The organism is Bacteroidota bacterium, assembly GCA_016722375.1.
GTDB lineage: Bacteria > Bacteroidota > Bacteroidia > Chitinophagales > LD1 > Bog-950.
Genome location: JADKJG010000001.1, coordinates 115,343 through 173,013 on the forward strand (window position 1 = coordinate 115,343; position 57,671 = coordinate 173,013).

53 protein-coding genes (2 of these 53 running past the window's edge) are annotated in these 57,671 nt (G+C 43.3%); 20 read left to right on the plus strand and 33 right to left on the minus strand.

What is annotated here, in order from left to right:
• The 8 genes from IPP77_00450 to IPP77_00485 form a co-directional block, all read right to left on the minus strand.
• Nucleotides 1-12: the 5' end (the start) of a fibronectin type III domain-containing protein gene (locus IPP77_00450; GenBank protein MBL0308206.1), read on the minus strand. Its footprint begins 738 nt before the window's first position; only the first 12 of its 750 coding nucleotides appear in the window; the start codon lies at nucleotides 10-12; its stop codon lies beyond the left edge, outside the window.
• Nucleotides 5-358 (minus strand): hypothetical protein, encoded by a 354-nt coding sequence (locus IPP77_00455; GenBank protein ID MBL0308207.1) that lies wholly within the window; start codon nucleotides 356-358, stop codon nucleotides 5-7. Before IPP77_00455 ends, IPP77_00450 begins: the two co-directional genes overlap by 8 nt.
• 152 nt (nucleotides 359-510) lie before the next feature.
• Nucleotides 511-1,356 carry a GIY-YIG nuclease family protein gene (locus tag IPP77_00460; GenBank protein ID MBL0308208.1) on the minus strand — a complete coding sequence of 282 codons (846 nt, stop codon included), beginning with the start codon at nucleotides 1,354-1,356 and terminating at the stop codon, nucleotides 511-513.
• Nucleotides 1,353-1,616 (minus strand): hypothetical protein, encoded by a 264-nt coding sequence (locus tag IPP77_00465; GenBank protein ID MBL0308209.1) that lies wholly within the window; start codon nucleotides 1,614-1,616, stop codon nucleotides 1,353-1,355. The genes IPP77_00460 and IPP77_00465 overlap by 4 nt, the downstream gene beginning before the upstream one ends.
• Nucleotides 1,617-1,751: 135 nt before the next feature.
• Nucleotides 1,752-1,892, minus strand: a complete 141-nt coding sequence (locus IPP77_00470) for a hypothetical protein (GenBank protein MBL0308210.1) — start codon at nucleotides 1,890-1,892, stop codon at nucleotides 1,752-1,754.
• A complete protein-coding gene (locus IPP77_00475) occupies nucleotides 1,889-2,455 on the minus strand; it encodes a hypothetical protein (protein MBL0308211.1) in 567 nt (188 codons plus the stop codon). Before IPP77_00475 ends, IPP77_00470 begins: the two co-directional genes overlap by 4 nt.
• A gap of 1 nt (nucleotide 2,456) precedes the next feature.
• Nucleotides 2,457-4,052: a T9SS type A sorting domain-containing protein gene (locus tag IPP77_00480; protein ID MBL0308212.1), complete on the minus strand. Its 1,596-nt coding sequence runs from the start codon at nucleotides 4,050-4,052 to the stop codon at nucleotides 2,457-2,459.
• 186 nt (nucleotides 4,053-4,238) lie between these two features.
• Nucleotides 4,239-4,628 carry a VOC family protein gene (locus IPP77_00485; protein MBL0308213.1) on the minus strand — a complete coding sequence of 130 codons (390 nt, stop codon included), beginning with the start codon at nucleotides 4,626-4,628 and terminating at the stop codon, nucleotides 4,239-4,241.
• Nucleotides 4,629-5,089: 461 nt separating this feature from the next.
• Here IPP77_00485 and IPP77_00490 point away from each other — a divergent pair, with 461 nt between their 5' ends.
• From IPP77_00490 to IPP77_00500, 3 genes are read left to right on the plus strand one after another with little or no spacing between them, the layout of a single operon-like run.
• Nucleotides 5,090-5,428 (plus strand): hypothetical protein, encoded by a 339-nt coding sequence (locus IPP77_00490; GenBank protein MBL0308214.1) that lies wholly within the window; start codon nucleotides 5,090-5,092, stop codon nucleotides 5,426-5,428.
• 43 nt (nucleotides 5,429-5,471) lie between these two features.
• A complete protein-coding gene (locus IPP77_00495; protein ID MBL0308215.1) occupies nucleotides 5,472-6,509 on the plus strand; it encodes a nucleoid-associated protein in 1,038 nt (345 codons plus the stop codon).
• A complete protein-coding gene (locus tag IPP77_00500; GenBank protein ID MBL0308216.1) occupies nucleotides 6,463-6,894 on the plus strand; it encodes a hypothetical protein in 432 nt (143 codons plus the stop codon). Before IPP77_00495 ends, IPP77_00500 begins: the two co-directional genes overlap by 47 nt.
• A gap of 735 nt (nucleotides 6,895-7,629) precedes the next feature.
• On the opposite strand, the gene IPP77_00505 is transcribed toward IPP77_00500, so the two are convergent.
• Nucleotides 7,630-8,307 (minus strand): hypothetical protein, encoded by a 678-nt coding sequence (locus IPP77_00505; GenBank protein ID MBL0308217.1) that lies wholly within the window; start codon nucleotides 8,305-8,307, stop codon nucleotides 7,630-7,632.
• A 101-nt stretch (nucleotides 8,308-8,408) separates the two neighbouring features.
• Here IPP77_00505 and IPP77_00510 point away from each other — a divergent pair, with 101 nt between their 5' ends.
• From IPP77_00510 to IPP77_00555, 10 genes are all read left to right on the plus strand, one after another.
• Complete coding sequence (locus IPP77_00510; GenBank protein ID MBL0308218.1) at nucleotides 8,409-8,984, plus strand: thymidine kinase; 576 nt, start codon at nucleotides 8,409-8,411, stop codon at nucleotides 8,982-8,984.
• Nucleotides 8,985-9,221: 237 nt separating this feature from the next.
• Nucleotides 9,222-9,734, plus strand: a complete 513-nt coding sequence (locus IPP77_00515; GenBank protein MBL0308219.1) for a hypothetical protein — start codon at nucleotides 9,222-9,224, stop codon at nucleotides 9,732-9,734.
• Between the two features lie 164 nt (nucleotides 9,735-9,898).
• Nucleotides 9,899-10,171 carry a hypothetical protein gene (locus tag IPP77_00520; protein MBL0308220.1) on the plus strand — a complete coding sequence of 91 codons (273 nt, stop codon included), beginning with the start codon at nucleotides 9,899-9,901 and terminating at the stop codon, nucleotides 10,169-10,171.
• A complete protein-coding gene (locus IPP77_00525; protein MBL0308221.1) occupies nucleotides 10,162-10,446 on the plus strand; it encodes a hypothetical protein in 285 nt (94 codons plus the stop codon). The genes IPP77_00520 and IPP77_00525 overlap by 10 nt, the downstream gene beginning before the upstream one ends.
• Nucleotides 10,447-10,549: 103 nt before the next feature.
• Nucleotides 10,550-11,128, plus strand: a complete 579-nt coding sequence (locus IPP77_00530) for a hypothetical protein (protein ID MBL0308222.1) — start codon at nucleotides 10,550-10,552, stop codon at nucleotides 11,126-11,128.
• Nucleotides 11,129-11,228: 100 nt separating this feature from the next.
• Complete coding sequence (locus IPP77_00535) at nucleotides 11,229-11,873, plus strand: DUF47 domain-containing protein (GenBank protein MBL0308223.1); 645 nt, start codon at nucleotides 11,229-11,231, stop codon at nucleotides 11,871-11,873.
• Nucleotides 11,874-11,940: 67 nt separating this feature from the next.
• Entirely contained in the window at nucleotides 11,941-12,987 is a 1,047-nt protein-coding gene (locus IPP77_00540; GenBank protein ID MBL0308224.1) for an inorganic phosphate transporter, read from the plus strand.
• Nucleotides 12,988-14,079: 1,092 nt separating this feature from the next.
• Complete coding sequence (locus tag IPP77_00545) at nucleotides 14,080-14,301, plus strand: hypothetical protein (protein ID MBL0308225.1); 222 nt, start codon at nucleotides 14,080-14,082, stop codon at nucleotides 14,299-14,301.
• 159 nt (nucleotides 14,302-14,460) lie between these two features.
• Nucleotides 14,461-18,021, plus strand: a complete 3,561-nt coding sequence (locus IPP77_00550; GenBank protein MBL0308226.1) for a hypothetical protein — start codon at nucleotides 14,461-14,463, stop codon at nucleotides 18,019-18,021.
• An 87-nt stretch (nucleotides 18,022-18,108) separates the two neighbouring features.
• A complete protein-coding gene (locus tag IPP77_00555; GenBank protein MBL0308227.1) occupies nucleotides 18,109-18,522 on the plus strand; it encodes a hypothetical protein in 414 nt (137 codons plus the stop codon).
• Between the two features lie 77 nt (nucleotides 18,523-18,599).
• On the opposite strand, the gene pnp is transcribed toward IPP77_00555, so the two are convergent.
• The 7 genes from pnp to IPP77_00590 form a co-directional block, all read right to left on the minus strand.
• Nucleotides 18,600-20,723: a polyribonucleotide nucleotidyltransferase gene (gene pnp / locus IPP77_00560; protein ID MBL0308228.1), complete on the minus strand. Its 2,124-nt coding sequence runs from the start codon at nucleotides 20,721-20,723 to the stop codon at nucleotides 18,600-18,602.
• A gap of 170 nt (nucleotides 20,724-20,893) precedes the next feature.
• Nucleotides 20,894-21,163 (minus strand): 30S ribosomal protein S15, encoded by a 270-nt coding sequence (rpsO, locus tag IPP77_00565; GenBank protein MBL0308229.1) that lies wholly within the window; start codon nucleotides 21,161-21,163, stop codon nucleotides 20,894-20,896.
• A gap of 139 nt (nucleotides 21,164-21,302) precedes the next feature.
• Nucleotides 21,303-22,124 carry a hydroxymethylglutaryl-CoA lyase gene (locus tag IPP77_00570; GenBank protein ID MBL0308230.1) on the minus strand — a complete coding sequence of 274 codons (822 nt, stop codon included), beginning with the start codon at nucleotides 22,122-22,124 and terminating at the stop codon, nucleotides 21,303-21,305.
• Nucleotides 22,125-22,316: 192 nt separating this feature from the next.
• The gene (locus IPP77_00575; protein ID MBL0308231.1) at nucleotides 22,317-22,934 is read right to left on the minus strand and encodes a fibronectin type III domain-containing protein; all 618 of its coding nucleotides are present in this window, start codon (nucleotides 22,932-22,934) and stop codon (nucleotides 22,317-22,319) included.
• A 284-nt stretch (nucleotides 22,935-23,218) separates the two neighbouring features.
• A complete protein-coding gene (gene smc / locus IPP77_00580; protein ID MBL0308232.1) occupies nucleotides 23,219-26,761 on the minus strand; it encodes a chromosome segregation protein SMC in 3,543 nt (1,180 codons plus the stop codon).
• Between the two features lie 184 nt (nucleotides 26,762-26,945).
• On the minus strand, nucleotides 26,946-27,659 hold the full coding sequence (locus IPP77_00585) for a T9SS type A sorting domain-containing protein (GenBank protein ID MBL0308233.1): 714 nt from the start codon (nucleotides 27,657-27,659) through the stop codon (nucleotides 26,946-26,948).
• Nucleotides 27,660-27,676: 17 nt separating this feature from the next.
• On the minus strand, nucleotides 27,677-29,101 hold the full coding sequence (locus IPP77_00590) for a zinc metalloprotease (protein MBL0308234.1): 1,425 nt from the start codon (nucleotides 29,099-29,101) through the stop codon (nucleotides 27,677-27,679).
• Between the two features lie 402 nt (nucleotides 29,102-29,503).
• Here IPP77_00590 and IPP77_00595 point away from each other — a divergent pair, with 402 nt between their 5' ends.
• Nucleotides 29,504-30,391, plus strand: a complete 888-nt coding sequence (locus tag IPP77_00595) for a hypothetical protein (GenBank protein MBL0308235.1) — start codon at nucleotides 29,504-29,506, stop codon at nucleotides 30,389-30,391.
• A 363-nt stretch (nucleotides 30,392-30,754) separates the two neighbouring features.
• Here IPP77_00595 and IPP77_00600 read toward each other — a convergent pair whose 3' ends face one another.
• From IPP77_00600 to IPP77_00615, 4 genes are all read right to left on the minus strand, one after another.
• Nucleotides 30,755-33,757 (minus strand): PKD domain-containing protein, encoded by a 3,003-nt coding sequence (locus tag IPP77_00600; protein ID MBL0308236.1) that lies wholly within the window; start codon nucleotides 33,755-33,757, stop codon nucleotides 30,755-30,757.
• Nucleotides 33,758-33,987: 230 nt separating this feature from the next.
• On the minus strand, nucleotides 33,988-34,413 hold the full coding sequence (locus IPP77_00605; protein ID MBL0308237.1) for a hypothetical protein: 426 nt from the start codon (nucleotides 34,411-34,413) through the stop codon (nucleotides 33,988-33,990).
• Between the two features lie 138 nt (nucleotides 34,414-34,551).
• Nucleotides 34,552-34,737, minus strand: a complete 186-nt coding sequence (locus IPP77_00610; GenBank protein MBL0308238.1) for a hypothetical protein — start codon at nucleotides 34,735-34,737, stop codon at nucleotides 34,552-34,554.
• Nucleotides 34,738-35,007: 270 nt separating this feature from the next.
• Nucleotides 35,008-35,343, minus strand: coding sequence for a hypothetical protein (locus IPP77_00615; GenBank protein MBL0308239.1), 336 nt, complete (start codon nucleotides 35,341-35,343; stop codon nucleotides 35,008-35,010).
• A gap of 146 nt (nucleotides 35,344-35,489) precedes the next feature.
• On the opposite strand from IPP77_00615, the gene IPP77_00620 reads away from it, so the two are divergent.
• Entirely contained in the window at nucleotides 35,490-37,277 is a 1,788-nt protein-coding gene (locus IPP77_00620; GenBank protein ID MBL0308240.1) for a hypothetical protein, read from the plus strand.
• Nucleotides 37,278-37,345: 68 nt separating this feature from the next.
• Nucleotides 37,346-39,109 (plus strand): hypothetical protein, encoded by a 1,764-nt coding sequence (locus tag IPP77_00625; GenBank protein MBL0308241.1) that lies wholly within the window; start codon nucleotides 37,346-37,348, stop codon nucleotides 39,107-39,109.
• A 172-nt stretch (nucleotides 39,110-39,281) separates the two neighbouring features.
• Here the strand turns inward: IPP77_00625 and IPP77_00630 are convergent, their stop codons facing one another.
• The 9 genes from IPP77_00630 to IPP77_00670 form a co-directional block, all read right to left on the minus strand.
• Nucleotides 39,282-39,935 carry a hypothetical protein gene (locus IPP77_00630; protein MBL0308242.1) on the minus strand — a complete coding sequence of 218 codons (654 nt, stop codon included), beginning with the start codon at nucleotides 39,933-39,935 and terminating at the stop codon, nucleotides 39,282-39,284.
• Between the two features lie 11 nt (nucleotides 39,936-39,946).
• Nucleotides 39,947-40,933, minus strand: coding sequence for a cell division protein FtsZ (gene ftsZ / locus IPP77_00635; protein MBL0308243.1), 987 nt, complete (start codon nucleotides 40,931-40,933; stop codon nucleotides 39,947-39,949).
• Nucleotides 40,934-40,966: 33 nt separating this feature from the next.
• A complete protein-coding gene (gene ftsA / locus IPP77_00640) occupies nucleotides 40,967-42,367 on the minus strand; it encodes a cell division protein FtsA (protein MBL0308244.1) in 1,401 nt (466 codons plus the stop codon).
• 10 nt (nucleotides 42,368-42,377) lie between these two features.
• Nucleotides 42,378-43,178, minus strand: a complete 801-nt coding sequence (locus IPP77_00645; GenBank protein ID MBL0308245.1) for a hypothetical protein — start codon at nucleotides 43,176-43,178, stop codon at nucleotides 42,378-42,380.
• A gap of 308 nt (nucleotides 43,179-43,486) precedes the next feature.
• Entirely contained in the window at nucleotides 43,487-44,152 is a 666-nt protein-coding gene (locus IPP77_00650; protein MBL0308246.1) for a T9SS type A sorting domain-containing protein, read from the minus strand.
• Between the two features lie 10 nt (nucleotides 44,153-44,162).
• Nucleotides 44,163-44,492, minus strand: coding sequence for a T9SS type A sorting domain-containing protein (locus tag IPP77_00655; protein ID MBL0308247.1), 330 nt, complete (start codon nucleotides 44,490-44,492; stop codon nucleotides 44,163-44,165).
• 333 nt (nucleotides 44,493-44,825) lie between these two features.
• Nucleotides 44,826-45,257 (minus strand): hypothetical protein, encoded by a 432-nt coding sequence (locus IPP77_00660; protein ID MBL0308248.1) that lies wholly within the window; start codon nucleotides 45,255-45,257, stop codon nucleotides 44,826-44,828.
• 245 nt (nucleotides 45,258-45,502) lie between these two features.
• Nucleotides 45,503-48,268: a gliding motility-associated C-terminal domain-containing protein gene (locus IPP77_00665; GenBank protein MBL0308249.1), complete on the minus strand. Its 2,766-nt coding sequence runs from the start codon at nucleotides 48,266-48,268 to the stop codon at nucleotides 45,503-45,505.
• 93 nt (nucleotides 48,269-48,361) lie between these two features.
• Entirely contained in the window at nucleotides 48,362-48,946 is a 585-nt protein-coding gene (locus IPP77_00670) for a hypothetical protein (protein ID MBL0308250.1), read from the minus strand.
• Nucleotides 48,947-48,956: 10 nt separating this feature from the next.
• Between IPP77_00670 and IPP77_00675 the strand changes: the two genes are divergently transcribed.
• From IPP77_00675 to IPP77_00685, 3 genes are all read left to right on the plus strand, one after another.
• The gene (locus tag IPP77_00675; GenBank protein ID MBL0308251.1) at nucleotides 48,957-49,343 is read left to right on the plus strand and encodes a hypothetical protein; all 387 of its coding nucleotides are present in this window, start codon (nucleotides 48,957-48,959) and stop codon (nucleotides 49,341-49,343) included.
• A gap of 18 nt (nucleotides 49,344-49,361) precedes the next feature.
• On the plus strand, nucleotides 49,362-50,675 hold the full coding sequence (locus IPP77_00680) for a DEAD/DEAH box helicase (protein MBL0308252.1): 1,314 nt from the start codon (nucleotides 49,362-49,364) through the stop codon (nucleotides 50,673-50,675).
• Nucleotides 50,676-50,762: 87 nt separating this feature from the next.
• The gene (locus IPP77_00685) at nucleotides 50,763-52,022 is read left to right on the plus strand and encodes an asparagine synthetase B (GenBank protein MBL0308253.1); all 1,260 of its coding nucleotides are present in this window, start codon (nucleotides 50,763-50,765) and stop codon (nucleotides 52,020-52,022) included.
• Between the two features lie 94 nt (nucleotides 52,023-52,116).
• Here IPP77_00685 and IPP77_00690 read toward each other — a convergent pair whose 3' ends face one another.
• The 4 genes from IPP77_00690 to IPP77_00705 form a co-directional block, all read right to left on the minus strand.
• Nucleotides 52,117-52,395 carry a nucleotidyltransferase family protein gene (locus IPP77_00690; protein ID MBL0308254.1) on the minus strand — a complete coding sequence of 93 codons (279 nt, stop codon included), beginning with the start codon at nucleotides 52,393-52,395 and terminating at the stop codon, nucleotides 52,117-52,119.
• 40 nt (nucleotides 52,396-52,435) lie between these two features.
• A complete protein-coding gene (locus tag IPP77_00695) occupies nucleotides 52,436-53,053 on the minus strand; it encodes a fibronectin type III domain-containing protein (GenBank protein MBL0308255.1) in 618 nt (205 codons plus the stop codon).
• A gap of 626 nt (nucleotides 53,054-53,679) precedes the next feature.
• Complete coding sequence (locus IPP77_00700; protein MBL0308256.1) at nucleotides 53,680-55,518, minus strand: T9SS type A sorting domain-containing protein; 1,839 nt, start codon at nucleotides 55,516-55,518, stop codon at nucleotides 53,680-53,682.
• A 99-nt stretch (nucleotides 55,519-55,617) separates the two neighbouring features.
• Nucleotides 55,618-57,489 carry a T9SS type A sorting domain-containing protein gene (locus IPP77_00705; protein ID MBL0308257.1) on the minus strand — a complete coding sequence of 624 codons (1,872 nt, stop codon included), beginning with the start codon at nucleotides 57,487-57,489 and terminating at the stop codon, nucleotides 55,618-55,620.
• A gap of 141 nt (nucleotides 57,490-57,630) precedes the next feature.
• Here IPP77_00705 and IPP77_00710 point away from each other — a divergent pair, with 141 nt between their 5' ends.
• Nucleotides 57,631-57,671 carry the beginning of a malate dehydrogenase gene (locus tag IPP77_00710; protein ID MBL0308258.1) on the plus strand. 895 nt of this gene lie beyond the right edge of the window, so the window shows 41 of its 936 coding nt (coding positions 1-41); it begins with the start codon at nucleotides 57,631-57,633; its stop codon lies beyond the right edge, outside the window.

Here is a 57,671-nt window from a genome sequence, read left to right on the forward strand (position 1 = left end):
TTTTCTATTCATAAAAATTAAAATTTAAAATGTGAAAATCAATATGCCATCTGCCCGGAGAAGGCGGATTTGCTTTTTCTGCACTCACCACTTGCCAGGCCGCCGAAGCGAAGGCTGAGGCTGTGCGCGTTTTGCTAAATCTTTTTAGAGAGGAATGAGCAACGAGATGTCTGTGACCCCGTCCCTTCTGGGTGACCTTGCTCAAGGGTAAGCGAGCTAGATATGTTTCATCATCAAATCTGTATTTGATATTTGAATCTATAACGCAGGCTCGTTTTGAATATTGCATCACCCGGCACCGGTAGCTTAAATCTTTAGCGATAGGGAAGTCGGAGACTTCCATTATTAATACTTCCATTGCGCTACGCAACACTTGGAAGAACAGGGAATCAGGAATTGCTTTTCGCTAATAAAAATTTATTCGCAAGTCTATTGGGCAAGTCGGAGAATGCTATTATTAGAACCTCCATTGCGCCGGGCTAACACCTGGAGGAACGGGCAGCAGTCATTTTAATTCTTGTTGTAACCAAATTGTCCTCTCGTAAGCAATACTTCTTTCCAAAACGATTCCCGATTTATAATTGTCGTGTCGTCAATTTTCATTGAACGATATTCTAACAAACCGAAGCGAAAATTTTTTCTTGCGTAGTCAATTCCATTTGCTGAAATAATTTTTGTGAGTTCGTCATTGAATCCGTGTCCTGTCCCAACATAAACACTCCACCTTGCCCAAATTCCAAAATCTCCGTATGCAGAGCCAACATATTTTTTCCCGTTTGACTTGTCGCAGATTACATAAACGCCTTTCACATTTTCTAACGCACCTTTCCAGTCGTTCTTTTGAAACTTGAAAACAGTTTCTAATTCTGGGAAGTCAATGTTGATGTTTTCATAACCAGGGAAATTTATTCCGTCAAAAGTTTTCTTTAGAATTTCCGAAACAACAAAGTCCTTGTAATAACTTTCAAGCAAGTATGCTCTGCCTCTCATTCCTTGATAGCGAAAGAAGTCAATTACAAGTCGTCCGATAAGGTCTTTGTGCAAGTCAACTAATTCTACCTCGTAACCAACTTCTGTGTCTGCCCAGTCCTCATGTCTGTGAACCACTTTGAAAATTCCACCGAAGAGCCACTTGTTTGGTTCGTGATAGAATTGAATTAAACTAAAAATAAATTCTCTGTTGAAGTCGTTCTTACCACCTCGCCATTCATTCCATCCAACCCACTTGTCCCAACCCTGTAAGTAAACATTCAACGGTTCAGTGTTCTCTGTATTCCTGCAAGCAAGATGTAATTTGTATTGCGAAAGTTCAGTGTCGGTGAGTTTAAGAATATTGCTGACTTTTATTTCAGTCATCCAATTCGGTTTTGAAGTTTGTGAGAATGATTTTTCCAACCTGCCGAACTTTTAGAATTTACATACTGAATTTTCAAGTCAGGAAAACTGTTGACGAATTGTATTTTCTTGTCAGGGAATGAATTCACAAAACACCAAACACCATCGTTGCCTTTCGCTTCCGATTCACTCTTTGTTACATAAACACAAAGGTCGGGGAATGAGGTTACGATTTGAACTTTGAAATCAGAAAACGATTTTACTTCTTGAATTTTTGCCATTGTCTTGTAGATTTAATTTGTCGCTTACTCTATTCAGTTTTCAGCATCCCTGTTATTGTAGTCCGTCTGCTCGGTCAATGCACGAAAGTCTCAAGTTTGCACTGTCGCCAAAGCATGACCCACAAAGGTTCTCAGCTATACGCAGGCAGGGATTTTAACCACTAAACTTCCTACAAAGAACTGAACTTTAAATTTACTACTTTCCTGTCCTACGAAGCACGAAACCCCTGCTTGCGTATAGGTGATGTTGGCAGTAGTTTTTCTTTCTCTCGTCACGGTTTTCTGAATTTATCAATCAGGTTATTTCCATTAATTCCAATACCTGCAAAATTTGGTTTCAATTCGAGGTTGTCAATGTCAAAAATCTTATTCCAAAAATTCTCCTTCTCATCTAAATTAAGTTTTCGCTCCTTTTTTAAACTCCTTTTTATTTTGTCAAGTTTTGATTTGTATTCGGGTGTATAGTTTGGCTTGCTTAAAAAGTTCTTTTCAAAGTCTTCCATTTTTTGAACAAAAACTAATGAGTTTCCTTCAGCTATTTTTTTGCAGACTTCTATATGTAACCAAATAGACAAGTTGTGTAATCTTGATTGATACCCTGTCAATTTTAAATCGCCATCTTCAATAACAAAATCACCGTTTTTAATTGCTAAATCATTTTCTCTTTCTTTGTCAACATCTTTGATAAGATAATGAATATCTTTATAAAGAACTTCAATGAAATTTTCATTTTCCTTTCTTAATGGCTCAAGCACTTTTTCAATAAACTCATCTAATGACTTCTTGTCGGTGTTTCTAATTTCTTCAATTAGATTTATGTAGTCGTCTCTTTTAAGCATATTAATCAACAATAAATTTTGAATGAAACAACACGTCATTATCTCGATGCCCTGATATAAAGTAAATTCCTTTATTTAAGCCCGATACGTTAATCGGCTGATTGCTGTATTGACGGAATTCTAATACACATTTGCCATCCACATTGTAGATTTTTATGTTGTCAACCACAACGTCAAAATCACTTGTGATGTAAAGTATATCAGACGTTGGATTTGGAAAAATTTTGACGTGATTATCTTGAACAACTTTTTTTATTCCTGTTATCCCTACTGTGGGCAAGCCATAAACCTTGCTTGAAGGAGTAGTGCCGTATATGTAGGCGATTAATTTGTTTGGTAATCCTTGCAACTCACTAAAAAACAAACTTGATGCACCTATAACTGTCAAAAGAGTTGTTCCATTTTCATTTATTACCCTGCTTTCCCATTCAAGATTTCCACTGTTATTTACGTAGTATGTGTAAATAACTTCAATCAAATTGTCTGTGCTGATTTTGGTTTCCGATAAATGATAAACAGCGTTTAGCGTTGCCCCTGTCGTAGTCGGCAAGTTTATTGTTTTCCAAAAAGTGTGGTCAGAGTTGTAGATTTTCACCTGTTTATTAGTCAGGTCTGTCACATAATACTTTTCGCCTGAGTTTTCTAATTTTGTTCTGCTTACATTACCGTCAGGATAGGCGTGTTCTAAACTTAAACTTGGAACTGAATAAATTTTGCTTGAAGGGGTTGTTCCATAAATGTAGGCGATTAATTTGCTTGACGACCCTTGCAATTCGCTTAAAAACAAACTTGATGCACCTATAACTGTCAAAAGAGTTGTTCCGTTTTCATTTATTACCCTGCTTTCCCATTCAAGATTTCCACCGTTATTTACGTAGTATGTGTAAATAACTTCAATCAAATTGTCTGTGCTGATTTTGGTTTCCGATAAATGATAAACAGCGTTTAGCGTTGCCCCTGTCGTAGTCGGCAAGTTTATTGTTTTCCAAAAAGTGTGGTCAGAGTTGTAGATTTTCACCTGTTTATTAGTCAGGTCTGTCACATAATACTTTTCGCCTGAGTTTTCTAGTTTTGTTCTGCTTACATTACCGTCAGGATAGGTGTGTTCTAAACTTAAACTTGGAACTGAATAAATTTTGCTTGAAGGGGTTGTTCCATAAATGTAGGCGATTAATTTGTTTGGTAATCCTTGCAACTCACTAAAAAACAAACTTGATGCACCTATAACTGTCAAAAGAGTTGTTCCATTTTCATTTATTACCCTGCTTTCCCATTCAAGATTTCCACCGTTATTTACGTAGTATGTGTAAATAACTTCAATCAAATTGTCTGTGCTGATTTTGGTTTCCGATAAATGATAAACAGCGTTTAGCGTTGCCCCCGTTGTAGTCGGCAAGTTTATTGTTTTCCAAAAAGTGTGGTCAGAGTTGTAGATTTTTACCTGTTTATTGGTCAGGTCTGTCACATAATACTTTTCGCCTGAGTTTTCTAACTGAACTCTTGATACATTTCCATCAGAATAGGTATGTTCCAAGTTAATTTGTCCGTAACAAATGGTTGTCAAAAAGAACAGAAGTCCGAAGATTGATTTTTTCATATTATTTTGTGTTTAGTTAATGTCTGTGTTGTGGTTCGCCAAAATTAATGCCAACATTTATTATGCGAAACTCAAAGGTATTTATTTCGCATTTCCTCTCCGTTCTTCCAAGTGTTGCGTAGCCCACTTGGAAGTATTAATAATTGAAGTCTCCGACTTCCTCTGCGCCGTTGTTTTCGGCCGCAACTATCCTTCATATTTGTGGAATTCTGTAGCGGTAAGATAATAACCATCTAAATCTCTAAATGAAAACTCTTTCTTTAATGAATTTGGATTCAAGTGAACTTCTTCTTCAATTATACATTCAACTTTGTCTACATTCTTTCTAATAATTTCCATGTTGTCTGTCCTGAAATAAAGTAGCAGTCCGTTTCCTGCTGTTTTGCCTTGGTCTGTAAGGGAAGGATGGTTGTGTTCTCCCCACTTGTGAAGACAAAGAACAATTTCATCATCTTCAGATTTTAAAACAGCAAAATCTTTTCCACCATGAACACTCTTAAATCCGAATACTTGTTGATACCATTTGGCACTGGCTTCAACATCCTTTACTGCGATTATTGGGTCAACTCGAGTCATTGTAATGCTTCACACAAATATATCATTCCCCTAGCCATCTTCAAACCCTCCTTTTACCCAAATCCAGCGATGAAAAATTTTCCCGAAACAGCCAAATTCTCTAACAGTAGGTGTCTCAACCATAAGTGTCCGGAAGATGACGAAACGGTTGCTACTCGTGCATTTTAGCTCCGTAGGAGCTATGCCTTTGGTAGTAAATAAACAGAATCTCTTTTAAGTTCCAGAGGAACGTCCGATAGAAAAATGGATCGCCCCGAAGGGCAATGCCATTAAGTTAAGCCGTGATTGTGTTCAAAACATGATTATTTGTGGCTAAAGCCAAGCCAGTTTTACACCAAATGCTCCGCCATAAATGGCGGAGTTATAACACCACGCTTCAGCGTGGTGAGCATCCGGCTCATGCTAAATGGCTTTAGCCATGATAATAGCTACAGTGAAATCAGATTCAAACACTTATTAGGATGAACCTTGAAAACCGCATCGCGGTCGAAATCCTTAACTTAATGGCATTGCCCGAAGGGACTATCATATACGACTGGAATATTTCTACCAAAGGCTTTGACCCTATGGGTCAAAAAACCAATGCCACAGGGTATTATAAAGTCTTCCGAACAGTTATGGTGTCTCAACCAACCGGTACAAGTTCGGGATGCTTTCAAAGGTCGAAGAATGTTCCTCGGGATGGTCATGTCAACCCCACTGGCGCGAGCATCCGCTCGTGCCAAACCAAAGCTGCTACACGCTCGCACCAGCTTCGATGGGCCCCAGGCAGGAAGCCCCAACCATTTGACACTTCCTAACCACCGCTAATTTTAATTTCGCCAAACAATTACACGACCGCTCATGAACACAACCTCAATAGGAAAAATGAACAAACTCATCGTTCATTTTGTAGGGAATAAGAATAACGGAGATGGTGTTCGGTTTTCATCTGCTGAAACGGAGTTTGAAAAAGTGGAAGAGCATTTTTCGCAACTGATACAGAACAGTTTCAATTTCGAGGAGATTTGCGCGTTTCACTTTTTACCTAAGGTGACACTCAACCCGGTTTACCAGTTTGTAACATCCATTTTTGAAGACCGGGCGTCGTTCGTGGAGCAAAGTCAGAATGCCGCGAGGATTCTTTACGACAAAAGCACACATCCAAAGATCAAAGGTGGTGAATTGCAGGTGGCTTATTTCACCGGTTGCTCCATTGGCGACAAAACGGTGGATGCCATCGCTTTCTTTAAGTCGGAGAACAAGGAAACATTTCTGAAAGTGCTGACTTCGAAAAAAGGTTTTGACCTGGAAAGCGATATAGGGATTGGCGTAAAGAAATTAGACAAGGGCTGCATCATCTTCAACACCAAGGCGAAAGACGGTTACCTGGTGGCCGTGGTGGACCATACCAACCGGGGTGAAGAGGCGCAGTATTGGAAGGATGAATTTTTGAGCGTTCAGCCCGTTGCCAACGAATTTCACCAGACCAATGAGTTTTTGGGTATTGCCAAGAACTTTGTCACCAAGCAGCTTTCAGAGGAGTTCAACGTAACCAAGGCCGACCAGATAGACCTGCTGAACCGTTCGGTGGATTATTTCAAAACCCACGAAAGCTTCGATAAGGAGGAATTTGAAAAGGAGGTTTTTCACGATCCGGGAATGATAAATTCCTTCCGGAATTTTGATTCGAATTACCGGCAGGAAAATGAAATCGAGATCACCGACAACTTCGACATTTCACCACAGGCGGTGAAAAAGCAAGCCCGGGTTTTTAAAAGCGTTTTGAAGTTGGACAAGAATTTTCACATCTACATTCATGGTGATCGCAACCTGATAGAGCAAGGCGTGGAGAATGACGGCAGGAAGTTTTACAAGATCTATTACAAAGAAGAGCGATAAACGGCGCCCGTGCTGGTTTACCCTCGATCTATCCGTTTTTAACACCCTTTCCACCGATAAAAACATTTTATCAATCATTCCCAAAGCATTATCAACTAAGTCCGGCGTTTTATTAACCAAGAACACGGCATTACCGGTTAAGAATTTGTCGTTATCAGGTAATGAGGCATCGTTATCAGTTGGTTTGAAATATTTATCAGGTAAGTACGATGCGTACGTAGCTGAGTCTAAGGAATTATCAGCCAAGTATGTATCGTTATCAGGTAATGGCGTATCGGAATCAGTTGGTTTGGAATATTTATCAGGTAAGTACGACGCGTACGTAGCTGAGTCTAAGGAATTATCAGCCAAGTATGTATCATTATCAGGTAATGGCGTATCGTAATCAGGTAATTCCGAGTCTTCATTACCCGATTCCTATACTTTATCAACCAGGAACGTGGCATTATGGGTTGGTTACGTACCATTATCAGGTAATAAAAAAGGGGGTTGAGAGCGTTTTTTGGGGGGAACCACCTCCGTCCCGCTGATAGAGGCGGTCCACATTTGCCAGCCGGAGTATTATTCTGCTATAAGCTGAAAGCTTGGGAGGGTGTAGGCATAGCCTACACATAGGGTGGCGCAAATATTACCATAAGGCAAATCAAATCCTATACGTATATATACCTGTTTTCCAGTCGCCGAAGCCTATGTGGAATCTGGGAATGAATCGTTTCCGCAACAGGGCATAGGCTATTTACCCACAACTGTTAGAAAGTGACAATTCATGGCTAAAGCCAATCCAGTTTTACTCCCAACGGCTCCGCCATGAATGGCGGTTTATAAAACCACGCTTCAGCGTGGTGAACATGGGCCTATTAAAATTGGCTTTAGCCATGATAATTGCCAGTGGGAGAAAAGGTTTCGAACGCCTAGGGCTTTGCCTACGGACTTGTAAGGATTGCAGCTTATAATAAAACTGGCTAAACCTGCCAAGTCATTTTGCATTTCTAAGTGGATGCAACCCTTTAACACCAATCCACATCTTGGTTGTATGTGCGGGTAGGACCGTGCGTATTTGATAGTTCTTTTATAAAGCAGAACCCTCCTCCCCAGGAGGGTTTTTTTATTAAGGCGAAGCCTATTCTTCTCCGAAACGCTGCTTTACTAGTTTGAGGAAAAGACGGGTAGTTTGTCCGGTATTATCCCATTGGTAATGAGTGAGCAGTTCGTGCACCACAAATTTTTCGGCCTCCTCATATTCGCGAAATGAATCAATCTGGTTGATGGCATTGGTAAACGCTTCTGAATTGCCCTTGAATAATTCGTTGACCAGCGCAATTCGTTTGTTAAAGTCAATCAGTTCACGAAGCGGCTTTGAAGAAAGTACCCGATGCACCTCTTTTGCAGAGCCTTGTTTAAGTTTTTGATTTAACGAACTGCTTTGAGAGGTACGTTCATTTATAGTCGGGGTTTTCACATCGGTTTGAATCTGTGTATCAGCAACCGATACAGCATCCTCCTTATTGACTGTTTTTATCTCCTTTGTTTCCGTCCGTTCCTGCATGATAAGGTTTTCGTTGGGAAGTCTTGTTATTGTCCCTAATCGGCTTTCGAAGCCAGTAGCTTTTGGTACAATTTTAGGGTCCTGCCTTTCTGGCATGGATTTGCTTTCGTTCATTGAAAGCACTTCATCGTACATTTCACGGAGATGCTGCAACAGCATATCCCGCTCCAGAACCGAGCCTTCAAGAAAAACAGGCGATTGAACGAGCGCACTTATTTTTCCCATCAAAACGGATATTTTTGGATGTTTCATATTTAGTAGGTTTCAGGGCAAAAGTACGTGTATATTTATAGGTTTATAGGTTGAGTTTTAAACAGGCAACTTGGTATTAACGAGAAAATGAACGTTTTAGTATGTATAGAGAACCCATTATCGGGAAGGACCAAACAGGTTGGATAGAAGTCATCTGTGGCTCTATGTTTTCGGGCAAGACGGAGGAATTGATTCGGCGGTTGAAACGGGCACATATTGCCAATAAAAGAGTGGCGATTTTCAAACCCTCGCTGGACAAGCGCTATCATAACACAGACGTTGTTTCGCACGATATGAATTTCATCGCGTCTCAACCAGTACATTTCGCCTCTGAGATTTTGACAAAGTCAAAAGGCATGGAGGTGGTTGGTATAGACGAAGCACAGTTTTTTGATCAAGAATTAGTAGCAGTTTCTGAACAACTCGCCCGAGCCGGTACTCGAATAATTATTTCAGGCTTAGACATGGATTTTGAAGGTAATCCCTTCGGGCCAATCCCGAATCTACTTTCAATAGCGGACTATATTACCAAGGTCAATGCGATATGTGTGAAATGCGGTGATGCGGCTCACTTTTCGTATCGTAAATCGTCTGAAAAAGATACTATCTTGATAGGACATAAGGAGGATTATGAACCTCGCTGTCGCAGTTGTTATTACAAGGCAGCATTAGCCTGAATTTCCAAATACTTTTCACTTGATATAGCTTAGCACGACATCTTTCTTTCGCTCAACTGTATCTTTTTTCAGCCGATTGCGTAAACATAAGGACATGACCAGATTTTTTAACGTCATAAACCTTAAAATTATGAAACGCATTCTTACCATTTCTACTCTGATTTTGATTGTGATTGTTTCGGGATCATTTATGAAGAGTCCGGAGCAAGGACATACCCCCGCCTTAAAAACGATGGAATGTTTATTGCCGTTGTGGATGGGCAGTTGTTCAACACCCGCGATGAAAACAAATACAGTGCCGAACTGGCCAACAAATCGGCGGATGTATTTTTGGGTACCTCGCCGACACAGCCTAAAATGACCCGCGTGGCAAATACCCTGAGCTTTTTTGGCAACCAGTTTTTTGATGAAGACGGTAACACCGCCGAAGAAAGAATCAGTATTGAATATGGCTTTAATGAAGGGGTGTTGGGAGAATGTGCCGACCAGAAAATCATGCTGCACTACAACAATGAAAAGTATTACAACATTGCTTCGGACACTAAGTTTAAGGTAACGAAACTGATGTGGAGCGGCGATCGTCGCTACTGCGTGGTGAACGCCGAGTTTGACTGCAAGATGCGTCGTTGGGGTGTTCCGGCAGAGGCTCAGCCGGTAGTAAGAATGAAAGGCAAAATGGAAAACATCAACGTGACCGTCCCTTCGTGGGTGGTGTTGAAGAACCCGGCTCAAACTGCCTTTGGAGAATAAAAATCAATTACAGTTCTAAGTAATCATGTGATGAATAAAAACTCGACTGCCAACAGCGCACCGATGACAATATGCAGGCCGTCTCTTGACTTAGAGGCGGCTTTTTGTTTAGACGCAGATATACCGAGTATGTTTTCGCTATTTTCGAAATGTAACTACCTGATATGAAGTGGATTTTACTTCTCGCTATTTATGTTTTCAACTCTTCATGGATTTCACCTGGCACGGATGAAGCAAAAGGCACACTGAGCGCCACGGTGGAGGGTAGGGCCTTTGCTCTTGCCGATGGACAATTGATGCGCGGTGTCCTTGTAAAAAAGGATGGTTCCATGGATGGCAGAACCCCTCCTCGGACAATCATCAATGCAAACTTTACGGGGCCCACCTATAACAACGGAACGGAAAGGATTTCACTGAAACGATTGAAATGGAAATAGAGTTCGAAAACAAAGGTGCCTACACCCCCGCCTATTTTTCTATCTCTTTGGGCAATCAATCTACGAGTTATTTCATCGTGAACGAACAGAGCAAAATGAACGTATCGAATATAAGTTGGAGCAGCGATAAAAAATCGCTACGGCTCTTTGCCGACTTCAATTGCACCCTGAGAAGTTTTGGATTTCCTCATGACCACAAAAAGGATGTAAATCTTAAAGGGAAATTGTCCAATATCCGCGTGACGGTTCCCAGTTGGATTGCGGCAAAGCTTTAAGCAAAGCATTGGAAGTGACAGCGATATGAGGAATCGCTTCACCCCATCAAAATCTTCATTATTCCAAATGTTTTATAATTTCATCTGGTTCAAACGACCGATCTTGAAACATATTTTCATCCTTCTCCTTACGGTAATTTCTCTTCAAAGCTTTTGTCAGAAGCGAGCTTATGATGTTTATTTGTTTGGCGATAAAATAGGCAGAACCATTGTAGAGCGGGTAGAAACAGATCATGAAACCATCGAGTATAAGCTGGAGAGCAAGAGCGAAATGAACATCCTCTTTACTAAAAAAACAGCCTACACTTATTATGACGTAGTTTATAAAGAGGGCAAACTATTCTCCAGCTATTATAAAGATGTGAAGGATGAAAAAACACTCATCGTCACCATGCTTTGGGACGGAGCCAAATACGTCATCAAAAGAGGAAATGAGCTACTTGAATTCAGCGAACCGATCTATTATTCTGCCCTCAGTTTATACTTTACTGAGCCCAAGGATATAGATAAATTCTTCTCAGAGAGGTTGGTTCGGCTCATCCACATCATAAAAAAATCAGGAGGCAACTACGAATGTAATCTCGAAAAAGGAGTCAGTTCTTCTTATTCCTACGAAAATGGCATCCTACAAGAACTAAAAACCAGCAAAGGAGTCAGTGTTATTATGAAATTGGTACACTGATGTTAAGCCAAGGTTAAGTTTTTACTTTTCAACCCGATAGAGCATATTCCTATTCGGAACATAATATTTTTACACCTTTAATTCACCAAAACTTGCTCCAATGGCTTTAGGCAAAATATTCTCCTTTTTCGCTCCCAAGGATAAAATTTTCTTCAATCTGTTTAATCAATCCGCCAGCAATCTGGTAGAGATTTCAAAAACATTTTCAGAAATGATCAACGCCCCCAATGACAAGCGGCCCGAGCTTCAAAAGAAAATCGCCGATTTGGAACATGTCGGCGACGACATCACCCACCAAATATTTACCGAACTCAGTTCCAACTTCATCACTCCTTTCGACCGCGAAGACATATCCTACTTAGCCGCTTCGCTCGACGATATTGTTGACTTTATTCACGGCTCGGCCAAGCGAATAGATACCTATAAAGTAGATGAGATCACTCCGCCGATGAAAAAGCTGAGTGAAATCATTGAACATTCTGCCAAAGAAATTCATGTAGCTGTTTCTAATATGAAGGATATGAACAACGCCGTTCGCATTCGCGAAGCCATTGTTCGAATCAACAGTTTAGAAAATCATGCCGATGATGTATTCGACACGGCGATTGCTGGGCTATTTGAAAATGAAAAAGATGCCATCAAAGTCATTAAGATGAAAGAGATTCTTTCTAACATGGAAACCGCTACGGATAAATGCGAAGATGTGGCCAATGTGATTGAGACCATAATTGTAAAAAACAGTTAGGTCGTTTCTGCATCACAAAATCAAACCGCTCTTAGAACCTTGACCCGCGAAATAAAAAATTCCCTCCATGCTTGAATTTCTCATAGCTATCCTCGTCATTGCCTTTATCTTCGATTTCATCAATGGCTTCCACGATTCAGCCAATTCCATCGCCACCATCGTTTCCACCCGGGTACTCACCCCTTTCCAGGCCGTTCTTTGGGCGGCTTTTTTCAACGTGCTGGCCTACGGAATTTTTGAATTAAAAGTGGCCGACACCGTAGCGCGTATCGTCAAACCCGAGGCCATCACCCTCAACGTTATTTTCTGCGGCCTCGTTGCCGCTATTATTTGGAACTTGATTACTTGGTGGGGTGGCATTCCTTCCAGTTCCTCCCACACCTTGATGGGCGGCTTTGCCGGAGCAGCTATAGCCCACGCCGGTTTCGACGTCGTCAACATGGATAAGGTAACCAAAACCGTCATATTCATAGTCATAGCCCCCCTCCTCGGCATGCTCCTCTCCTACACATTTTCCATCCTTCTTCTTTGGGCCAACCGAAGGGCTAACCCCTTCAAGATGAACGGCTGGTTTAAAAAGATGCAACTCGTCACCTCGGCCCTTTTCAGCGTGGGGCATGGCGGCAACGATGCGCAAAAAGTGATGGGCATCATCGCCGCCGCCATGATAGTTTATACCAGCAAAGCCGGCCTACAACCGAATGAAATTCCCTCCTGGCTCCACGTAATAGTGGTAGATGGAAAAATCAAAGACATCCCCCATTGGGTCGTCATCGGTTGCTACAGCGCCATTGGTTTAGGCACCCTCATGGGCGGCTGGCGAATCGTCAAAACGATGGGCAGCAAAATCACCAAACTAACCCCCTTCGAAGGCGTAGCTGCCGAAAGCGCTGGTGCTTTCACCCTCTTCGTTTCCGAAGGCTTGGGCATACCAGTTTCCACCACCCATACCATCACTGGCGCTATCATAGGCGTAGGACTGACCAAAAGAATCTCCGCCGTTCGTTGGGGCGTTACCATCAATATTCTCTGGGCTTGGATACTCACCATCCCCATGTCAGGCGGCATGGGCGCCCTGCTTTACTATTCGCTCAGAGGCTTCTTAGGAGAATAAATTCACTTCCATCCTCCTTCGGATAATTATTTCGACGGCTTAAAAAATAATGATGATGGCGGCAGCCGGGCTTTCGCCTATATCCCCGGCTGAAACGCCGGGGGATACCGGCTCTATCCCTGCCGCAGTGCAGCGCTCTTTGGCTCATACCTCCTAAGTCTATGTTTTCTTCACCATACAAAACGAAAAGTCTGAGCTCCTTTTATCTACCCATGTATGTTTTTATAAAAAATCGTCTTCATTCCGTCAATAATATACCCATATCTCTCGTAGGTTCTTTCATTTCCAGCAAAACAGCTTACAACTTCCGGCAAAGTCCATCAATAACCAGCTCAATTACATTTCATTCTCTATTTTTATATTGTCTATATGGCAGATAGACAATATTGTGTAGAACCGAGATGCAGTAGTTTGCATAATTATATTGTCTATGTGGCAGATAGACAATATAATTAAGGATATTTTGACGAAGCCTTGGAAGGCCATATTGTCTTTACCTCATATAGACAATATGATTTACCACGTAAAGTCCAACTTAAAGCAGAATATATTGTCTATGTCCCGTATAGACAATATATCATCCGAAGATAGTACCCTAACCCCTGCTAGCCATGGGCTTAACAAGTAAAAATGAGTGATTAAAAGACAGTTTATCGTATTTGAACTCATCATCACAGAAAAATCACGGACTTTTAGCAACATAAAACTCCAAAAACTTTTATGTCTGGAAGCCATATCCGCTGAAATGGCTTAATTTCTGACCTAGTTTTCAGATGTGAGCGTTCAATAAATATTCTTGTATTGTAACCCGACCTATTTGTATTCGTTCTGTGTGCTTAGCGCTTCGCAGCAACGCGAGGCGTTTCTCCTTTTCATCCTTCATCCAATCAAATCTTGCTTGCTCCTGTTCATTTATTATTTTTGGAGGAAATAAACACCCGAACAGATACAAATTACAACCTGATGAAATCAACTGTTTATACCCTTTTAGCTTTTGCCTTTTTGTTTGCTGCTCAATCTTGCAAGAAAGATGACCCCTTGGATCCGAAGAATCCAAACTCAGCCTTGTGCGTCCGGTATAATTAAAAGACATTGGGAATAGACAATTATGAACGCGATTACTATAAGGTAATCCTGAATGGAAAGTTGGAAGGAACCATCACTCCCTTTGGTTATTTAAAGTTGGTTTTGCCACCCGGCGATTATACCCTGCAGTTCGTAGAGACCGGACAGTTTGTCAAAGTTCCTAAAACAAAAAACAGCACGGCTACTGTTTTGCAGTGTGCCACCACCGATTTGCCTCTAACCTTATAAAGTGAGTCGGTAGTTCTTTAGGAAACAGTCACCGGTTCTGCCATCTTTCTTTGAAAGTACCTAAACCTGTTTTCCTTGCGTCTGAAACAAGGTTTCTTTTTCTGGTTTGCAATAAAATCTGCCTTCGGTCATTATAATATCTTGCATTTTATTTGTCTGGTGAAACGAAACACTTTTTTACTAAAGTTGGTCGTCCTTGTTTTGCTTTTTTTGTTTGGGCAAAAGCAGGCCGGGGCGCAGGCCGTTTCTAACATCCGCTATAAAAGCTATTCGCTGCACGGCGACACCTTGCGGCTGGATAGTTTGAGTATTGTTCCCAACACGTTGGTGGTTCGAACTACGGGAGGAGGCATTGCCGATTCGACTGATTATACTTTGAAATCTTTTGAATCGTTGCTTATCTGGAACAAAAAGCCGGTGGGCGATTCGGTGAAAATATTTTTCAGGGTTTATCCATTTGCCCTCGGCGCGCCGAGCTATCGCAAAGATTATCAAGCCTACAAAGCCTATTCTTCTCAATCGGTGGCTCATCCTTTTTCTATGATTATGGATGAACCAAAAACCAAGTTGATTGATTTTGGCGCGCTGGATTATAATGGCAGCTTTTCTCGCAATTTATCTTTCGGATCAAATCAAAGCGTGGTACTGAACTCACTGTTCAACCTGCAACTTTCGGGCATGTTGACCAAAGATTTGGAAGTAACGGCAGCCATTTCAGACAACAACATCCCGATTCAACCCGAAGGGAACACACAGCAGATACAAGAGTTTGACAAAATTTTTATTCGCCTTCGGCAAGAAAAACATCAGGTGATTGTCGGCGATTTTGACTTGAACAGTCCGGCTGATTATTTTTTAAGGTTCACTAAAAAATATCAGGGAGGATATTATACCGATGAATTTAAAATTAAAAAACTCGGCACGCTGCGAACCGGCTTAGCAGGTGGCATTGGTCGCGGAAAATTTTCGAGAAATACGTTGGTGGTAAAAGAAGGAAATCAAGGCCCCTACAAATTGACCGGCAGTGCGGGAGAAACATTTATCGTCATTCTGGCAAATAGCGAGCAGGTGTTTATCAACGGGATAAAGATGGAGCGCGGTGCCGACCGCGATTATGTGATTGATTATAACTTAGGGGAAGTCACCTTTATGCCCCGAAAAATTATTTCTAAAGATTTACGAGTGGTCGTAGAGTTCCAATATTCAGAAAGAAATTATCTGCGCTCAGGCATATTGGTCAATACAGAATTGGAAACCAAACATGCCGATGTGCGGTTCAACCTCTTTTCTGAACAAGACAGCAAGGGGCAGAACATTCAACAAGACTTAGATGCCGGCAAGAAAACTTTTCTCTCCAGCATTGGCAATAACATTCAAAACGCGCTCTACCCCGGCTTTGACAGCGTAGCCTTTGACCGGAACCGGATATTATATGAACGGATAGACACCTTGATTGGCGGATTTCTTCCTGATTCAGTTTTTGTGTATTCTATTGATTCTATCAAAGCAAAATATGCTTTGAATTTCTCACTGGTGGGCGACGGAAAGGGAGATTATATCCCCTCCATATCCACTGCTAATGGACGAGTTTATCAATGGGTCTCCCCGATTTTTAATGATTCTGGTCAACTAGTGAAACAGGGATCTTATGAACCGGTGATACTTTTAGTTACTCCTAAACTGCAACAAATCTATACGCTCAGCGGCGATTTTCGAGTGAATAAGGATAATGTAATCTCTGTGAGCGGGGCTATGAGTAATTATGATGCAAATACCTTCTCAAAAAAAGACAACAACCAGAACTTAGGCGGGGCAATGAAAGCGGGCTACAAAGGGACAATCGTAACCAAAAAAGATACTTCGGGAAATGCCGGCCAAAACGTTTCTATTGATTTGAATTACGAATTTGTGCAGGATCGCTTCTCTCCTATTGAGCGATTTAGAAACGTAGAGTTTAACCGAGATTGGAATCTGGGAAATCAGGTGCAGCAATTTAATCAGCATCTTGCCGAAGCCAATATCGGTTACCATTGGGCAAAAGCAGGTGATATCACCTACCGGTTCAAAACATTCTTACAGGATTCGATTTATAAAGGATATGAAACGGGACTGAATGGAAATTTCAGAAGCAAGGGGTTTCGGGTTTCCTTTGCAAACAGTTATCTCAATTCCTCCACTCCTATTTCAAATTCAAATTTCATCCGGCCAAAAGCTGATTTCACCTATTCACCCAAAGCAATGAGAGGTTGGAAAGTGGGTGCTTTATATGATTTTGAAATTAATATGCTGAAGAACAAAGGCAGTGATACTTTAGGAGCCAACAGTTTTCTTTGGCAGAATTACAAAGTATATGCCGCCAATTCTGACACTTCAGTAAATCATTACGGAGTGGAATTTGTGATGCGCTATGAACACAGACCTATAGGTTTATCTTTTGACAAGTTCTTTTATGGAGCACAGGCGGTAAATTTTACCGGAGCGATTAACTCCATCAAAAACCAAACCTTAAACTATACGCTGACCTACCGCCATGCCCGAAATAATGATTCGCTGACCAACAGCAGTCAACCGGAGCATTTTTATCTGGGCAGAGTAGATTACACCTTTGTAGCAGTTAAGGGAGTTTTCCGTTCTAACACCTTGTATGAACTTGGAACCGGCAGACAACAGAAAACTCAGATAGTTTATCAGGCCTCACCAACTAATCAGGGAGATTATGTATGGGTTGATTCAAATAAGGATGGGATAAAGCAAATCAACGAATTTCAAATGTCTCCTTTTCGGGAGGATACTTCGTACGTGCGTCTTTTTATCACTACCCCAGAGTTTATCTCTGTAAATACTACTCAGTTTAATGAAGTGCTACAAATCAATCCCGCAGCCGTTTGGAAGAATAAAAAGGATTTTAGAAAGGTAATAGCTATGTTTAGCGTATTTGCCAGTATCCAGATAAACAAGAAAACCGCTTCGGCTCGGGGAAATAAAATCTCGGGGATTTTCAATCCAATTCCTCTAAAAAATGAAGATAGCTCTTTGGTTTCAACAACTATATCCAGCAGTAACTCTTTATACTTTAACCGTCTTGATCCGAAATACGGATTTCAAATAGATTATAATTACTCACGAAACAGAACTCTGTTGACCGGTGGCTATGAAAATCGTTATCTCCAATCGCAGGGAATATTATTAAGGTGGAATATCTTCAAATCATTTAACGCACAGGCCAATTACACCAACGGATTGAAAGCCAATCAATCTGATTTCTACTCCAACCTGAAATATCGCTTCAGATATAATGATGTTTATACAGACCTGAGTTATCAGTTTCAAACCTTCCTGCGAGTCGGAGCGCGCTATGATTTTTCATTAAAAGTAAATCCAAATGATTCCGTAGGTAAACAAACAGCCCGCGTTCATAAACTGACTATTTCAGGCCGTTATAATCGAGTGAACAAAAGCATGTTGGATGTCAGCCTGTCCTATGCTTCGATAAAATATATGGATAAAGGCTATCGAAATGAACAACTGGAATATGCAATGCTGGAAGGATTGCGAAATGGAAGCAACCTCGTCTGGAATTTGAGCTTCTCACAAAACCTTACTGATAATATCCAAATCACCCTGGGTTATGACGGACGCATGGTTGGTGTTCAAACGGGAGACAAATCAACCATGAAACCGGTGCATACAGGAAGAGCAGAGATCAGGGCTTTGTTTTAGATAATCTATAACGATCAGGTCATTTCCAAATCTTCAAAATAATTCCTTTACTTTGTTTTGTCTTTTAATAAACTCAATAAAAAAAACATGAAAAAGCTATTCTTATTTTCTATGGTCTTTGCAGGACTTTCTATTCCATTTACATCTCAAGCTCAGGAAACCATTTCGCAGGTAGCAGGTGCCACCAGAGCTAATACAGTTACCCCTGAAGGACGCGCGAAAATGATTACTGAGAGGATTAACTCAATAGTAAAACTCAGTCCTGAACAGTATAATAAAGTTTTAGCCATAAATATGGAGTCTCTGCAAGAACAAAATGGAAAGGAGGCTGTCAGGGCTGACGCGGCAGGATTAACAGCCCGTCCGGTAAACAACCTGATGGATAAAATTAAAGCGGTTCTTACTCCCGCTCAAATCAAATTACTGGATAAATCAAGGTCATCGGAAAATGGTTCAACCCAACAACTGATTAGCCCCGCTAATCAGAGTCCTGCGAAATAGCGATTACTTTATACTTCCTTTTGGAAAACAAAAAAGCCACCTTCCGGTGGCTTTTTTGTTTGTCTTAACTGTTGGTATTAGTTTTGCTCAGCATTTCCTAAAAGTACCTTGCGAGAAAGTTTAAACTTACCGGTCTTATTGTCAATTCCAAGAAGTTTGACCTTAATCACTTCATTCTCCTTGAAAATGCCATCCATATTTTCCAGTCGCTTATCAGAAACTTCAGAAATATGCAGCAAACCCTGTTTGCCCGGCATAAATTCAACAAAGGCACCGTAAGGCATGATAGACTTGACTGTTGCTTCATAAATCTCACCAATCTCCGGTTCAGCTACAATCCCTCTAATTTTCCGAACCGCCGCATCAATACCCTCTTTATTAGCTGAGAATATTTCAATCTTACCCTGATTCCCTATTTCTTCAATCACAATCGTCGTATCAGTTTCACGCTGCATTTCCTGAATCACCTTTCCACCTGGTCCGATAACAGCACCGATGTACTCTTTATCTATCATCATGCTAAATACACGCGGCGCATGTGGCTTATAATCTTCGCGAGGCTTATCAATTGTCTTCAGCATTTCGCCAAGGATATGAAGTCTTCCTTTTTTTGCCTGATTTAACGCCTGAGTTAAAAGTTCTTTAGACAGGCCTTTAATCTTGATATCCATTTGGCAAGCGGTGATGCCATCGGCGGTTCCACATACTTTGAAATCCATATCGCCCAAATGATCTTCATCCCCCAAAATATCTGATAGGATTACATATTTACCTGTCTTTTCGCTCGAGATTAAGCCCATCGCTATACCCGATACCGGTTTGCGGATCGGAATACCTGCATCCATCAAAGCCATAGTACCAGCGCAAACCGTAGCCATAGAAGAAGATCCATTTGACTCTAGAATATCGGAAACAACCCGAATAGTATAAGGCAAATCGGTCGGCATCACTTTAGATAAAGCGCGATGTGCCAGATTTCCGTGACCTATTTCTCTTCTGCCTACACCGCGAGAGGTACGAGCTTCACCTACTGAATAAGGCGGAAAGTTATAGTGTAGCAAAAATTTCTTTTCATAGTTATATATCGCACCATCAATCAACTGTTGATCCAGTTTGGTTCCTAAGGTTACCGTGGTCAGCGACTGAGTTTCTCCTCTGGTGAACAGCGCCGAACCGTGGGGACCAGGAAGATATCCTGCTTCGCTCCAAATACCGCGCACCTCATCCATCTTTCTGCCATCCAAACGTTTGTTTTCAGCCAGCATCACATCGCGTACGGCATCATACTCCACTCCTCCCCAATATAAACCAATTAAGAAAGATTTTTCCTTCTTCTCTTCAGCGGTCAGCGTGGCGACAAATTCTTCCTTGATGGCATCAAACAATTCCTTACGTTTCGCCTTATCATTGATTTCCTTACCGGCTACTACGCAACATTTATCATAGCAGGCATCGCGCATTCTCTTTCTAAGATCTTCATCATGCTTCTCGTGTTCGTAGGTGCGTTTCACTGTTTTACCAGTCTCCACTTCAAGTTCCTTCAATACTTTGATCTGGCTTTGAATAGTTCCATGAGCAAACATGATAGCTTCTACCATATCTGCTTCATTCACTTCATTCATTTCCCCTTCAACCATCACAATAGAAGTTTCTGATGCAGCTACAATCAAATCAATATCCATGCCGGCATCCACCACATCCTTTTTCGGGTTGATGACCAGTTGTCCGTTCACCTTTCCAACGCGCACTTCAGAAATAGGTCCGTTGAAAGGAATATCAGAAACCGATAGTGCCGCAGAAGCAGCTAAACAGGCAAAAGCATCCGGCAGTTCATTCAAATCACCTGAAATCAGCGTTACCTGTACGACAACATTCGCATGAAAGTCTTCTGGGAATAAAGGGCGCAACGCCCGGTCAATTAATCGGGAAACTAAGACTTCATCATCAGAAGGTTTTCCTTCTCGCTTAAAAAAAGCTACCGGGAATCTACCGACGGATGCCATGCCTTCACGATACTCTACCGTCAGAGGCATGAAGTCCACTCCTTCTTTCGCATTTTTATCGGCACAAGCCGTGGCCAGCAACATTGTGTTGCCGTATTTCACCAAGGCTGAACCGTCTGCTTGTTTAGCCAGTTTACCGGTTTCGATTTCTACAATTCTTCCTCCTCCGAGGTCAATGGTTTTTTTAATGATATTCATTTTGTCTTGTGCAGCCAAGGTTGATTTACCTCAACTTATTTTTATGGCGGGAATTGCAATACGCTTGCTTTTGTTTAGCGTCAGGGTCCATCCCAAAACCTACCCGGACTTTTTCATCAAATCTTTATAAAAAGCGAAAGGTTCGCCACAGCGAACCCTTCACTTTATTTTTACTTTCTGATTCCGAGTTTTTCAATCAACTTCCGGTAGCCCATCAAATCTTGCTTCATCATATAGTTAAGCAATCTTCTTCTTTTACCCACCATACGCAATAACGATAAGGTATTAGCATGATCTTTCTTGTTCGTGCCCAAGTGGCCGGATATGTGATTAATCCGTTCGGTGAACAAGGCAATTTGAGCCGCAGTAGATCCGGTATTTTTCTCCGTACCGCCGAATGTTTTGAAAATGTTCTTTTTGGTTTCTGTTGTAACTGGCATTATTCTATTTATTTGAGCGCGCAAAGATATAAGGACTTTTGGAAAGAACAACCTATAAATTAAAATAGTATATCAGGGGGAACAACCTTACGACCTCTAAGACAAAAGGAACAGTCGTCCCATCTAAAAATATACCCGCTTAATGCTTTGGAAATACCCTGTTTGCTTCGCGCAAACAAGATTCAAAGGCAGGAAGGCTAAAAGGACCTTCGATCTGCGTATCCGTAAAATAATTAACTAGATTTTCGGTGGGCATATTACCAATAAGGTCGTCATCCGCCATAGGGCAACCTCCATATCCGTGAATCGCTGCATCAAATCGGCGGCATCCATTTTGGTAGGCAGCATCAATTTTCACCCGCCAATTGTGTGGGGCAGTGTGAAGGTGAGCGCCAAATTCAAGCTGAGGAAATGCCGGAACCAGAAAAGAAAAAAGTTCGCTGATGCCTTTGGGTTCGCCCACGCCGACGGTATCGGAAAGCATAAAGATCTTGATGTCGAGTTTGGCGAGTTGTTCGGTCCATTTAAAGACAATATCTGGATGATAAGCGTCGCCGTAAGGATTTCCAAAGCCCATACTAAGGTAGATGATGAGTTCCTTGTTGTGGCGCAACGTTAAATCCTTGATAGATTTCACCCGGTCCAAAGCCTCTTCTATGGTGGAGTTGGCATTGCGGCGTTGAAAGGTTTCTGAAATGGAGAATGGGAAGCCGAGACAGTCAATTTTTGGAAAGGCACAGGCCTGACGGGCACCTCGCTCATTGGCTATTATAGCAATTAGTTGCGTGTCAGTGTTATCCATTTGCAACCCCTCTACCACAAGAGCAGTGTCAGCCATTTGGGGGATTTTTTCGTGGGAAACGAAACTGCCGAAATCTATCGAATGATAGCCTACCTCAAGCAGTTTGTTGATATAAGCAATCTTTTTTTCAGTGGGGATAAAACCCTTGATCCCCTGCATGGCATCGCGGGAACATTCAATAATCTTTACTTTCTCTTTACTCACCTGCCAAACATAATAGATTTGCAAAACTGTACAAATTAGTATGAAGGGCTTGCCAATAATTGATAAACTGATTGGCTGTACTGCCCCCTTCTTTAACCATTGCGATTAAGCCGTTTTGAAGAGGCAAAGCTAATACAAATCCAATGATCAATATCCGTAGGTTGATACCTGAATACTCGGGTCGCTCGGCAAGCCATAACCGGCACGCCCTACGGCTGTGATACGCACCCAATGAACTTTGCCCGGTGCCAGATTTATGATGTCGTGTCGCGTTTGCGCCACCACTTTATAAATTCTGAAGCTTTCAGCAACCGGTTGTGCATCGCTCACCTCTACAATATAGGCCACGGCTCCTTTCACCTTTGCCCAAACGGCGTGGATGCTTCCCACATATCTCCCACCGCGTGTGCGAAGTTTGAGCACCTTGCTCACCGGAACCGGTGCGCCCCGGAGAATGACCTCAAAGCCGCTGGAGAGAATCACTTCCTGGTCGCCATGTGATTCCATCTGCACATAAGCCGCCAGTTCGCGAATAGCCGACAACATTTCTTTCAGCCGCAGCGTTCGGGCGTCAATATGATTCTTTCCGCCATTGGCCGCCTTGATATAAGCGGCTTCCAAAGCTTTGATTCGGTTCGTAACAAAGGCTAATGTTGGACTGGGTGCCGGGAACTTCGGATTGCCCGTCATCATCCGTACTATATTCCTCGCCCGCTCTATTTGATTCGGAATGCTGAGGTCTTTAAATCCTATTCTGATACGCATAACATTGAATTTTATGATTAACAATCTGTGACATCAAGACGCTATTAAACTGTAAATAGAAATTAGAAGTTTGTAAGTACTTCAAAGTGCAGGCTTAACAAAACGTTCAGACAACCCGTACTCGTAATAAATTCTACTGCATAGCAGTTGAAAAATTTCTTAGTAAATCATTGTGAAACAAGCGTTTGAGGGCTGTACCTTTTTCCAACTGTCTATTGACTTTAAAGTAGTAATGAAGCAACGATTTTTTTACTAATAAAACCATTTCTGGCACGATTACCACATCAATTCAAATTGCTGAAATTGACGGGCACCACTCGCGAAACCCCCTGTTCCGGCATGGTGACACCGTAGATAGCATCTACTGAACTCATCGTCATCTTATTGTGCGTAACGATGATGAACTGAGATGCATTTGAGAACTGTTGAATGATTTTATTGAACTTGGAGATATTGTTATCATCTAACGGAGCATCCACCTCATCGAAAATACAGAAAGGGGCGGGCTTCAATAGATAAAGCGAGAACAACAAAGCAGTAGCGGTGAGGGTTTTTTCTCCCCCCGAAAGTTGGTCTATAACCGTAGGGCGTTTGCCTTTGGGTTTTGCTACGATTTCAATCTTTGATTCCAACGGTTCATCGGGATTAACCAGAAACAAATCACACTGGTCGTCAGCACTAAAGAGCGTATGGAACACACTGACGAAACTTTCGCGTACTTTATTGAACGCTTCAATGAACTGGGTTTTAGCCGTGTCATCAATTTCTTTGATTGTAGTGAGCAGGGATGTTTTGGCATCGTCTAAGTCTTTACGCTGCGCAGTGATAAAATCAAAACGCTGCTTCATCTCTTCAAAGGCTTCTAAAGCCATCGGGTTGATTTCGCCGAAGTTATCCAGGCGCTTCTTCACTTTATCAACTTCTATTTGGACTTCTGCGATGGGTTGCACCATTTCAAATTCTTCGTTCAGTATGATGTTGATGTCCACATTGAACTCAACGCTCAATCTTTCCTTCATCGAAGTGAGCGACAACTTAAGTTCATTAAATTTTTCGCTGATGTTGCCCAGCAGGTTTACTGCATTGTCGCGATTGCGAGCCAGTTCTCTTGACTTTCCGTCCTGTTCATTGATCAAAGCCCGCGAATCATAGTAACCCTTTTCGGCCTCTTCCACTTCGCTTTGATAGCTTTCCTTGTCAGCATAGTTAGAAAGCAAGGCCGTTTCAAGGTCTTTCAACTTCTTCTGACTTTCTTCCATCTGCATCTGACATTCCAGAATGATTTCATCGTTGCGGGTCAACTGGATAGTGAGGGTTTCTATTTGGCTTCTCTTAAAGCCTAATTCCTGCGTGATAGAGTTCACCCGATTTTGTTGTTGGTGAAACTCAATATTCTTTTGATTGTATCGAGAGGAAGCTTCGCTGAGCTTATTCGTTAACTCAATGAAATCTTTATCTGTCTTTTCCAGAACACCTTTGGCAGAAGACTGCGTTTCGCGAAGGGCTGTTAAATCTATATTAATCGAATCCACTTCTTGTTTCAGTGTTTCGAGCCTTGTCGTTATATCTTTACTCCGCGCATCGGCGGTCTCCAGAAACTTTACCAGGTTCTGAATATTGGCTTGTGAAGCGGAGAAACTTGAATTTAGTTGCGTAGCAATCGTTCTCTGTGAGTCAATATCTCGTACCAAAGAAGAAGCCTTGAGCTGATTGATTTTCACCTGAGCATTGGCCACCTGCTGATGAAGTTTGTAAGAAGAAACTTCGAGCACCTTAATTTCTGCCTGCAACTTCTCCAAGTTCTTGGCCCGACCTATTTTCTTTCCTTCAAACAAACCGACCGCACCGCCGCTCAAGGTAAAGTCGCGACGGATATAGCGCCCGCTTTTAGATAGCACAACTACCTTCTTTCCTTGTGTATTCATGTGCGAGCCATCCTCAAACGAGCCGTTGTCCTCCATCATATAAACGCGGTCCAAAAGAAAGGCTCCCAGCTTTTTGTAAGTAGCATCTAGTTCTACCAAATCAATGACCGGCTTGGCATTCTCTATCGAAATGGCTGCGTTCGCATCATACTTTTCAAATTCGTCAAGAATAAAAAAGTTGGCGCGGCCCATCGAAGAGTCATTCAGCATCTTCACCGCCATGATCGCCTCCTGAATATTCTGAACCACATAGTAATTCAAGTATGGTTCCAAATAGTTCTCAATGGCCACACGGTATTCTTCAGCACAATAGATTATATCAGAAAGCAAAGGCGCTTCTTTGCTCCATTTGGCATTCTTCTTCAAAAACTTAATAGACTCCGGAAAACCCTCCAGATTCTCTACCAAACTCTTCGTCAGTTCGTATTCATTTTTCTTAGCGTCGAGTGAACGGGTTTCCTTTGTCAGTTCCTGTCGGGTGTTTTCGATAGCTGTTTCTAACTCTGTAATTTCCTTCTTCTTGCTTTCCTCTTCCTGAATCAGTTGATTCAGTTTTACTTCGGCCTTTTCTTTGTCTGACTTTAATTGGTCGAAATTCTTCTGCAATTGTTCCAGTTCCTGTCGCTTGCTAGTCATGTCCGCATCGCTCTGCGACAAATCGCGTTGCAGGCTTTCATTGCTGCCGCGGTTCACGGCCAGTTTCTTTTCCAGTTCAAAAATCTGTCGCTCTTTTTCGGTGAAAAGCTTCTGTTCGCTGGTGAGGGTATCTTTCAGACTACCATGTCGTGAACGAATTTCATTCAATTCATTTTCCAACACAGCCAACTCTCCTTTTCGCGCTTCCAGAATTTGAGATTCGCTTTCAGAATCCATTTCTAATTTGCTGATGGAGAGCTTCAACTTCTCCACTTGGTCTGTCGCCTCGATGATTTGTTTCTCGGCAGAGTCCCTTTTATCTAAAGCATATTTGATTTGAGAGTTAAGAAGGTTTCGTTCATTTTCCTTTTCCCCCACCCCTGCCACCAGGCTATTCAGCTTCTTTTGCACCTCAGAGAGTGCCTTTTCCTTATCTACATTGTCCAGCTTTTCTTTTTCTAAAGTAGCTTCAGCTCGAGCAATGGCTGCCTCCAGCTCCATTTTATTATCCTCTTCCTTCTGCTTTTTCTCTTCGAGGGTTTTGAAAGTCTCCTTATAGTTCTGTAGGTTATATTTTGCCAAAAGCAAACTGAGCACCTTATATTCTTCCTTCAATTCATAGTAACGCTTGGTCTTTTTCGCCTGAGACTCCAAGGTTTTCAATTGCCCTTCTATTTCAAACAACAAATCCTTCACTCGTTCCAGATCGGCATCAGTGCTCTTCAGTTTGTCCAGCGTCTCTTTCTTGCGTTTCTTGTATTTTGAAACCCCCGCAGCTTGTTCAAACAGTTTTCTTCTTGAATTGTCGCGGTCGTTCAGTATCTCATCAATCATTCCCAGCTCGATGATGGCGTAGGAATCACTGCCGACACCCGTATCCAGAAATAGAGTAGTAATGTCTTTCAAACGGCAGGAAACTCCGTTCAACAAATACTCGCTTTCTCCATCGCGGAACAAGCGGCGCGTGATCGTGATGGTTTTGTATTCGGAGGGAACTAGGTTCTTGGTGTTTTCAAAAGTCAAGGAGACTTCTGCCATTCCCGAGGCTTTGCGGTTCTTGGTGCCATTGAAAATCAGGTTTTCCATTTTCTCCAAACGAAGCATCGAGGTTTTCTGTTCTCCCAACACCCAACGAATAGAATCTACTACATTGGATTTACCGCAACCATTCGGTCCTACAACACCGGTTATCTTGTTGTTGAAGTGAATCGTCGTCTTCTCCGCAAAGCTCTTGAAGCCTTTAATCTCTAATGTCGTTAATTGCATAAACTTATATTACCGGTGAAATCAGGTTCTCTTAACTGTTGAAGTCTATCACCTCCTTACTGTCCTTTGTTAAAAGATGGACGAAAATAGGAAAACGCCCTCCCCAAGGGGCGGAAAGCAGCAAGACGTTTCCACATGTTTTCAACAATTTAAGCAAGCGGGTATTCCGGCTCCCAAACATCCCTTATTTACCCACTAAAAGCCTTTCGGTTTGGGAGTAATCGGCCCCAGAAAGGTGCACCAGATATAGACCTGCGGGCAGGTTCTCTAAAGGAAGCAAGATGGCACTGTCGGTGATGACGGACTGATATACCGTTTCTCCCAGCATATTGACCAGAGCCACTCGGCGGAAAGTATGATCTAAAGGCAGACGCACAGCCGCCATACCCGAAGCGGGATTCGGAAATATCTGTACATCCACCCGTTTCAATTCTCGAATATCCAATGAGGCATTGTTACCGAGATTCACATTGTCGAGGTAAAGAACATTGCCCCATCCCGTCACATTCTCAAACTTGAACGATACCTTCTTCTGTTCTTTCAAGTCAAGCAGCGGAATCTTAACGGTCTTCCACCAGTTGGCGCTGGTTTTAAACAGTACGGTTTGATCAGGGGCTGTCGCCAGTTCCGTGCCGGTCTGGCTCCAAAGACGTTCCCATTTACTACCGCAATTGGTGCTGTAATATACGTTCAATGAGTCAAAGCGAGCGGCGCTATAGCGGGCATAAGACACATCGAAACTCAATTCAGGGGATTGGATACCTGAAAAATCATAAGCCGGAGTGATCAAAGCATCTCTTCTTTTGTTGGGATTAGAGCTATACCACAGATTATTAATCGAAGCACTGGTAGCGCTTTGCTCATAAGCACCGAAGGCGTTGGCAGATTCCCAACTCACATCGTTGTTCGGATTACTTAAACTCCAACCCTGTGGAGGGAAATCAGCTTCAAAGCCTTCGAAATCGGCAGAGGGATTCCTACTCCTCCATCATAAACATAGAACACCACATCCTTACTATCGTTCGTGCTGAGATTGTCCGCCGGCTGCCCGTTTGGGGTTTCAAACGTTACATAGAGCGAGTGATCGCCCTGTAACAGATTGGTTTCTGCCAATAGCACCTTCGCCTCTTGCTGCATGGCCAAGGAGCCATTCCAGTTTTGGCTTTGCACCGCTCCTCCATCCCATTGGTAATAAATCTTACCGGAAGTCAGCGTAGTCAAACCCTCATTCTTTAAAATAATAGCTGGCTGGAAACCAAGAGAACATACTGTGTCTTTCGGAAAAGGAATATCGGCCACCGCCGCGTCCAAACTGTAATAACATTTAGAGGCAGCAGTCTTTATAATAGAACGCTGACTATTCAGAACACCGATCATCCTTTCGGCCTGCTTGGGTGTAAACATGGCCATGCACTCATCGTTCACATAGTCCATATAGTTCATAAACATATCTCCGTTTGGCCCGTTGTTGCAAGTTACATGCGGAAACACCGGGCAACCGAAATTCAAATCGGCCTGATCGGGAGTATCCGATATATAATCGCTGCCTCCATTCGGGTCGTTTGCACATTTCCCATCATCATCACCCCATATATGAAGCAATCCCAGCCAATGTCCCACTTCGTGAACCATAGACTTTCCCTTGTTGTGCCCTGTTAAACCGGTAGGTGATGATGCACCAATCAGGTTAAAGCGGCATACCACTCCGTCGCGGTCAGATTGTGTAACACCCGGGAAAGAGGAGTAAGCTAAAATTCCCTGATCGGTCAGGCTGCCGCCCATTCTCACCGTCCATATATTCAAGTAGCGGTTGCGATCCCAGATAGTGGCGGGCTTCAATACTTTATCAATGGTGGAAGATGAATCCCAAGATTCGCGGCTCATTTCATGGCGAATGATTCCCGTAGTCGGGTTGCCACTGGGGTCGAATTTAGCCAAGCAAAACTGAACATTGACATTAGCCACCAACGGCTTAAACACATCCGGCACCGTTCCGGCGGCGGCATCCATATTATTATAAGCCTGATTCAGGATATCTATCTGCGAATAAACCTGCGATTCGGTAATGTTCTCACCCGTGCCTACCGCGTCTCCATTATGGATAATATGAAACACGACCGGAATGAAGATGACCTCATTCGCCGCCCGAGAAGATGGATGCGTCGGCTCTTGTTTCAGTCCTTCTATAAAGTCATGATACCGCTGCTGCATCTCCGGGTTGTCGCGCAGTTGCTCCTGCACCACATCCATCGAACCACACCAAGACTTTTCCTGCGCCTGCAACGCCACGCTGCCACTCAACAGGGCAGCCAACATCATTTGTTTTAAACCATTATTCATAAGCAATAGTGAAGATAAGGAGCAATGCCCGCTTTGTAAGCCTTTCGGCTGTTGTAAAAAGTTAAATGAACAAACCTTATGGGGCAAATAAGGAAGGCGCGAAAATACTCTACCTCCCGCTATCTGCAAATGCTCGCCTTTCTTTTTACATTAAAATGACAATTAGAGTAGCTGTTTTGAATAGTTCGTATCAGCGACGCGCTATCGGCGCAACCCGAAGCCTTTGAAAAAGCACCGGATAATCACCTACGGAGGAAAATAATATCACAGCCCCTACGTCTATAGCAGCACTCTTATCTGTTTCCAATTTTTATTGATTTAACATTAGCCAAGATGAAATTAATCGAACTTGCAGTCGTTAAGAGAGGATTCCTCTTCTTTATCAAACAAAAACAAATCATTATGAAAACAGTCAGAAACATATTAGCAGCGGTCTTTATCCTCTTCGGAGCCGCCTCCTTTGCGCAAGGAAATCTCGAAGAGGTGATCTACCTAAAAGATGGCAGCATTTACCGAGGGGTGATTGTTGAAACCGTTCCACAGGTGAGTTATAAAATACAAATAGCCGGAGGCAGCATCATCAACATCAAGTTGGCTGATGTGATGAAGACTACGAAAGAAGAGCGCATAGAAAGAGACGAAATGTGGGGACCCGGTCGGATGGGTTTTGGCGAAGGTTTTCATGGAGGAATGGGAAGATTTCATTCCGGCTATGGCCATGATTCTACCCAAGTGCCGAGCTACATGAAAAAACGCGGTCGTTTCTTTATGGCCGAACTGAGAGGCGGTCCGGGTAATGGTAGTATCCGTCTCGTCCACGGCTTCAAAATGGGTCGCTTTGGTTTTCTGGGAATTGGTATAGGCGTTGACGGCGCTTCCTTCACCGAACGCCACATGTGGCGCAATGTTCTGGGCGACAACAACAGCCCTGTGAGCGATGGAATTTACCTTCCCCTCTATCTTCGCTATTCGGGCGATATCCTTCGCGCTCGCGTCACGCCCTTCTATTATGTAGAAGCCGGTTACGCAGCACACCCTACCGGCAAATTTATGTTCAACGACAACGCCAACCGTAGCTGGGGAGGCCCCGTTGGTGCTGTCGGTATCGGTTGCAAATTCAACAGCCGCCATCGCGTCAACTTCAACGTGAACGTGAATGCCAACTTCCGCAGCAATTATTTCCGCGAATCTTTTTTCAGAACTGACCAGTTTGGCAACACCGTCGAGGTGCACAACCGCCAATGGGACCGCATGTTGTTTGGTGCCTTGGGCTTTGGAATAGGGTTTTAAGGAAGGCTTATCTCCCCTCGGCAGAGTCCTTTTCTAATGATTTGGTTGGACAAGTGACAAGCCGGGGAGAAAGGCATGTGCAATTTCACGCAGAGGGCGCAGAATAGCTGGGAACACAGAGAAAACACAGTAAAAATGATTCAATACGCTGCATCTTTGCGCTCGCTGCGTGAAATTTTTTAATAATTAGCTTGGAAAAGAGACAAGCCGGGAGTATAACAAAAGGCAGCCAGAGAATCTCTCCCCTGCCTGCCTGCATTTCATTCAACATTCAGCACTCCCAATTCAGCACTCCACGCTATCCTATCTCCACCCGCTAATTGCCCGAAGGCGCATGCTTCTTCCGTACGGTCTTATATCTTATTACATTTTCACAAATAGTTTTCTGACCAGTGTAGTTGCGTCCCTTGCTTCTATAAAATAAATACCTGAAAACAGCGAACGGACATCCAGTCGGGCACTGAATCTTTGCTCCATAACTATCCGGCCGCTTGCGTCGAATATTTTTATCCATGCGGGTTCAAAATTTTCTGTTCTGATGAGCAAGGTATTGTTGACGGGATTGGGGCCAATGGTTAACAATTTACTTTCAGAATTATCAGGCAATCCATTTGGCCCGGCAACCGTATGTAAAGTTGTATTGGTGATGACCGGAGGATTGTGATCAAAATAGATAGCAGCGGTGTTGCGCAATTGTGTTCCAATACCCAATCCCGGCTTTGGATAGATGCTGAAGGCTACCCAGCCATGACTTTCCGATCCATTCATCTGCTCAAAAGGGAGCATTATTTTTGAAAACCTGAAATACAAGGAATCATCCTTTAAGCGCACATCGCAATTATGACTCGAACCTATGAACCGGAAGGTCTGCAAGTCTAGATTCTTATCCAGTTCATCACTTAAAACAACATTGACGGCATAATCCGTTCCTGTGTTTTGGAAATTGATGACATACTTCAACTCCTGATTGTTTTGAATTAACCCGTCGGCACCTCTTCCTGCCTCTTGCGATAATTTATTGTTGGGGTCATAGGAGGCCACTACTATCTGGTGACATCGAGAGGTGTCGTTGGCTGGATTAGCGTCCGCGCCAATCATTAATTCAATAGATGCGGTGTTATAGATATCCTGATTGATAGTTGCCCCGGGGGATAAATCATATTCCGCGTCAAAAAGAACTTGTTCAAATCCGTAAAGCTTATCTAACCATGATGTAGTATGAGTGAATGGATTGTTCGCAGAAAACAAAGTGTTATTATAGGGAATGAAATCCATAGAATTATCCGAAACGATATTTCCCTGTATATAGGCAAGATGATGCGACAGGTTGCTGATAAAAAGTTTGTAGGTTGAAGCCCGCGTCGGACTCACAGCGCTGGTAGGAATTAATTCGATGGACACATCCTCCGATGAAGAATCAATACCAATCCCGAAATTATTCTTCGTCGAACTGCTGCCTGGCGTACTTAACGAAACAGGAATGGAAGAGGGGGAAACCGGTAAGCTGGCATAAAGTCCTCCCGGAGCCTTGGTTACAGTGTAGTTACCGGTCGGCAGCAACATCGTGTAGCTTCCGCTTTTTGCCGTAATGACAGACTGATTTCCGGCCTTCACTATTTCATTTCCCAAATAAGCTTCAAAACTATTATCCCTGATTCCGTTTTGATTAAAGTCTGCAAACACAGCCCCCGATAGCTTGGACATGTTGGTCACAATTCCAAAATCAAAACCACATTGCCTCATACCGGGTGTGGGAAATATATGAGTATATGACGCTATATTGAAGGGGAGCGTGTAGTATGGATTCACTCCGTAATCCAGACTTATATATAGGTAGCTGTCAAAAGGCACTATTGCTGAAAAGTATCCCAAAGAGTCGGTGCTGACATGCAATGTTGTATTGCCGGTTTCATACAAAATATCGCCGTCCACAATAGGCGGCTCACCAGCATCTTGGATTCCATTGATGTTTGCATCGAAAAACACATGTCCGCAAATTGTATCATTCCATTCGGTGGCAAGAACGACTTGGCAAACCGTATCGCTACACAAACTGTTGGTATCGGTGGCAATCACACATACGTTGTAGTAACCCTGTCTTTGGTAGGCATGTATCGGGTGGTTGCCGTCGCCTTTGGTTCCGTCGCCGAAAATCCAATTATACCGGATGGGTAAATTAGAGCCTGATGAATAGGCGGAAAGCTCTAGTGTTTTTGACGATGAAGGATAGTTCTGGAAACTAGCGCTTACATTACACTCCACCACCACGGTGTCGCACATGCCGTAGGTGCTGCATCCGGGCATCGTCACCTGAAAACACGCCACATATACTCCCAGCGAATCATATTGGTGGGCGACGTTCGTGCCTACTGAACTGGTGTCGCCATCGCCAAAATTCCACCACAAGGAAACCGGTGGTGTGGCATAACGGTATAAATTGCTCGTATTGAACCGGACACCCAGATAAGAATCGGAGTAGAAATTAAACTTGCCCATTTCCGCGCTACAGGTGTCCATGTTAACGGTTCGGTATGACATAACGGTGCAACCGGTCACGGTGTCGGTGTTATAGAGTTTGACTAGGTATGGTCCGTAGGTGGCGTAGTGGTGCAAGATGTTGGGAGTTGTGGAGGTAGCCCCGTCGCCAAAATCCCACAAGCAATTTGTGAAATTATTGCTCACCGTATTATAAAAAGTGAGCGTGGAAGCATTGAAAAATGGCTGTTTTGATGAAAATGTGGCGGAAACAGTGCAAGGATTCGACTGACTAATAAGTACATCCTCGCAGGTGGAATCCGCACAGCCCCGCACCGTATCAGTATAGACCAAACAAGCATTAAAATATCCATAGGTAGGATACCGATGAACGGGGGAGGCCACACCTGCTTGAGTGGTTCCATCGCCAAATTTCCATAAGATGGTGACACCGGTATAGTTGGGAAGATTACTCGAAAGACGCACCGTGAAGGTATCCAACTTGGTGTATGACGCGTAGTATGAAGGAAAGCATGTCGCTGATGGGGGATTGATCACCACCTGCACCGGTAGGCATAGGCTATCCACACAAATGGTCTGCCCCAGCGAATCCTGTATGCTGATTTTGTGACAAATATTCTGCAGGCCCGAGGAAGAAAAATTATAGTCAAAAGAAGGCGAACTGGATATCACCGACGAACCTCTTTTCCAGGTATGAAAGTAAGTGTAGTTGCCTTGTTGAATCTGGTCAGCAACGAAATGGTAGGTGCTGTTATTGCTCGTGCTGTAAAAGAAACCTGGGTCGCATTGCGAAAATGAACAGGTAGTACAGCCGATACTTAAAAGTGCAACCAGAACCGGAACAAGGAGAGAGCGGATACTTTTTTTCATGTGCTTTATTTTAGTTGACCAAAGCTACCACGCGTTGTGGTATTAACCCAAAAGTTTTGTCATAATACTGTCATTTTTCATAAAACAGCCTGAAATTTTACACCAAAATGACAAACGGAACAGAATACTAATTCCAAAGCGACCGGAAAAACTTTATGCCATCGGCATGGCGCCGCCTCATGCTTTCTAATCGCTTGCGAACTTCTGCAAGCTCCTCCTGCGATTCATCGTTACAGTGATGCATCTTTTTTATTGAATTTTTTAAAGACTTGCACCGTGGGTGCAGTTTTTTCGAGTTTCTCAACCGCCGTGTTAAACTGCTTATTAAATCTGGCTATCTTTTTGAATGACTCCTCATTCATTTTCTCAATCTCCATAGGGGATATATTGTATTTATCCTTTTTCTTTTTCACTTCTTCATCTTCCAGACTATCTGAAAGGAGCTTTCTGTTTGAAGGAGTCATGTTTATAATGAATTTCTCTTTTTTTGAGGACAAGGTGAGCAGTATATTTTTTAAATCCTCATGTACTCTTTGCAATAAATCTGTGGATTCCAGTGATAGTTTTCCGGCTTCATTGCAAATGTTACTCTGCTCTTCGCATAGTTGATTAACATGTTGCTGAATACTCTCGATACCTTTATCCTTTTCGCTCATAGTTCATAGCATACTATGTTTAAAAATAAGAAAAATGTATGAAACACAATTCCGGAATCATGAGTATCTCGGAAATAATACCGAATCAGATTTACCCTATCTCCACCCGCTAATTGCCCGAAGGCGCTTCTTCGTTTTTCACCAGCAGCAAAACATCGGAGGGCTGAGGCCCAGATCGGCGGCGGTGGTCACTATTTCTATTCCCGAGGCCACATCAATATAGGTGACATCGGGTGCCGAAGTCGGAATATGAACCGCGCCGCCATCCATACCCGTGCGCGAATAATCACTTGTTTCATCGGTCGTCCCAAATATTTGTTGCACTGCCAACTCAGGTTTCGAATATGCTTGTGGAACACATTGTTCGCTAAGTAGTCCACCGTCAGCCAAGGTTTGTCGAGGTCTTTAGCGAAAGATTCTTTCAGTTTTTGGATGAATTCTTTACGAAGTGTGTCCATAAAGTTTGGTTTATGTTATTCCAAATGTCAAGATTTTAGATGAATTATGCAATACCGAGCCTTTTTTACACAAAAACGCCTCCGTTTGAGCCAGTGCAAATCCGAATAGCGTTAACTCAACCGAAATTAGCTCTAATCAGCGGCTGATTAGCGCTAATTCTTGGCCAATTGAGGCTAATTCTCCTCCGATTAGCGCTAACCAGAAGAAAAGTGACGCTAATTTCTTTCCGATTAAAGCTAACTCATGGCCGATTAGCGCTAATTCTCCTCCCATTAGCGCTAATCGAAACAATAGTGACGCTAATTTCGTTTCGATTGACGCTAATTTTCTGCCGACTAAGGCTAATTTGGTTTGGATTAAGCTTAATGCAGCTTGAACCGCGCTTGGTTTCAGATAAACCGCGCTTGATTGAAGATAAACCGCGCGGCATTTGGAAAAAAGCAAGCTTGTTTTATTTGACTTTCCGCGCACTCAAATCAATTTCTCGTTTATCTTTACTTATATGAAGCGTATATTTCTTCTGGTTCTCCGTTCTTGGGTCGGGATGGAACAACTTATTATTTTAGCAAAAGCGATTTAAGGATTACTTTTATTCAAGGAAAACAAACATACGCCTCATGAAGATGAAACACTCGCTACTCGCCACATTCATTTTATACGGGATGTTCAGTATGGCTCAAGCGCCGCAGTTGATGAACTATCAGGCCGTGGTTCGAAGCGCTTCGGGTGTTCCGGTGGCAGAGGGCACCTCCGTTGGTCTTGAATTCATCATTCATGATTTAAGCCCTGCGGGAACGATAGTTTTTTCTGAGTTACTGAATACAACCGCCACTAAGTACGGGCAAATTGATGTACAGATAGGAAGCGGTGGAGGCAATCTCGCCATTATCAACTGGGGAAACGGGAAGAAATATCTGCAAGTCAAAGCCAAGATAGATAACGGTGCAGCGATAGATATGGGCACGGAGCAATTAATCAGTGTGCCTTATGCGCTGTTTGCGGGCGGCAGTTCCATAGGCCCCGAAGGCGTGACGGGCCCCGGCGGCCCGGTTGGTTCGGTCGGAATAACCGGCGCAACGGGCGGCACGGGCTTGGGTGTGACGGGCGCAACGGGCGCGACCGGAGCAATGGGTTCGGGATCATCAGCCAGTGTCACGGGTCCAACAGGCGCCACAGGGCCAACGGGTGCCAATGCAGCCGACTGGAATATGACGACTTCGACCTTTGATACGACGGGTGCTTTTTCATTAAATACTGATATCCCTTCTTCAATCACTTCTTTGAATGCCGCATGGAGAACCAAAGGAAATTCAGGGACTTTGGCAGCGCAGAACTTTATTGGCACGACCGATAATCAGGCGCTATTGGTTAAAACAAATGGTTCTTTGGCTACCAACGAGCGGATGAGATTTACTCCCACACCCCAGATAGTGGTGAACGGAACTGCTCCATACAACCGTTCGGTCATGACGGTGTATGGTGGAAGTTATCCGGGAGCGACAAACACCGCAGCCGGTACCACTAGAATTCCGGTGGTGGCAAGAAATTCAGATGGCAATTCTACCATCTATGGAGCAAACATCGGTAACGGTAAAGGGCTTTTTGGCGATAATGTGGGGAGCGGAGATGGTGTCAGAGGTTTTGCCGCCCGAAATATCGGAGTCTATGGTCTGTGTACGAAATTGAATGGCACCACTCCTCCCGGTGTACTGGGATGGGGCAGAGGCGCCACTTATGGCACCGGTATGGTGGGTGTGGGCAATAATCTTCCAGCCTATTATTTGAATCCGACCGGCAGCGGCGGGGCGATGGTAGGAAAGGTCTTTGGTTCTTATGCAATGGCCTATACCGGGAACGCAGGGAACATCACCGCCGGTGGTTTGTTTATAGATACGATTGCCGGAGTTAAGTATTCGAGCTTTGTAGCCACCTACCAGAACTTTACCAATTACAAAATATTAGGCACCGGTGGCGTTTCCACCATTGTTCGTGATTTGGAAGAAAAACCGGTGGTGATGTATGTTCCCGAAGCGCCGGAGGTTTTGTTTCAGGACTATGGAAGCGGTGTTTTGAGTCATGGATATGCAGTCGTAAAACTCGATCCGGTGTTTGTGAAGAATATAAGGGTGGATGATGCGCATCCGCTTCGAGTCTTCGTGCGCGCTGAAGGAGCATCGGAAAGCCTGTATGTTTTAAATAAAACTTCGGAAGGCTTTGAAGTGAAGGAGATGAAAAACGGACAGTCGGCGGCGGCCTTTGTCTATCAGGTAGTGGCTACCAGAGCGAATGATAAGAAAAACGGAGTGGTGGTGTCGGAATATGAGCACTTGCGTTTCCCTCCATACTTAGCGAAGGAATCGCTCATGCAAGGACTGCCCGCAGATGGAGTGAACTCAATTAAATAATCAAAGAATAAACAAGCGATTGCCGAAAAGCTTTAGAAAGAGTAGGCCATAAAAAAATAGAATCCAAAATGAAAAGTATTCTGCTCGTTCTCGGTGCTTTCGTGTCTCTTTATAGTTTAGGGCAAGCGCCCCAATTGATGAACTATCAGGCGGTGGTTCGAGATGCCTCGGGTAAATCGGCTACCAGTGGCACCCCGGTAGCCCTAGAGTTCTCCATTCATAATACCAGCCCTACCGGAACGGTGGTTTATACGGAAACAATCAACACCACTGCCAATCAATTTGGATTGGTGAATGTAGAAATAGGAAGCGTTGCCAACCTCGCGACAGTGGATTGGGCCAACGGCAAAAAATATCTACAGGTGAAAGCGAATGTCAATAACGGAGGCCTGACGGATATGGGTACTACCCAATTGGTCAGTGTGCCTTATGCTTTATATGCAGCGAATAACCTTCAAGGCCCTCCGGGTCCCACCGGCCCTCCGGGACCTTCCGGTGCTATCGGTGCCACCGGCGCTATGGGGCCAACAGGTGTCGGGCCTACCGGAGCTACCGGAGCCACGGGGCCTACGGGTACCGGCTCGGGCGGCGGTGCCACTGGGCCAACCGGGCCAACCGGCGTAACAGGTGCTTCGGGCCCAAGCTGGACGATTACCTCTTCGTCATTTAATCCTACCGGAACGTTGGCTGTCAATACCAGTATTCCCTCTACCATTACTACGAGCAATGCTGCCTGGATAACCACCGGGAATAGTGCTACCACCGCCGGAACTAATTTCATCGGCACCACCGACAACAATCCATTGGTTGTAAAAACCAACGGTGCGGCTGCCAATAATGAAAGAATGAGATTTCTTGCTACTCCTCAAATTGTTATCAATGGAACAACTCCTGACCCCGGCGCGCTGATGACGATATATGGCGGCAGTGCAGCAGGGTCTATCAATTCTGTTTTAGGGCAAACCGAAGTCCCTTTGTCCGCGTTGAACGCGGATACCAATGCAGCGATTTATGGATTGAACACGAGTTCTGGTCCCGGTATCGTAGGCGATAACACTGGCCTCGGCGCCGGTATTCAGGGACATAGCACGGCTGGTTTTGGTGTGGTAGGAAGAACTTCCAATACGGCACCAGCCGCTCCACCGGGAGTTTTAGGTTGGGGACAGAGTACGAATAACGGTACCGGTGTGGTGGGACTTGGCAACGGCCTCGGAACCTATTTTGTTTATACTTATGGTTCGGGTGGTGCATTTACAGCAAAGAATATCGGCCTATTTGCTCTAGCTCAAAATGGAAACATTGGAGACATCACGGCAGGCGGCTATTTCCGCGATTCTCTGAACGCCTTTAATGATTACACGGCCTATGTGGCCAGCTATCAGGGTGGAGTCAATTATAAAATCATTGGAACCGGCACGGTGTCTACCATTGTTCCGGATATGAATGAACAACCGGTGATCATGTTTGCCCCTGAGTCTCCAGAAGTTCTATTTCAGGACTATGGAGAAGCTAATCTGGTCAATGGAGCTGCTGCGGTCAGTTTAGATCCCATATTTGCTAAAAATATAAAGGTGGATGAAAAGCATCCATTCCGTGTTATCATTCAGCCGGAAGGAGAGTGTGGCAATCTTTATGTGACCAACAAATCAGCTACCGGATTTGAAGTAAAAGAAATGGGCAACAGCCAATCGAATATAAAATTCACTTATCAGGTAATTGCCAGCCGCGCTAACGACAGAAAGAATGGTGTGGTGGTTTCAAACTATGAAAGTCAGCGATTCCCGCGCTTCCTAGGAGAAGGTAAGTCTGCGCATGCTGTGCCATTAAAGTAGGCTGATACATCTCTATCTATCGGGACTTCCGTTATGCGTCCTAAGCATTGAGGAAACAATCTATGCCCGGTTGGGGTTTGTACAAATAAAAAAACTCCGAGCAGAGCTGCTCGGAAGTTTTTTTGGACACACAAATTAAGGAGAGACTCTTTTGATTGGCCGTAGGCTCAATCTACATTATCATGTAAGAACGAATTGTTCTTTTTATTTCTGGTCGGTTGACTTCGTTATCGCTCACACTATACCGCGACACATCGTTTTGAGTAGAGAAACTCTTATCTGAATCAAACTCTAACCCTCTTCTTTTGTAAGCCGGTTCTTTTTCTAATTCTGTATGATTGTTCTTGTTTCCAAAACGATAGCTAAGATCAGCGAGGATTTTCTTTCTATCTTCTACTTGTGTATTTGAACCGTTTTGTCCATTAGAAGCGGTAAATTCTGGCTCGTACACTTTTCTGGTGAACATGCTGACTTCCTCTACCTTCTTTTCTACTACGGGCAGAATCACTTCTTCGATTTCCTCCTGTTCTGCTTCGATGGATTCTTGTTCTTCCTCTGCGATCTCTTCAGAAATAAGTTGCTCGTCGCGGGTAACGTCAAACTCAACCATGTAATCAGGTTGTTCTACGGACAATTCATCTTCAGTATCTTGCGCAGAGAACAGGGAGTAGGGTTGATCGTCTTCGAGCGTAAATGAAAACATAGGAGCTACCTCCGGCTCATCCGAAACAACTTTGGTTACCACAGGTGTTTCTAAATTAAATTCTACTTCTTCAGTGGCTCTTTCTTCCAAAGCCACCTTGTCTTCTAATATATGAACCTTCACTATTTTCTGCTCTACAAAGCCGGGTATCGCTTTCCACCTTGAAAACCGGTAGCTATCAGTGTAACCGATAATTTATCTCCCATAGAAGGGTCATCACAAGTACCAAAAATAATATCGGTGCTTCCGGCGGCTTCTTGTACATATTCCATCACCGCTCCGATTTCATCCATCGTCACCTGCATCACGCCGGTGGTGATATTCACCAGAACCTTTTGCGCTCCTCTGATTTCATTATCATTCAACAAAGGTGAGTTTAAAGCTCCCTGCGCAGCACGAATAGCGCGGTCCTCCCCTTCTGCTGTGGCGCTACCCATAATCGCCGAACCTCCGTTCTTCATCACGGTTTGCACGTCGGCGAAGTCCACGTTCATTTCGCCGGGCATCGTGATAATCTCAGAAATAGATTTAGCTGCGGTGGTCAATATATTGTTTGCATGACCGAACGCCTCTGAACGCTTCAAGTTGCCATACATTTCGCGAATCTTGTCGTTATTGATGATTAAAAGTGTATCAACATTTTCTTTTAATTTTCCAATTCCGTCGGTAGCATGGTTGTAACGCATTTTGCCTTCAAACCAAAATGGTGTAGTGACAATGCCAACCGTCAGCACGCCCATTTCGCGAGCTATTCTGGCAACGACCGGTGCGGCTCCTGTTCCGGTTCCACCGCCCATTCCCGCAGTAACGAAAACCATCTTGGTGTTTTTGGATAACAGTTCTCTAATGGCATCAATAGATTCTTCCGCAGCTTTTTCGCCTACTTCAGGTCTTGCTCCAGCGCCTAATCCCTGTGTGGAATTGGGTCCCAATTGAATTTTATTAGGTACGCGGCTCATATCTAATGCCTGCGCGTCGGTATTCAACACGACAAAGTTAACGCCAACAATGCCTTGGTCAAACATGTGATTGACCGCATTGCTTCCTCCACCTCCTACTCCAAATACTTTAATAATAGATGATTGTTCTTTTGGCAAGTCAAATTGAAATAATGGTTCCATAATTTTTTTTTGTGTTGGTTAAATATTTATACTTTATCTTTCGAAATCTCCGTTTACGTTTTCATCTTCAAACCAGTTCTTCACCGAAGAAATCATCTGCTGTAACAGATTTGCTCCTTTTTTCTTCGGAGGAACTACTGGGCCGACTTCCTCCATCTCTTGCTCGACTTCCACAGGGGTTTTCGTTGGTGTACTGTCCGCCTGTTTGATAACTGGCTCTTGCCTTGGATTGAACAAGAGTGATTTTTCAAGTTCTGTCATATCCTCCAGTTCATCATATCCTTTCAACACCAATCCAATACCGGTGGCATACATGGGATTGCTCAGGTCGGCTTTGTTGTTCTTGGCAAGGTAAGAAGATGGGTAACCAATTCGGGCCGATAGTCCGGTAGAATATTCTACCAACTGTTTCAAGTGTTTTAATTGAGCGCCGCCACCGGTTATTACTATTCCTGCATTTAGAGAATTTACAAAGCCTGAACTTTTAATTTCAAAAAACACTTGGGCAAATATTTCTTCCATGCGGGCATTCACTATATGAGCCAGTGTGCGCATAGATATTTCTTTGGAATCTCTTCCGGCTATTCCGGGAACCGAGATGATTTCATTCTCATGGGTTTCGTTTGGTAAAGCACTTCCAAAAATCACTTTGAGCTTTTCGGCTTGTGGTCGCAACAGTTTGCATCCTTCTATGATGTCTTCGGTAATGATGTTTCCCGCAAAAGGTATTACCGCAGTATGGCGAATGATTCCGTCTTTAAAGATGGCCACGTCTGTAGTGCCCCCTCCAATATCCACCAGAACTACTCCTGCTTCCATTTCATCGGCATGAAGCACGGCAGCGGAAGAAGCTAATGGTTCTAATATCAAGCCAAGCATTTGTAAGCCAGCGCGCTCTACACACTTCTTTATATTCTGAGCCGCAGCTACTTTCCCCGTTATGATATGGAAGTTGGCCTCCAGTCTGCTGCCACACATGCCCACCGGATCTTTTATAGCATGTGAATTATCTACCGTAAATTCTTGTGGTAATACATGAATGATTCGCTCACCGGGATCCAAAGCCAGCCGGTGCATATCTTCGATCATCACTTTGATATTCTCCCGAGTAATTTCTTCTTCCGGTTTTGGCAAAGTACAAATACCTCGGTTCTGTTTGCTCGAAATGTGTTGCCCGGCAATACCTACATATACTACAGTGATTTTATGTCCCGATTGTTTTTCCGCTTCTTTAACGGCTTCCATAATGGCTTCGGTTGTCTGTTTGATATTGATAACCTCGCCTTTTGAAACACCTAATGATGGAGTTTTGCCCATCCCAAGGATTTTCAACTTTCCGAATTGATCACGTTGCGCAACAATCGCAGCGATTTTAGTAGTGCCAATATCTAGGCCTACTACAATTGGTTCCTCTTTTACCTTTTCTCCTGTCATGGGTTTGAATTTATAGTGTGCTTTTATTTTCTTGTTTTTCACAAACCACCTGATTTTTATATCTCAGGTCAATGCTTTTATAATTTGTCCAGCCTACTTTATTTAATCCTTCTTTATAGAAAATCTTCAATCGCTCTAATTTTTCAGCTATCTCGTTTTCCTGCACCAATCCAAAATGAATCAAGTGACTATCCGACTTAGGAATCAAATCAATTTCTCCTGTTTCTTTAACAATCAACTGATCAATCATCGCGTTCAGAAATTCATCTTTTCTTATCTGTTGTATCAAGCTATAAAGAGCGATTTGCACTATACTGTCGCGCTTCATATTTTCATGTGTTTCAACACTTCCTAACGCAACAGCAACATGCGGCGTAAAATTATCACTGAGTGGTATTCGTTCGTTCTTTTCGCTTAAATAATAGCTAACACCATCATTGTTGATTACCCGAAGGATAGGTCGTTTTTGATTTACTTCCACCAAAACTTCCTGAGATTGATTCAAATAAACTTCGGCCTTGTCCACAAAAGGATTTTTCTCCATCTCCACTTCCAACACCCTGAAATCAACCGCTGATAAAGGTTTGCCGATTATATTTCCACCGCTTAGATAATTGATGCGATCCTTTATTTCACGCTCATTCAAAAAAGAGATGCCCGAATCGTAATCAATTTTGACCTGTATATTCTTGCATACAAGTTCATCCTGTTTTTTAATAGCCGAGGTAAGCACCACCACAAACAACACCGCTGCCGACAACACGCCTGTTATAACCAACAATCTTTTAAGTATGAACTTGAACCTCTTCATAGTTGCGGAGCCAAATGTCTAATTATCCATCCACACTTTAACGAAGAGTTACTGACAGATATTGTGGACTTGTTGATTTGTGGATAGAGAGAAAGACAGGAAGGCAACCTTCTATACTTCCATAGTTGGCATAGACAGATCCAATACAGAAGTAAGTTGGGGATATAAAAACGTTAAGTTAGACCGGGTTTACTTTTCAGGACTTACTAAAAAAGACCTTGCCTTCGGACGCTGGAGGTTTTTAAACGAAGAAGAGGTTCGGATACTGAGGCATTTTGTGTAGCGGTTTAAAATTGACTTCTCCCACCTCACTCTTTCACAAACTTCCTCACCACTCGCTGCTTTTCATCTTGCAAAACCAGAAAATAAACTCCAGTGATCAAATCAGGCATATCCATAGCAATTATATTTTTGCCGGAGTGAGTGCTCATCAGATTTTGCCGCCAGCACAACCTGCCCATTACGTCGAATATAGAAATGTTCACCTGAGTTGGATACTCTGCTATAATTTCTATTGTATGATTCCCAATCAATAAAACACGCAGGGCTTCATTATCTCTTTTTTCTATTCTAGTGATTGGTGAAACCACAAAAAAGGTATCTAAGGTATCACTAAAGGCGATATTAAAACAGGTGTCTATAGGGGAGAATACAAAATTTCTAATGATAAATGTTTCATAAAAACCAGCAGATAGCTTACCTAATCGTACTGTATCAAAAACATAGGACTCTGTTTGAGAAAGACCAGGCTTCCAATAGCAACCTTCGTAAAGGATTGTATCATTTTGCACCGATAAATCACTTTTTTGCTTCCTAGCTCCGTACCATGGAAAACCAAGAACAAAGGATATTTCAACAGAGTCATTAACCGTTGGCGTGGAAGGAGTGATTTTAAAATCACTCAATACTTGCCCCTGTATGCTATTTGATGCTAAAACAAAAATCAGACATAGTGCTATAATAATGGGTTTCATATAAAGAGATTTAAAGTTTTACAAAACGAAGACATTTCGTTTCTGTTGGAGTGGTCACTGAGATAAAATAAATACCAGAATGTAAATGTTTGGTTTCAATGGGAATTGTTGATGATGTTGAAATCATACCTGAATATACCTTCCCAATATAGCTTCCGCTAACATTACTTATTTGGATAGTACAATAGGTAGCTTCATTAAACTTCAAGAAAGTCATATCGCTGCCAGGGTTTGGATAAAGACTCCGCCATTGTTGATGTTTAGCTTTCCAATAATAAAGAAAAGAGCAAGCATCACCAACAACCCATTTAAACTTCTTGTTGGTGACGTTCGGTATCATTGATTCTTTTGTCCCGTCGGGCAATACCATTAAGTTAAGAATGTTCGACCGCGATGCGGTCGTATGTTTATAGAGAACGATATGCTATAAACATACGACTCCAAAGGAGTCGAACGCAATTGCAGATTGAATAATGGTGTTGACGGGAAGGAGATGGTCAGGGTTTTTTGCATGGGATTCTTCAGCTATAAGCTGAATGCTTGGTAGGGGTGTAGGCAGAGCCTACACCCAGGGTGGACTCCTTTGTAGGTTCTTTTGCTCCACTTATGTTCTGGAAGAAAAACCCCGCGGAGACAGAAATCAAGGGGTCTGGCTAATTAGTTTTGTATCGTGTTACATAATTGGCCGGCAGGAGGCGCGAAGAACGAAAAGCCGCGTTTCGGCGCATTTTAACACCATTTGAATTGGAATAGCAGTTTTTATAATTGGAAAAAATTTTTTTCCAATTATAAAAACTGTTTTTCCAGTTAAAAAAATTGTTTTTCTAATTAGAACAGCGGCTATTCTAACCATATCAGCCGCTGTTCTAATTATATCCTCCGCGTTTCTAACCATATCAACCTCTGTTCTAATAATATTCTCCGCGCTTCTAACCATACAAGCCGCTGTTCTAATTATATCCCCCACGTTTCTAACCATATAAGCCGCTGTTCTAATTATATCCTCCACGTTTCTAACCATATAAGCCGCTGTTCTAATTATATCCTCCGCGTTTCTAACCATATCAGCCGCTGTTCTAATGATATCCTCCGCGCTTCTAACCATACAAGCCGCGTTCTTAATCACAAGAGCCGCATTCCTAATCTAAAGAAAGGAGTGTTCGGGAGTATTGATCCATGTAAGCGCTACATCAACCACCTAAAGGGTTATATCGGTTACATGGCCGGCTGATTCACTCCGCAAAGCCTACGTTGAGAATGAGAAAATTTTGGAAGTGTATCATGCCCAACGAAGGAGGCATCTTGTATTGGCTGTTGCCGCGAACTGCGAACCGTTAACCGTTCCCCCTTCTACCTAATCAGCATCACACTACCTTTCCTAAACACCGCGCGGTCATTGCCAAACAAATTCAATTTGGCTATATAGGTATATACTTCCGGAGGGGCTGGTTTGCCACGGTAGTTTCCATCCCACGGGAACTTGCCGTCATGCACCTTCTCGCCAAACCGATTGAAAATTTGAAAGGACACCACCTCTACTCCACTTTGAGTCTGGATATAAAAGTTGTCATTATTTCCATCGTTGTTAGGGGTGAATGCGTTTGGTATAAAGAAGTTATTCGGATAGATAATTCTTATCAGCGATGAGTCACTTCCCATACATCCTCCTATATAAATTTTCAACCCATAGTATTGGTCGCTGAGAGGCGATACCCATGGAGTGGTGCAGTTTTGACAAGAGATGTTTATTGCCGGATACCAAGTGAAAGAATCCACCGATCCGGATGCCAGATTGATGTCGGTATAAAGCATCACGCTATCACCGTATAAAATAGTAGTATCAGGATAAACAGACAGGTTAGGTATCTGAGTGATAGAAACCGTTATTGCATTACTGGTGCCGGTGCAGCCATTTGCATCGGTGACCTGTACTGAATATTGACCGGGCTGGCTGACACGAATAGAAGGGGTGGTAGCGCCATTACTCCATTTGTAGGAAGCATAGCTCCCTGTCACAAATAAATCAACGCTCTGGCCAGTGCAAAGACTGGTGGGACCACTTGAATCAATATTTGGGGTAGGGTTTGCACCGGAATAGACATAAGCCGTATCTTGACGGAAACAGTTGGCATCGGTAGCTTTGACTACATAAAAGAAGGTATCTACTGTTCCGGCAGGAACCGTCACCAGCGGATTGGCCGCAGAAGTGCTATTCATATATGATTGAACAGTCGGATCGGAACCTGTCCATAAAATAGTGGAGCCGTTAGAGGTAGGATTGCCACCAAGGGTAATTAATCCACCTTCACAAAGACTAAATGGACCACCGGCATCAGCCGGAGGGGCGGGAACAACTGTAACATCCAAACTGTTCGTTACCCAAAATTCGTTACAGGCATCGTAAATAGTACAGATTGCTGCGATGCTCTTTTCCGGATAAGCAGTAATGTCTGGTGAATTGGAAATAGTAGTAACCACCGTATCATACTTCCATTCATATCTATAAGGCGGAACCCCACAGTTGGGATGTGCGGTGAAAATGACTGGCTGACCCGCACAAACCTGCGTTCTGTCCTGGGTGATATTTCCTTCCACCTTGCAAGCCTCTACGGTCATCTGCCAAAGGTTTCCGCGAGCGCAGAGATAGCCACAAGCATCTCCGCAGATGGAGTCCTGATTCCTCAATGTAAAATTCAATTCATAGTCAGGGCATTGTGGTTGAAGACATCCCAGATAATTAGGCACCAAACTATTGACTCGTATGGAACGCGCCGAAGGCACCAAGATTGAATCGGTAGTACAAGTTCCGGTATATGGAGGCGCTGCCGGATTACAGGACAACAAGCCGGTTGTAGTCTTACAGGTGTCGCTTAAAACCTCCATCGTTACCTGACTGAAGGTACAGAAAGGAGCCGTAAGCGGTGGAACTCCACAGGTATTATCATAGGTAAGTTGATATTCTAAATCTACAAACACGTTCGTCAACTTACTTTTGCCGGGAACCACCACCGGTTGAGAAGTAGGAGGACTATTGAACATTTTATATTCGCAAAAGGCAGGTTTAGTGCTGAAGCCCATATTCGCAGTGATACCACCGGCTGTAGAGCGGAAACTACCTAGTTTTGTAATTCCGGAAACCACGGGGTCAATAGTCAAGGGATATAAATTTTCCTTATCGTTCAGCCAATCAATGGGGATAAACATCTGCAAGGTGAATTCATTATTGGGTTCACGTAACAGTTTATATTTTCCATGCATTCCCCAGGCTTTTGCATCAATGAAAACCGGTTTTTCGTAAGTAATCAATGCTTCACCCGCTGGGTTAGTGATCGTATAGTTCCCCTTAAAATATTCTCCCCCATTCAGTCTTTCCCCGTCCGGAGATTCTATTATAGCATATCCAACAGGAAGAGTAAAGTGATCTTCAATCACCATCCACCCTTTGGAGATAGGAAGTGATAAAGGAGCCGGGATCACATAGTTTGCCTTTATTTCTCCGGTAGTGAAAATCAATTCCAGATTGACCCCCTGCCAAATATCTTTAACCTGAGCTCCCTCCTCTCCTACTGTATAACGGTCATATTTACCCGGCTCTGGTTTCGTGTAAGCATCGTTCTCATTATAAAAATACATGACCGGTTCCCGGTTGAACTCAAACTCAAATTCATCCACACGAAGAGAAGTGGATTTTTTGTTTACATCAAACTTGGTTGGTACCGGTTGGTTCTCAGCAGTATAAACTCCTTGCTGCGAAGTGGGGCGAAGACGCTTGTCAATAGTTCTCCAAATATCGTTTTCACTTCTCTTATAATGTAGTGGGAGAAAAGATTTTTGAGAAAATGTATGATTGGGTTTATCCGGGTTAATAAACTGTCTGGAATCTACCGTTCTTTCATCTATCAACTCTGCACAGGTAACACACTGCGCATTGAAAGGAAGTATCCCAAATTCGGGATGCTGTTGAGCCTCGGGAGATGATCTTTTAATGCTCTCTTCGGATATTATCTTCTCATCTTGGCGAAAGGATTGGAAGTTATGATTCTTCACTCGCATTTGCTGGGCAACCAAGGCCAAGGGGAACAGCAATACTATAAATACGTAAATGTTCTTTTTCATAAAGCGGACAAATATAAAAGTTTGAGCGGTTTGATAAACCAGCGACCGGAAAGACGGAGAATTACAGCAAAACGTTTGCTGCGGTGCAGAAAATTATCTTAAAACAAAGGTATTCAGCACCCGAAGCACATACTCCTTGAACTTCATAGCCTCCTCAGCTTCATAGGTGGAGTCGCGATATTGGAAGGTAATGTTTATCATATAAGCAGCTTTTCTCTTTTCAGAATAGGCCACCAAATAATAATTCGTAAAATTGGATGCCTTGGCTCGGCGATAATATCTGGTATGATAAAACGTAGCTGTTTCGCCACTGGCAATAACCAGCGAATCGCGGCTATAGTTAAAATTACCCGAGGTCACCCTATCAGGATAGGAAGTCATTTCTGTTAAAATATAATCTTCTGCCTGCCGGATATTGGCGCACTCAAACTTGCGAAGCGTCATGACTGCTGTAACAGGCGTATTATTATAAACTAAGGGAAGCGACACTTCTGAAAACTCATAGCGCTGGTCTTTGCTTCCGGCGTTCAGATAAGGCGTGTTGCGCCACCTTTCGGGAACATCCAGCGTAAACTCGGTAGTCTGTATTTTCTTGGTGGAACGAAATACCATCGTATCCAACTGTGCTGAAAGCAAAACCGGAAGCGATAAGAATAAAAAAAGCGTGTACTTGCACATAAATTCTACTGTGACAAAGATAGAACGAATCAGGGACAAATGCCTTCGTAGCCTGCCAAAAAAGGTCAAAACTTCTTCACAGAAAAAATTTGATTGTAGCATTCTCTATTACACGACCAATAAAAAAGGGCGACAACTTTCGCTATCGCCCGCGCTTCTTGCCGACTCTCTTTCGGTAGCCGACAAGATGGTTTGGCACCGTTGCAAATATAATCAAAGACTTTCTATTCCGTTCATTACACCAACCCCAAAGCCGCTCATCACCTTTTTTGTTATCTTTGCGCTCAAGATTCACAAACAATCCTTCCTCTGTCGGCTTTCGCCATTAAAAAATCATATTCACATTTCTCTCATCCATGCCTTTCGGGCTTTACCTGCTTTCATACGGGCTTTTTAAAAACAAATATTCATAAACATGACATTCGATAATTTACAACTCATTGAGCCTATTCTCCGGGCTTTAAAAACAGAAGGATACACTAAACCTACTCCTATTCAGGAAGAAGCGATTCCGGTAGTATTAAAAGGTAGAGACATTCTGGCCTGTGCCCAAACCGGTACCGGCAAGACTGCCGCTTTCGCCATCCCTATATTGCAATTGCTTCACGGAGCTCAGGCACACGAAAAGGGACCCAAAACTATCAAGGCTCTTATCCTCACTCCTACCCGCGAACTGGCGGTGCAGATTTCTGACAGCTTTCATTCCTACGGCAAGCATACCGGCTTGAAACATACGGTGGTCTATGGTGGCGTTTCGCAATTTGGACAAACCGAAGCGCTGAAACGCGGCGTGGATATCCTGATTGCCACACCGGGCCGTTTGCTCGATTTGATGAACCAGCGTTTCATTCACCTGCAACACATTAAAATGTTTGTATTGGATGAAGCCGACCGCATGCTCGACATGGGTTTCATCAACGATGTGAAAAAGGTGATTTCTAAATTGCCTAACAAAAGACAAACTCTTTTCTTCTCGGCCACCATGCCGCCGGTCATCTTGAAACTGGCAGACTCTATTTTGTTTGAACCGGTGAACGTAGAAATCACACCTCCTTCATCAACGGTGGACGCTATCAAGCAATCGCTCTATCAGGTATCTAAAAGCGATAAGCGCGACTTGTTACTTCACTTATTAAAGGACAAATCCATTGCCAGTGTGTTGGTATTTACCCGAACCAAACACGGAGCCGATAAAATTACCAGAGAACTGGTGAAGCAAGGCATTCAAGCCGCTGCTATTCACGGCAACAAATCGCAGAATGCTCGTCAAACAGCTTTGAATAATTTCAAGGCAGGCAAGCTGCGCGTGTTGGTAGCAACTGACATTGCCGCACGCGGCATTGACGTAGATAATCTTTCACACGTGATCAACTATGAACTGCCGAACGTGCCAGAAACTTATATACACCGGATCGGAAGAACCGGTCGTGCGGGGTTGAGCGGTATCGCCATTTCGTTTTGCGATGCAGAAGAGAGATCAGAATTGAAAGACATTCACAAACTCATTGGAAAAACTATTCCGCTTGTTGAGGAACACCCTTTCCCCATGCACTTCAGCGAATTCAATGTTAAAAAGGAAGCTCCGAAAAAGAATTTTAACCGGAGCAGTCATTCCAATTCCAACAAACCAAAATCTTCCGGTCCTTCTCAAAAAGGAGGCGGCACCAGTGGCGGCGGCGGCGGTGGAAAAAAATGGTGGAATAAAGGTTCGGCTAGTAAAAAGGGCTGATTCGATATATTTTTTAACATAGGTGAACGTTTATCTTTTTCATCTAACGGATATTTACATCAACTTTGTAGTTCATAAATGATGATGATGTTCAGAAAAACGCTGATTGTATGTTGCTTGACGGTTGCTGCGTGGAGCGCCTCGGCTTCGCAGCTCTTGCTGCCGATGGATGCCGCACAGACCAATCACCTGAAGGCTTATGGCATTGCTTTTTGGTCGCTGAAACAAACCATCACGGTGGATTGGCTATTGAATTATCGCGGTGGAAGTTTTGCTATTCCCTATAATAAGGCTATTGAAACCGAATGTAAAATTCGCGGGGTGAGTTATGAGGTGATTGCAGATGGCCAATACAACGCCATTCTTGCCGAAATCGCCGACCCCGAACAGAACATGGATGTGATGAAATTGGAGAAGCCACCCAAGGTGGCGGTCTATTCACCCAAGAATAAACTTCCCTGGGATGATGCCGTGACGATGGTCTTGACCTATGCCGAAATTCCTTACGATCTGGTTTATGATGATGATGTCTTGGACGGCAAATTGATGCTCTATGATTGGCTGCACCTGCACCACGAAGACTTCACCGGTCAATACGGAAAGTTCTATGCACAGTTCGCCAATGCCCCTTGGTATGTGGAGGATGTTCAATTGCAGGAAGCCACAGCCAAGCGTCGCGGCTTTGCCAAAGTATCGCAGTTGAAACTGGCCGTTGCCAACCAAATACGCACCTTTGTTTTTGGTGGTGGTTTTATGTTTGCCATGTGCAGCGCTACCGATTCTTATGACATTGCGCTGGCCGCAGCCGGTACCGACATTTGCGACGTGATGTTTGACCACGACCCACCAGACCCAAATGCACAGGACAAACTGGACTATTCACAGTGTTTCGCTTTTGAAAATTGGAAGTTGCACCCCAACCCCTATGAATATGAATACAGCGACATTGACGCGACTCAATATCGCATGGTGCAAAAAGATCTGGACTATTTCACCCTCTTCGATTTCAGCGCCAAGTGGGACCCGATTCCCACTATGCTTTGTCAGAATCACACCAAAACGGTGAAAGGCTTTATGGGACAGACCACGGCCTTCCGCAAACAGTTTATCAAAAGCAGTGTGTTGATTATGGGCCAAAACAAAGCAGCCAACGAAGCGCGTTATATTCATGGAGAATATGGCAAAGGGCTTTGGACTTGGTATGGCGGCCACGACCCGGAAGATTATCAGCACTTAGTCGGCGACCCGCCAACAAATCTCGATCTGCACCCTAACTCACCGGGCTATCGCTTGATTTTGAATAATGTACTTTTCCCTGCGGCGAGGAAGAAGAAGCAGAAGACGTAGGGAGGTTGGCGGTTCGCAGTTAGCTGTTGGACTAAGCTGACTCTGTTAGATATCTAATGTTGAATTTCCTCTAAAACAAAAACATCCCTTTCTTTCATATCAGCGAAACGGCTTGCTGTAAAATTCTTTCCCGAAGAGAGGGCTTGATGGCTGAGAATTCTACCAAATCTACTTTTCGTTTCAACTTCTTCGCCAGTGCCTGTTCCATGCGAAGCATGTCAAAAAGCGTAAACCCGCTCTCCGGTTCAATCAATATATCAATATCGCTGCTCGAATCCTCATCACCTCTACCAAATGAACCAAAAAGCGATGCTTGTTTCAATGGATATTGCTTTAGCAAATTGATTAACTGCAATTGAAATTGCTTACTCATTATGCTGAAATAAGGAATAAAATCTGGTCATGGATAATTACTACCCCCACATTTCCGCTACAATCACTACCGGGCCCATTGGCCCTTTGTTGCGGCGGCCATGGGCCTGAACGCTGACAAAATATTTCTTTCCCGATTCCAGCCCATCTAATGTCAAACTAGATTTTGAGGAATGAAATTTGCGTAGAACAACTTTGGGCTGGTCAAAGTCATAAAGGAAAATAGTATACCATTTAGCTTTGGTAATCGGCGTCCATTTTAACTTCACCAAACCATATTGATTGATTTTGGTTTTGCGATAAATAAGAGGACGCTCAGTGATAGTGACTACCTTATTTCTGGTATTCAAATCATATCCACTACTCAAAATAATGTTTGGGTCACCCTTAGAAACACAGGTAATGTAGTGCGAAAGATTTGTAAAGTCCTTCGCCACTTGCTTATGGGCTGTGTTGCGCTTGCTAATCGAAATTTTACTGCCATCTTCTTTGCTCAAGGCCTCTCTTAACGATAGTACGGACAGCACCAGTGCATCCCTCGACGGAATGATTCCGGGGAAGTTTGGATTATTAGCCATTCGCTTCGAAACCTTATTGGCTTTGAAATACACCTCAATGGCATTCTTGTTTCTCAGGTCTGTTTTTGCAAAATAGTTCATATTCTACTTTGTACGATACCGGAATAAAAAAGGTTTCATCTACGATGAACTCTTTCTATTATAAGCCTGTCAGGATTCGTCATAAGCCATCAGAAAAGGATTAAAGAAATGACGAAAAGCATGATTATAATTCACAAATAGAAACACAAACTGGCGCAAGTTGTTTCGCTAATTGCAATATAGAAACACAGGTGGAAACAAACTATTGATACTATGCGGCGAAGTGTATTTCTAATGGCAAAATAGAAACACAAAAAATGGCAAGGCATATTTCTGATTTTAAATTAGAATCATAAGCTGACATAATGTGTGATTCTATTTCAACGAAAGAAACATAAGCAAGGGCAAGGTATCTTTCTATTTGCGAAATATAAACACAGGTAGCGGCAATCTGAGGACAGAAAGAAGCATCCGCAGAGGGAAAAGCGGGAATCCATCATTAAAACCGATGAATTTATGATAACAATGCCCCTAATAATTGCAATCTAGCTGTTTTCCAATCTGCCCCTCTCCCACTTCAACACATAAACACCTCAATGCATCCGCACATTCTATATTCAGCATTTAAGCATATATTTACATAAAGACACGATGTGAAGAGATGGATTAAGCTCTAAACAGATTAATCAATACCCAAGCACCGAAATTCTTTCGGTGCGAATGGCTTTGCCGGTTTGTAGGCGAAGCAGATAAATACCGGAAGGCAGGTTGCCAATGCTTAAAGGCAGTTGATGACTACCCGAAGGCAATTCACGATTCATTTGTGTAATCAATGTACCGTTGATATTGAAAAGTGAAATCGTGGCATCTGCCCTTTCAGCCATTTCCAGTTGAACGGTGATGGTACCATGAACCCGTAAAGGATTCGGGAATACTTTCATGCTGATGCCTGATTCCGTTTCATCTTCCAGTGAATTATAAAGGAAGGTCTGTATGGACGAACAGCCTTTGGCATCCGTCACTGTTACGGAGTAATTGCCATAAGGAACGTTGTTATTAAACTGCCCAATGAAACCATTGCTCCAGGCAAAAGTATAGGGAACGGTGCCTCCGGTGGGTAGTGCCAATATAGAATTGTTACCGGTGTTGAAGTGAACGTTGAAAGGCGGTGGCGCGACCACCGAGACGAGCTGTACGGTTTCAATCCCGTTATTATCTACCATAGTAACGAAATAATTTCCCCGGCTCAATCCATAGGCGATAGAGTCCTGCGTTCCGTCGGCCCATTGATAGGAAAATGGCGGAGTGCCGGAGGTAGGTGTGATGACCGCATAACCATCCATGCCATTGGCACAGCTCGGACTGTTGACCGTGACGGTTGCCCGGTTGATAGAGGTGTGAATGTTTTGATAGGGAGCCGTAGAGCCGCAGGTGTTTCCAAAAGAAATAGCTTTGACAAAAAAGCGGTATTTCTTATCGGCAGCCAATGCACCGGTAACAAAAACAGTATCTGTGATGATGGTGTCGCTCACCACCAATGAAGAGGAAGCACTTTGCAAACGCAGTTGATAAAACCAAGCATTGTCCACCGCTTTCCATTTAAAAACCGTGTTGGCGCTGTTCACACTCACCTCGCCGTCCAAAGGATAAATCATCTCAACGGTTGATGGGGTGTTTAGGTTGGGAGGCACAGTATTCAAGAGATAGGAACGCTCGTTGGTTAGCACCCGATTCATTTCAGCAATTTGCATCGGACTGAAACGACTGACACAGTAGTCTGAAAAATAACTCATAATCAATGTCGGGTCAATCACCGTTCGGTATAAATCGCCGTTCGGGTCTGTTTGATTCCCGATATATGGACAGGCTGTGCGGGCGTCTAAAAAATCGGCAGGGGTATCGCAGAACCGGTCGCCGGCAAAGGTGCAGTTGGAGCCGTTCACCAATTCAACGCCCAGTCCGGTTTCAAAGGTGTGCAACAAACCGAGATAGTGGCCCATCTCATGAGCAAAGGTGGTCTCTTTGGCCCCGAGGCATGATTTATTCAAAAACAATCCGCCGCCCGCGCTGCCGCTAGACCCCGGAAAGGTGGCAAAACCACAAAGCCCCGGCAGATTTCCGTTGATATATACATTGCAAACGTTCGACCGGTTGTATTTGCTGAAAGCATCCCAACCCAGCGAACCATCTTGATATTCCCACAGATTGGTATCGCTAATTGTGTCAATGCCTTGAATGAAAAATCCGATATCGAACTGATTGTATAGCGAATTCATTTCACAGTGTTCGGTGAAAATCTCTCTGAGACTTACTCCACCGGTGCCATCGGTTTTGGTAATAATGTGGTACCGGATGGGTATCCAGCGAATGGTTCCGCGGTTGGATAAATAGGATTGGTAATTGCTTCGGTCCTGAGCAGAATAGTCGCGCAGAAATCTTTCAGAAGGAGCAGAACCGCACCAACCGGATTGAGCAGACAATGTTGAAAACGAAAGTAATAGGCTAAAGATCAGAAAATTCTTCATGCAATAAAATTAGTTACCCACCAATAGTCAACAAAGATAATGAAAGGATTTCCATCAAAAAATAGATGCTGTTAAAAAGTCAAATCTGGATAAAGCGCTCTATTGAACGAGTGTGAACTTTTCTGTTTTATTGGTTTTGCTTGAAGAAAAGCGAACAAAATAAAGACCGGAGGAAAGCGACTGGATGTTGATGGGAAGATTGGTAACTCCCGAATTAAATTCTCTACGAAACTCTTGCATCAATTCGCCGTGTATATTCATAACCAATACCACACCATTGGTGCGTTCATTCAATTCCACCTGTATGTTCATGTTCTGAACTCGCGCTGCCGGATTCGGAAATATCTTCAATCCCACTTTTGTTTCGGTTTGAACGCCGATGGAAGTATATGAAAACTCCTCTACCTTCATGCATCCTTTAGCGTCGGTGACCGTCACCGTATAATCTCCAAATTCGGGATAGTTGTTGAATTGATTCTTCACGCCGTTGCTCCATGAAAAGGAATAAGGAGGGGTTCCACCCGAAGGCCAAGCGACGAGATTATTAGTACTGGCTTCTATTCTAATTGAAATGGTTTGAGGAGGAATCATTTGAATTAGTTCTGAAACTTCATTGCCCAATCGGTCCGATACGGTTACATAATAGTCGCCTGCCGAAAGATTGGTCAGCAGAGAATCCTCAGCACCATGTGCCCATTGAAATGCGAAAGGTGGTTCACCGCTTATCGGAGTGATGATTACGGTATCCACCGGTGCATCGGAACAAACCGGTGGAATAATTTTTACATCTAACTTAATGCTGGAAGTTTGGATGTAGCGGTAGGATGCAGGATTGCCACAAGTATTACCAAATGAAACGGGCTTGGCATAGTACTTGTACTTTTTGTTGGGATGAATGTTGCCGACATAAACAAAAGTGTCAGCGACTACGGTGTCCACCAATACATCGCGGGATACGGCGCTATTTATTGCAAAGCGGTAATACGTAGCACCCGGCACTGCATGCCATTTGAAAGTAAGATGCGAACTATTCACCATCGTATTGCCTGCCACCGGATTGATAAATACGGCAGTATCTGGAGCACTCAAATCAGGCGGAGTGTTCGTCAATAAATAAGATCGGGTTCCGGTTAGAATCGTGGTCATTTGCCCCTTCTGCATCGTACTGAACCGGTTTTGACAAGCATCGTTGAAGTAGCTCATATAGAGCGAAGGATCTATCACCGTTCGGTATAGATCACCATTAGGATCCGTTTTATTACCGGTATAGGGACAAGGAATCCGTTGATCCAAGAAATCTGCGGGAGTGTCGCAGTATAAATCACCGGTGAAGGAACAATTGGTGCCATTCACAAATTCTTTTCCGAAGGTGGTTTCAAAGGTGTGCATCAATCCTAAATAATGACCCATTTCATGCGGATAGGTAGTTTTATCGGCACCGATACAGTTTCGATGCAAAAATATCCCCCCACCGGTCGGATTGGTGAAAGGGAAAGTGGCAAAGCCACACAGTCCCGGCATATTGCCGTTGATATAGACATTGATGACATCCGGCTTGTTGTATATTCCATAAGTCGTATTTCCAAGTGCCGGGTCTTCATAATTCCAGAGATAGGTGTCGGGCACAGTATCAATTCCCTGAATATAGAAACCGATATTGAAAGCAAGAAATATTTTGTTCAATTCGCAATGCCCATCGAAAATATCTTTCCAAGGGCCGCCGCAGGTTCCGTCGTCCCGTGTAATAATATGATACCAAACCGGCGCCCAAGAAATATCGTCTCGGTGAGAAAGCGTCGAAAGGTTTCGGGTTATATCTTGTTTGGAATATCCGTCGTAATCCTGCGAACTGACCATCGCTCCACACCAAAAGGGCACGGACAATCCTTCACCATAAAAGCAGGGAGTAGTCGTTTGTGCAAAAATGGAAAGGGAGGAGAGAATACAGAGTGCTGTAAAAATATTCTTCATCTTAATTTTTTCTGTCGGCTAAGTAACAAAAACCATTCGGGATTAGAAATGGCTAATGACCACCATCTTTGAATCGTGCAAAACTCATTTGCATGTAAATCATTTTCGTTTAGGTTTGCAACTCCTTAAAAAAAGAAAAAAATGAAATTAACAGTAGTAGGTGCAGGTGCGGTAGGAGCTTC

Bases quoted from the DNA above. Each gene is read 5' to 3' on its own strand.
- IPP77_00505 (MBL0308217.1), bottom strand. From the start codon at position 8,307: ATGAAACATCCAAAAATATCCGTTTTGATGGGAAAAATAAGTGCGCTC.
- IPP77_00670 (MBL0308250.1), bottom strand. From the start codon at position 48,946: ATGTGCAAGTACACGCTTTTTTTATTCTTATCGCTTCCGGTTTTGCTT.
- IPP77_00510 (MBL0308218.1), top strand. From the start codon at position 8,409: ATGTATAGAGAACCCATTATCGGGAAGGACCAAACAGGTTGGATAGAA.
- IPP77_00665 (MBL0308249.1), bottom strand. From the start codon at position 48,268: ATGAAAAAGAACATTTACGTATTTATAGTATTGCTGTTCCCCTTGGCC.
- IPP77_00515 (MBL0308219.1), top strand. From the start codon at position 9,222: ATGTTTATTGCCGTTGTGGATGGGCAGTTGTTCAACACCCGCGATGAA.
- IPP77_00650 (MBL0308246.1), bottom strand. From the start codon at position 44,152: ATGAAACCCATTATTATAGCACTATGTCTGATTTTTGTTTTAGCATCA.
- ftsZ (MBL0308243.1), bottom strand. From the start codon at position 40,933: ATGGAACCATTATTTCAATTTGACTTGCCAAAAGAACAATCATCTATT.
- IPP77_00455 (MBL0308207.1), bottom strand. From the start codon at position 358: ATGGAAGTATTAATAATGGAAGTCTCCGACTTCCCTATCGCTAAAGAT.
- smc (MBL0308232.1), bottom strand. From the start codon at position 26,761: ATGCAATTAACGACATTAGAGATTAAAGGCTTCAAGAGCTTTGCGGAG.
- pnp (MBL0308228.1), bottom strand. From the start codon at position 20,723: ATGAATATCATTAAAAAAACCATTGACCTCGGAGGAGGAAGAATTGTA.
- IPP77_00480 (MBL0308212.1), bottom strand. From the start codon at position 4,052: ATGAAAAAATCAATCTTCGGACTTCTGTTCTTTTTGACAACCATTTGT.
- rpsO (MBL0308229.1), bottom strand. From the start codon at position 21,163: ATGCCAGTTACAACAGAAACCAAAAAGAACATTTTCAAAACATTCGGC.
- IPP77_00605 (MBL0308237.1), bottom strand. From the start codon at position 34,413: ATGAGCGAAAAGGATAAAGGTATCGAGAGTATTCAGCAACATGTTAAT.
- IPP77_00690 (MBL0308254.1), bottom strand. From the start codon at position 52,395: ATGAGTAAGCAATTTCAATTGCAGTTAATCAATTTGCTAAAGCAATAT.
- IPP77_00590 (MBL0308234.1), bottom strand. From the start codon at position 29,101: ATGAATAATGGTTTAAAACAAATGATGTTGGCTGCCCTGTTGAGTGGC.
- IPP77_00625 (MBL0308241.1), top strand. From the start codon at position 37,346: ATGAAAAGTATTCTGCTCGTTCTCGGTGCTTTCGTGTCTCTTTATAGT.
- IPP77_00695 (MBL0308255.1), bottom strand. From the start codon at position 53,053: ATGAACTATTTTGCAAAAACAGACCTGAGAAACAAGAATGCCATTGAG.
- IPP77_00595 (MBL0308235.1), top strand. From the start codon at position 29,504: ATGAAAACAGTCAGAAACATATTAGCAGCGGTCTTTATCCTCTTCGGA.
- IPP77_00535 (MBL0308223.1), top strand. From the start codon at position 11,229: ATGGCTTTAGGCAAAATATTCTCCTTTTTCGCTCCCAAGGATAAAATT.
- IPP77_00660 (MBL0308248.1), bottom strand. From the start codon at position 45,257: ATGGTTAGAAGCGCGGAGGATATCATTAGAACAGCGGCTGATATGGTT.
- IPP77_00465 (MBL0308209.1), bottom strand. From the start codon at position 1,616: ATGGCAAAAATTCAAGAAGTAAAATCGTTTTCTGATTTCAAAGTTCAA.
- IPP77_00645 (MBL0308245.1), bottom strand. From the start codon at position 43,178: ATGAAGAGGTTCAAGTTCATACTTAAAAGATTGTTGGTTATAACAGGC.
- IPP77_00570 (MBL0308230.1), bottom strand. From the start codon at position 22,124: ATGCAGGGGATCAAGGGTTTTATCCCCACTGAAAAAAAGATTGCTTAT.
- IPP77_00520 (MBL0308220.1), top strand. From the start codon at position 9,899: ATGAAGTGGATTTTACTTCTCGCTATTTATGTTTTCAACTCTTCATGG.
- IPP77_00495 (MBL0308215.1), top strand. From the start codon at position 5,472: ATGAACACAACCTCAATAGGAAAAATGAACAAACTCATCGTTCATTTT.
- IPP77_00460 (MBL0308208.1), bottom strand. From the start codon at position 1,356: ATGACTGAAATAAAAGTCAGCAATATTCTTAAACTCACCGACACTGAA.
- IPP77_00475 (MBL0308211.1), bottom strand. From the start codon at position 2,455: ATGCTTAAAAGAGACGACTACATAAATCTAATTGAAGAAATTAGAAAC.
- IPP77_00500 (MBL0308216.1), top strand. From the start codon at position 6,463: ATGACGGCAGGAAGTTTTACAAGATCTATTACAAAGAAGAGCGATAAA.
- IPP77_00700 (MBL0308256.1), bottom strand. From the start codon at position 55,518: ATGAAGAATTTTCTGATCTTTAGCCTATTACTTTCGTTTTCAACATTG.
- IPP77_00575 (MBL0308231.1), bottom strand. From the start codon at position 22,934: ATGCGTATCAGAATAGGATTTAAAGACCTCAGCATTCCGAATCAAATA.
- IPP77_00490 (MBL0308214.1), top strand. From the start codon at position 5,090: ATGAACCTTGAAAACCGCATCGCGGTCGAAATCCTTAACTTAATGGCA.
- IPP77_00600 (MBL0308236.1), bottom strand. From the start codon at position 33,757: ATGAAAAAAAGTATCCGCTCTCTCCTTGTTCCGGTTCTGGTTGCACTT.
- IPP77_00485 (MBL0308213.1), bottom strand. From the start codon at position 4,628: ATGACTCGAGTTGACCCAATAATCGCAGTAAAGGATGTTGAAGCCAGT.
- ftsA (MBL0308244.1), bottom strand. From the start codon at position 42,367: ATGACAGGAGAAAAGGTAAAAGAGGAACCAATTGTAGTAGGCCTAGAT.
- IPP77_00680 (MBL0308252.1), top strand. From the start codon at position 49,362: ATGACATTCGATAATTTACAACTCATTGAGCCTATTCTCCGGGCTTTA.
- IPP77_00555 (MBL0308227.1), top strand. From the start codon at position 18,109: ATGAAAAAGCTATTCTTATTTTCTATGGTCTTTGCAGGACTTTCTATT.
- IPP77_00655 (MBL0308247.1), bottom strand. From the start codon at position 44,492: ATGATACCGAACGTCACCAACAAGAAGTTTAAATGGGTTGTTGGTGAT.
- IPP77_00525 (MBL0308221.1), top strand. From the start codon at position 10,162: ATGGAAATAGAGTTCGAAAACAAAGGTGCCTACACCCCCGCCTATTTT.
- IPP77_00705 (MBL0308257.1), bottom strand. From the start codon at position 57,489: ATGAAGAATATTTTTACAGCACTCTGTATTCTCTCCTCCCTTTCCATT.
- IPP77_00620 (MBL0308240.1), top strand. From the start codon at position 35,490: ATGAAGATGAAACACTCGCTACTCGCCACATTCATTTTATACGGGATG.
- IPP77_00540 (MBL0308224.1), top strand. From the start codon at position 11,941: ATGCTTGAATTTCTCATAGCTATCCTCGTCATTGCCTTTATCTTCGAT.
- IPP77_00685 (MBL0308253.1), top strand. From the start codon at position 50,763: ATGTTCAGAAAAACGCTGATTGTATGTTGCTTGACGGTTGCTGCGTGG.